Origin of the sequence: Bacillus sp. SD088, assembly GCF_017355205.1 — a bacterium.
GTDB lineage: Bacteria > Bacillota > Bacilli > Bacillales > Bacillaceae_C > Lederbergia.
The window spans coordinates 1-57,671 of the sequence record NZ_JADIJK010000016.1 but is presented as its reverse complement, the minus strand read 5'-3'; the positions used below and the strand labels follow the sequence as shown (position 1 = coordinate 57,671).

At 37.8% G+C, this 57,671-nt stretch carries 53 protein-coding genes and 1 other annotated feature (1 of these 54 running past the window's edge); of the genes, 7 read left to right on the top strand and 46 right to left on the bottom strand.

The features are described from left to right. The 29 genes from lspA to IPU53_RS14785 all read right to left on the bottom strand — a co-directional run. Window positions 1–391 carry the 5' portion of a signal peptidase II gene (gene lspA, locus IPU53_RS14925; RefSeq protein WP_207451817.1) on the bottom strand. 86 nt of this gene lie to the left of the window's left edge, so only the first 391 of its 477 coding nucleotides appear in the window; its start codon is at window positions 389–391; its stop codon lies beyond the left edge, outside the window. A 114-nt stretch (window positions 392–505) separates the two neighbouring features. After that, the gene (ileS, locus tag IPU53_RS14920) at window positions 506–3,268 is read right to left on the bottom strand and encodes an isoleucine--tRNA ligase (RefSeq protein WP_207451816.1); all 2,763 of its coding nucleotides are present in this window, start codon (window positions 3,266–3,268) and stop codon (window positions 506–508) included. 71 nt (window positions 3,269–3,339) lie between these two features. Further along, window positions 3,340–3,560, bottom strand: a binding site (T-box leader). A 55-nt stretch (window positions 3,561–3,615) separates the two neighbouring features. Continuing rightward, window positions 3,616–4,131 carry a DivIVA domain-containing protein gene (locus IPU53_RS14915; RefSeq protein ID WP_207451815.1) on the bottom strand — a complete coding sequence of 172 codons (516 nt, stop codon included), beginning with the start codon at window positions 4,129–4,131 and terminating at the stop codon, window positions 3,616–3,618. A 94-nt stretch (window positions 4,132–4,225) separates the two neighbouring features. Next, window positions 4,226–5,002 carry a YlmH family RNA-binding protein gene (locus tag IPU53_RS14910; RefSeq protein ID WP_207451814.1) on the bottom strand — a complete coding sequence of 259 codons (777 nt, stop codon included), beginning with the start codon at window positions 5,000–5,002 and terminating at the stop codon, window positions 4,226–4,228. 15 nt (window positions 5,003–5,017) lie between these two features. After that, window positions 5,018–5,278: a YggT family protein gene (locus tag IPU53_RS14905; protein ID WP_207451813.1), complete on the bottom strand. Its 261-nt coding sequence runs from the start codon at window positions 5,276–5,278 to the stop codon at window positions 5,018–5,020. Window positions 5,279–5,281: 3 nt separating this feature from the next. Next, the gene (locus IPU53_RS14900; protein WP_207451812.1) at window positions 5,282–5,722 is read right to left on the bottom strand and encodes a cell division protein SepF; all 441 of its coding nucleotides are present in this window, start codon (window positions 5,720–5,722) and stop codon (window positions 5,282–5,284) included. A 21-nt stretch (window positions 5,723–5,743) separates the two neighbouring features. Next, on the bottom strand, window positions 5,744–6,415 hold the full coding sequence (locus IPU53_RS14895; RefSeq protein WP_207451811.1) for a YggS family pyridoxal phosphate-dependent enzyme: 672 nt from the start codon (window positions 6,413–6,415) through the stop codon (window positions 5,744–5,746). Window positions 6,416–6,582: 167 nt separating this feature from the next. Next, window positions 6,583–6,855 carry a YlmC/YmxH family sporulation protein gene (locus IPU53_RS14890; protein WP_207451810.1) on the bottom strand — a complete coding sequence of 91 codons (273 nt, stop codon included), beginning with the start codon at window positions 6,853–6,855 and terminating at the stop codon, window positions 6,583–6,585. Window positions 6,856–7,134: 279 nt separating this feature from the next. Next, window positions 7,135–7,911: an RNA polymerase sporulation sigma factor SigG gene (sigG, locus tag IPU53_RS14885; protein WP_207451809.1), complete on the bottom strand. Its 777-nt coding sequence runs from the start codon at window positions 7,909–7,911 to the stop codon at window positions 7,135–7,137. A gap of 165 nt (window positions 7,912–8,076) precedes the next feature. Next, on the bottom strand, window positions 8,077–8,796 hold the full coding sequence (sigE, locus tag IPU53_RS14880) for an RNA polymerase sporulation sigma factor SigE (RefSeq protein ID WP_207451808.1): 720 nt from the start codon (window positions 8,794–8,796) through the stop codon (window positions 8,077–8,079). 21 nt (window positions 8,797–8,817) lie between these two features. Next, the gene (spoIIGA, locus tag IPU53_RS14875) at window positions 8,818–9,744 is read right to left on the bottom strand and encodes a sigma-E processing peptidase SpoIIGA (protein ID WP_207451807.1); all 927 of its coding nucleotides are present in this window, start codon (window positions 9,742–9,744) and stop codon (window positions 8,818–8,820) included. Between the two features lie 831 nt (window positions 9,745–10,575). Then, entirely contained in the window at window positions 10,576–11,718 is a 1,143-nt protein-coding gene (ftsZ, locus tag IPU53_RS14870) for a cell division protein FtsZ (RefSeq protein ID WP_207451806.1), read from the bottom strand. Window positions 11,719–11,952: 234 nt separating this feature from the next. Further along, window positions 11,953–13,227 (bottom strand): cell division protein FtsA, encoded by a 1,275-nt coding sequence (gene ftsA, locus IPU53_RS14865; RefSeq protein ID WP_207451805.1) that lies wholly within the window; start codon window positions 13,225–13,227, stop codon window positions 11,953–11,955. Between the two features lie 130 nt (window positions 13,228–13,357). Further along, a complete protein-coding gene (locus IPU53_RS14860) occupies window positions 13,358–13,714 on the bottom strand; it encodes a small basic family protein (protein ID WP_207451804.1) in 357 nt (118 codons plus the stop codon). Window position 13,715: 1 nt separating this feature from the next. After that, window positions 13,716–14,441 (bottom strand): DUF881 domain-containing protein, encoded by a 726-nt coding sequence (locus IPU53_RS14855; RefSeq protein WP_207451803.1) that lies wholly within the window; start codon window positions 14,439–14,441, stop codon window positions 13,716–13,718. Beyond that, window positions 14,441–15,145: a DUF881 domain-containing protein gene (locus tag IPU53_RS14850; RefSeq protein ID WP_207451802.1), complete on the bottom strand. Its 705-nt coding sequence runs from the start codon at window positions 15,143–15,145 to the stop codon at window positions 14,441–14,443. Before IPU53_RS14850 ends, IPU53_RS14855 begins: the two co-directional genes overlap by 1 nt. Further along, complete coding sequence (locus IPU53_RS14845; protein WP_207451801.1) at window positions 15,126–15,905, bottom strand: cell division protein FtsQ/DivIB; 780 nt, start codon at window positions 15,903–15,905, stop codon at window positions 15,126–15,128. Before IPU53_RS14845 ends, IPU53_RS14850 begins: the two co-directional genes overlap by 20 nt. Before the next feature lie 56 nt (window positions 15,906–15,961). Then, the gene (gene murG, locus IPU53_RS14840; RefSeq protein ID WP_207451800.1) at window positions 15,962–17,062 is read right to left on the bottom strand and encodes an undecaprenyldiphospho-muramoylpentapeptide beta-N-acetylglucosaminyltransferase; all 1,101 of its coding nucleotides are present in this window, start codon (window positions 17,060–17,062) and stop codon (window positions 15,962–15,964) included. A gap of 599 nt (window positions 17,063–17,661) precedes the next feature. Continuing rightward, window positions 17,662–18,756: a stage V sporulation protein E gene (gene spoVE, locus IPU53_RS14835; protein WP_278253291.1), complete on the bottom strand. Its 1,095-nt coding sequence runs from the start codon at window positions 18,754–18,756 to the stop codon at window positions 17,662–17,664. A 417-nt stretch (window positions 18,757–19,173) separates the two neighbouring features. Then, a complete protein-coding gene (murD, locus tag IPU53_RS14830; protein WP_207451799.1) occupies window positions 19,174–20,541 on the bottom strand; it encodes a UDP-N-acetylmuramoyl-L-alanine--D-glutamate ligase in 1,368 nt (455 codons plus the stop codon). A 1-nt stretch (window position 20,542) separates the two neighbouring features. Beyond that, window positions 20,543–21,517, bottom strand: a complete 975-nt coding sequence (mraY, locus tag IPU53_RS14825; protein WP_207451857.1) for a phospho-N-acetylmuramoyl-pentapeptide-transferase — start codon at window positions 21,515–21,517, stop codon at window positions 20,543–20,545. 138 nt (window positions 21,518–21,655) lie between these two features. After that, window positions 21,656–23,113 carry a UDP-N-acetylmuramoyl-L-alanyl-D-glutamate--2,6-diaminopimelate ligase gene (locus tag IPU53_RS14820; RefSeq protein WP_207451798.1) on the bottom strand — a complete coding sequence of 486 codons (1,458 nt, stop codon included), beginning with the start codon at window positions 23,111–23,113 and terminating at the stop codon, window positions 21,656–21,658. Between the two features lie 217 nt (window positions 23,114–23,330). Further along, a complete protein-coding gene (locus tag IPU53_RS14815; protein WP_207451797.1) occupies window positions 23,331–25,244 on the bottom strand; it encodes a stage V sporulation protein D in 1,914 nt (637 codons plus the stop codon). 112 nt (window positions 25,245–25,356) lie between these two features. Continuing rightward, window positions 25,357–27,516 carry a penicillin-binding protein gene (locus IPU53_RS14810; RefSeq protein ID WP_207451796.1) on the bottom strand — a complete coding sequence of 720 codons (2,160 nt, stop codon included), beginning with the start codon at window positions 27,514–27,516 and terminating at the stop codon, window positions 25,357–25,359. Next, a complete protein-coding gene (gene ftsL, locus IPU53_RS14805) occupies window positions 27,513–27,866 on the bottom strand; it encodes a cell division protein FtsL (protein WP_207451795.1) in 354 nt (117 codons plus the stop codon). The genes IPU53_RS14810 and ftsL overlap by 4 nt, the downstream gene beginning before the upstream one ends. Before the next feature lie 134 nt (window positions 27,867–28,000). Beyond that, window positions 28,001–28,933 carry a 16S rRNA (cytosine(1402)-N(4))-methyltransferase RsmH gene (gene rsmH / locus IPU53_RS14800; RefSeq protein ID WP_207451794.1) on the bottom strand — a complete coding sequence of 311 codons (933 nt, stop codon included), beginning with the start codon at window positions 28,931–28,933 and terminating at the stop codon, window positions 28,001–28,003. Between the two features lie 121 nt (window positions 28,934–29,054). Next, window positions 29,055–29,486 carry a division/cell wall cluster transcriptional repressor MraZ gene (gene mraZ / locus IPU53_RS14795; protein ID WP_207451793.1) on the bottom strand — a complete coding sequence of 144 codons (432 nt, stop codon included), beginning with the start codon at window positions 29,484–29,486 and terminating at the stop codon, window positions 29,055–29,057. Between the two features lie 125 nt (window positions 29,487–29,611). After that, window positions 29,612–31,240 (bottom strand): bacillithiol biosynthesis cysteine-adding enzyme BshC, encoded by a 1,629-nt coding sequence (bshC, locus tag IPU53_RS14790; RefSeq protein ID WP_242698320.1) that lies wholly within the window; start codon window positions 31,238–31,240, stop codon window positions 29,612–29,614. A gap of 86 nt (window positions 31,241–31,326) precedes the next feature. After that, on the bottom strand, window positions 31,327–32,268 hold the full coding sequence (locus tag IPU53_RS14785; RefSeq protein WP_207451791.1) for a 2-dehydropantoate 2-reductase: 942 nt from the start codon (window positions 32,266–32,268) through the stop codon (window positions 31,327–31,329). 112 nt (window positions 32,269–32,380) lie between these two features. On the opposite strand from IPU53_RS14785, the gene IPU53_RS14780 reads away from it, so the two are divergent. Both IPU53_RS14780 and IPU53_RS14775 read left to right on the top strand, forming a co-directional pair. Then, complete coding sequence (locus tag IPU53_RS14780) at window positions 32,381–32,854, top strand: N-acetyltransferase (RefSeq protein WP_207451790.1); 474 nt, start codon at window positions 32,381–32,383, stop codon at window positions 32,852–32,854. A gap of 71 nt (window positions 32,855–32,925) precedes the next feature. Further along, the gene (locus IPU53_RS14775) at window positions 32,926–33,366 is read left to right on the top strand and encodes a DUF4064 domain-containing protein (protein ID WP_207451789.1); all 441 of its coding nucleotides are present in this window, start codon (window positions 32,926–32,928) and stop codon (window positions 33,364–33,366) included. A 248-nt stretch (window positions 33,367–33,614) separates the two neighbouring features. On the opposite strand, the gene IPU53_RS14770 is transcribed toward IPU53_RS14775, so the two are convergent. The 3 genes from IPU53_RS14770 to IPU53_RS14760 form a co-directional block, all read right to left on the bottom strand. Beyond that, entirely contained in the window at window positions 33,615–34,187 is a 573-nt protein-coding gene (locus IPU53_RS14770) for an RsfA family transcriptional regulator (protein WP_207451788.1), read from the bottom strand. Window positions 34,188–34,725: 538 nt separating this feature from the next. After that, a complete protein-coding gene (gene rpmF / locus IPU53_RS14765; protein ID WP_207451787.1) occupies window positions 34,726–34,899 on the bottom strand; it encodes a 50S ribosomal protein L32 in 174 nt (57 codons plus the stop codon). Window positions 34,900–34,931: 32 nt separating this feature from the next. Further along, entirely contained in the window at window positions 34,932–35,471 is a 540-nt protein-coding gene (locus IPU53_RS14760) for a YceD family protein (RefSeq protein WP_207451786.1), read from the bottom strand. A gap of 228 nt (window positions 35,472–35,699) precedes the next feature. Here IPU53_RS14760 and IPU53_RS14755 point away from each other — a divergent pair, with 228 nt between their 5' ends. Continuing rightward, window positions 35,700–36,908, top strand: a complete 1,209-nt coding sequence (locus tag IPU53_RS14755; RefSeq protein ID WP_207451785.1) for a nucleotidyltransferase — start codon at window positions 35,700–35,702, stop codon at window positions 36,906–36,908. A gap of 449 nt (window positions 36,909–37,357) precedes the next feature. Here IPU53_RS14755 and IPU53_RS14750 read toward each other — a convergent pair whose 3' ends face one another. Continuing rightward, window positions 37,358–38,128: a patatin-like phospholipase family protein gene (locus IPU53_RS14750; protein ID WP_207451784.1), complete on the bottom strand. Its 771-nt coding sequence runs from the start codon at window positions 38,126–38,128 to the stop codon at window positions 37,358–37,360. A gap of 114 nt (window positions 38,129–38,242) precedes the next feature. Here IPU53_RS14750 and ylbJ point away from each other — a divergent pair, with 114 nt between their 5' ends. Beyond that, window positions 38,243–39,445, top strand: coding sequence for a sporulation integral membrane protein YlbJ (gene ylbJ, locus IPU53_RS14745; RefSeq protein ID WP_396019953.1), 1,203 nt, complete (start codon window positions 38,243–38,245; stop codon window positions 39,443–39,445). A 271-nt stretch (window positions 39,446–39,716) separates the two neighbouring features. Here the strand turns inward: ylbJ and coaD are convergent, their stop codons facing one another. From coaD to IPU53_RS14700, 9 genes are all read right to left on the bottom strand, one after another. Beyond that, window positions 39,717–40,199 (bottom strand): pantetheine-phosphate adenylyltransferase, encoded by a 483-nt coding sequence (gene coaD, locus IPU53_RS14740; protein ID WP_207451783.1) that lies wholly within the window; start codon window positions 40,197–40,199, stop codon window positions 39,717–39,719. Continuing rightward, a complete protein-coding gene (rsmD, locus tag IPU53_RS14735) occupies window positions 40,196–40,762 on the bottom strand; it encodes a 16S rRNA (guanine(966)-N(2))-methyltransferase RsmD (RefSeq protein WP_207451782.1) in 567 nt (188 codons plus the stop codon). The genes coaD and rsmD overlap by 4 nt, the downstream gene beginning before the upstream one ends. 394 nt (window positions 40,763–41,156) lie before the next feature. After that, window positions 41,157–42,551, bottom strand: coding sequence for a hypothetical protein (locus IPU53_RS14730; protein ID WP_207451781.1), 1,395 nt, complete (start codon window positions 42,549–42,551; stop codon window positions 41,157–41,159). A 122-nt stretch (window positions 42,552–42,673) separates the two neighbouring features. Beyond that, window positions 42,674–42,949, bottom strand: coding sequence for a YlbG family protein (locus IPU53_RS14725; protein ID WP_207451780.1), 276 nt, complete (start codon window positions 42,947–42,949; stop codon window positions 42,674–42,676). 86 nt (window positions 42,950–43,035) lie between these two features. Further along, window positions 43,036–43,482 carry a YlbF family regulator gene (locus tag IPU53_RS14720; protein WP_207451779.1) on the bottom strand — a complete coding sequence of 149 codons (447 nt, stop codon included), beginning with the start codon at window positions 43,480–43,482 and terminating at the stop codon, window positions 43,036–43,038. 105 nt (window positions 43,483–43,587) lie between these two features. Beyond that, the gene (locus tag IPU53_RS14715) at window positions 43,588–43,962 is read right to left on the bottom strand and encodes a hypothetical protein (RefSeq protein ID WP_207451778.1); all 375 of its coding nucleotides are present in this window, start codon (window positions 43,960–43,962) and stop codon (window positions 43,588–43,590) included. Between the two features lie 53 nt (window positions 43,963–44,015). Continuing rightward, window positions 44,016–44,255 carry a YlbE-like family protein gene (locus IPU53_RS14710; protein WP_207451777.1) on the bottom strand — a complete coding sequence of 80 codons (240 nt, stop codon included), beginning with the start codon at window positions 44,253–44,255 and terminating at the stop codon, window positions 44,016–44,018. A gap of 13 nt (window positions 44,256–44,268) precedes the next feature. Next, window positions 44,269–44,679 carry a YlbD family protein gene (ylbD, locus tag IPU53_RS14705; RefSeq protein ID WP_242698319.1) on the bottom strand — a complete coding sequence of 137 codons (411 nt, stop codon included), beginning with the start codon at window positions 44,677–44,679 and terminating at the stop codon, window positions 44,269–44,271. Between the two features lie 139 nt (window positions 44,680–44,818). Then, window positions 44,819–45,784 carry a CAP domain-containing protein gene (locus tag IPU53_RS14700; protein ID WP_242698318.1) on the bottom strand — a complete coding sequence of 322 codons (966 nt, stop codon included), beginning with the start codon at window positions 45,782–45,784 and terminating at the stop codon, window positions 44,819–44,821. Between the two features lie 461 nt (window positions 45,785–46,245). On the opposite strand from IPU53_RS14700, the gene IPU53_RS14695 reads away from it, so the two are divergent. Further along, window positions 46,246–46,605: a YugN family protein gene (locus IPU53_RS14695; RefSeq protein WP_207451776.1), complete on the top strand. Its 360-nt coding sequence runs from the start codon at window positions 46,246–46,248 to the stop codon at window positions 46,603–46,605. A 62-nt stretch (window positions 46,606–46,667) separates the two neighbouring features. Here the strand turns inward: IPU53_RS14695 and IPU53_RS14690 are convergent, their stop codons facing one another. Then, window positions 46,668–47,267 carry a TetR/AcrR family transcriptional regulator C-terminal domain-containing protein gene (locus tag IPU53_RS14690; RefSeq protein WP_207451775.1) on the bottom strand — a complete coding sequence of 200 codons (600 nt, stop codon included), beginning with the start codon at window positions 47,265–47,267 and terminating at the stop codon, window positions 46,668–46,670. A gap of 119 nt (window positions 47,268–47,386) precedes the next feature. Between IPU53_RS14690 and IPU53_RS14685 the strand changes: the two genes are divergently transcribed. Beyond that, the gene (locus IPU53_RS14685; protein WP_207451774.1) at window positions 47,387–48,355 is read left to right on the top strand and encodes a quinone oxidoreductase family protein; all 969 of its coding nucleotides are present in this window, start codon (window positions 47,387–47,389) and stop codon (window positions 48,353–48,355) included. 172 nt (window positions 48,356–48,527) lie between these two features. Beyond that, window positions 48,528–49,586: a sporulation integral membrane protein YtvI gene (gene ytvI / locus IPU53_RS14680; RefSeq protein WP_207451773.1), complete on the top strand. Its 1,059-nt coding sequence runs from the start codon at window positions 48,528–48,530 to the stop codon at window positions 49,584–49,586. A gap of 109 nt (window positions 49,587–49,695) precedes the next feature. Here ytvI and IPU53_RS14675 read toward each other — a convergent pair whose 3' ends face one another. The 3 genes from IPU53_RS14675 to IPU53_RS14665 all read right to left on the bottom strand — a co-directional run bounded on the left by IPU53_RS14675 (window position 49,696) and on the right by IPU53_RS14665 (window position 57,136). Then, entirely contained in the window at window positions 49,696–51,474 is a 1,779-nt protein-coding gene (locus tag IPU53_RS14675; RefSeq protein ID WP_207451772.1) for an ABC transporter ATP-binding protein, read from the bottom strand. Window positions 51,475–51,477: 3 nt separating this feature from the next. Next, on the bottom strand, window positions 51,478–53,235 hold the full coding sequence (locus IPU53_RS14670) for an ABC transporter ATP-binding protein (RefSeq protein WP_207451771.1): 1,758 nt from the start codon (window positions 53,233–53,235) through the stop codon (window positions 51,478–51,480). 394 nt (window positions 53,236–53,629) lie between these two features. Further along, window positions 53,630–57,136 (bottom strand): hypothetical protein, encoded by a 3,507-nt coding sequence (locus IPU53_RS14665; protein ID WP_207451770.1) that lies wholly within the window; start codon window positions 57,134–57,136, stop codon window positions 53,630–53,632. Window positions 57,137–57,671 lie beyond the last annotated feature (535 nt).

Sequence of the window (57,671 nt, the reverse complement as noted above, 5' to 3'; positions counted from 1 at the left end):
CAGCGTCTGCAATATTAAATATTGGAAAATCATATGTGAAAATGTAAGTATCAACAAAATCTACGACTTCTTGACGAAAAACACGGTCAATAAAGTTTCCAATTGCTCCTCCTAGTATAAAACTTAAGCTTAATTGAAAAAGATATTTCCCTTTTGCATGCTTTTCAAGATAATAAATAATTCCCACAACCACAATCACAGTAATAATATAAAAGAGCCACATTTGATTTTCTAATATTCCCCATGCTGCACCACGGTTCCTGTGGGAGGTTATGTAAAAGAAATTTTGAATAATGGGAATGCTTTCCCCAAACTCCATATTTTTTACAATCAGCCATTTTGTCAACTGATCAAGAACAACGATAAAGAATGCAATAATATAAAAGATCACCGGCTAACCTCCGCTTCAAAATGAAATCTATTCTTTTGTATTTTAGCATAAATATATGCTTAGAACGAATCCTATTATTAAAAATAGCCCTCCGTTCGGAGGACTATTTAAAATTTATACGTAATGTTCCTTTACAACAGAAGCACAGCGCAGACAAAGCGTTGGATGATCCTTGTCTTGGCCAACTTCTGGAGTCACAACCCAGCATCTTTCACAGGTTTGTCCCTCTGCCTTCTCAACGACAATCGCACCATGTTCTAATTTCAATGCTGTCTCAGGTGCTTCTTCGATGCTGCCACCAATTGCAAAATTAGAGACAATGAACAATTGTTTCATATTGCCATGTAGCTGTTCCAATAAAGCTTTTGTGTCCTCGTTGACATACAGGGTTACTTTTGCTGTCAATGATTTTCCGATCACTTTTTGATTACGCGCTTCTTCCAAAGCTTTCAATACATCATCACGTAATTTTAGGAACTCGCTCCAACGTGCTTCAATTTGCTCACTATCCTCGATTTCTTTACACTCAGGCATATCTGTTAGCTGCACACTTTCTTCATCAACTCCTGGTACAAACGACCACGCTTCATCTGCTGTATGTGGCAAGATCGGAGATAGAAGCTTCACTAATGTTACAAGTGCTTGATACATTACGCTTTGCATTGCACGTCGTTCATAATGATCTTTTGCCTCAATATAAAGTATATCTTTCGCAAAATCTAAATAAAACGAGCTCAAGTCTAGCGTACAGAAATTATTCACTTCATGGTAAATATTCATATACTCGAAGTTATCATAGGAATCACGTACTTTTTTGATCAAATTATTTAAACGCACCATTAAAAATTGATCTACTTCTCTTAAGTTCTCATATGGAATCATATCTGTAGCTGGATCAAAATCAGCCAAATTCCCTAACAAGAAACGGAAAGTATTTCTGATTTTTCGATACACTTCGCTTACTTGCTTAATAATTGGATCTGAAATCCGTACATCTGCTTGATAATCAACAGAAGCAACCCAAAGTCTAACAATTTCAGCTCCATATTGATTCATTAGTTTAGAGGGAACAATGACATTCCCGATTGATTTACTCATTTTACGGCCTTCTCCATCATTAACAAAACCATGGCTAAGGACTCCTTTATAAGGCGCTTGCCCTGTCACTGCAACAGCAGTTGTTAAAGAGGAATTGAACCATCCACGATATTGATCCGAACCTTCCAAATATAAATCAGCTGGACGCTGTAGGTCACTACGCTCTTCTAGCACACCTTGATGGGATGATCCTGAATCAAACCAAACATCCATAATATCTGTTTCTTTTGTAAATTGCCCATTTGGACTCCCCGGATGTGTAAAACCTTCTGGAAGTAAGTCCTTCGCTTCTTTTTCAAACCAAATATTAGAACCGTGTTCTCTAAATAGCTTGGCAATATGCTGAATTGTTTCATCTGTCATAACAGGTTCACCATCTTCTGCATAAAAGACAGGAATTGGAACCCCCCATACACGTTGTCTAGAAATGCACCAATCACCACGATCACGAATCATATTAAAGAGACGTGTTTCACCCCATTTTGGTACCCATTGTACATTCTTTACAGCTTCCAATAATTCCTCTTTGAAATCTTTAATCGAGGCGAACCACTGAGAAGTTGCACGGAAAATAATTGGTTTTTTCGTCCGCCAATCATGTGGATAAGAGTGAGTAATAAAGTTTAAATGCAACAAGGCACCGACTTCATTTAATTTATCTGTAATGGCTTTATTCGCTTTATCGTAAAATAAACCTCCAAACCCAGGTGCTTCTGCAGTCATGCAGCCTTTATCATCAACAGGGCAAAGCACATCAAGACCATATTTCTGTCCAACATAGAAGTCATCTTCCCCATGACCAGGAGCTGTATGGACACAGCCAGTTCCAGACTCAATAGTAACATGCTCTCCCAAAATGATTGGTGATTCGCGATCATAGAAAGGATGCTTCGTCACAATATTCTCTAGCTGGGACCCTTTAAATGTTTGTAACACCTCGACATTTTCCCATTCTAGAGTCGTTTGGACAGATTCTAATAGGGCTTGTGCAATCACATAGCTCTGATCTCCTACTTTGACAACCGCATAATCCAAATCAGGATGAACAGCGACAGCTAAATTGGCCGGGATCGTCCAAGGTGTTGTCGTCCAGATGATAAATTTCGTTCCTGCTTCAAGGACGTCCTTTCCATCGGTCACTTCAAAGCTCACATAAATGGAAGGTGAACGTTTATCCTGGTATTCAATCTCCGCTTCAGCTAATGCTGATTCACTGGATGGTGACCAATAAACAGGTTTTTTTCCTTTATAAATATAGCCCTTTTTCGCCATATCACCGAATACTAAAATTTGCTGTGCTTCGTATTCAGGCTTCAAGGTAATATAGGGATTATCCCAATCTCCTCGTACACCAAGACGCTTAAATTCAGTTCTTTGGTTATCGATTTGTTCTAATGCATATTTGGCACAAAGCTCCCGAAATTCTTTTAGTGACATTTCTTTCCGCTTAACACCTTTATTCGTAAGAGCCTGTTCAATAGGTAAGCCATGTGTATCCCAACCTGGCACATAAGGAGCGCAATATCCACTCATTGATTTATAGCGAACAACAAAATCCTTCAAAATTTTATTCAAGGCATGCCCCATATGGAGACTCCCATTTGCATAAGGAGGACCATCATGCAAAATATATAATGGCCGATCTTTCGTCCGTTCTTGGACCTTTTTATAAATATCTTGTTCTTGCCAATCAGCTTGCATTGCTGGCTCTTTCTTAGGGAGGTTTCCTCTCATCGGAAACTCTGTTTTGGGCATTAATAACGTTTCTTTATATTCCATTGATAAATTTCCTCCTATTCTTAAACGTAAGTACAGTTCTCATATATAAAAAAATAGTCTTCTCATCCCTTGAAAGGGACGAGAAAACTATTTCCCGCGGTACCACCCGAATTAGCAATCAACAATTGCTCGCTCTTTCCGTATCGTGGAGGGCCGCTTCCATTTACTCGTCAAAGACTTTCAACGCAAGAACTCTAGGGTGATTTTCCATTTCTACTTTTTCTAGGCTTCCACCATCCCTAGTTCGCTAAGTAAAGAGATAGAAATGTACTCTCCCTGTCATTGTTTTATTATTCATCACAATATTTTAATGATCCCATCATTATAGAGGATCTCTTTGCAATTCGTCAATATTCACTTTCAACTTCTTCTAATCCTTTTAATTCCGTTGTATCGACGTCATATTCCATTAATTTATCCCAATCATCATTGTCAATTAAATCTAGCTGAGCCTCAATTAACATTTTAAATCTTGTTCGGAATACTTTAGACTGCTTTTTTAATTCTTCGATCTCTAAAGCAATCTTACGGGCTTTCGTCAAAGATTCATTCACAATTCGATCCGCATTTTTTTCTGCTTCACGTATAATCAATTTTGCTTCTTTTTGGGCATTTCCTTTCACTTCCTCTGCCGCTTCCTGGGCAACGACAATGGATTTGTGTAAAGTATCTTCAATAGTACTAAAATGTCCCAGACGTTCGTTCGTACCTGCTAATTTGTCTTCCAATTCTTTCTTATCGCGTAGGATAATCTCAAACTCTTTAATAATTTGATTAAGAAATGAATTCACTTCATCTTCGTCATATCCACGCATTTTTCGACTAAATTCTTTATTATGTATATCCACGGGCGTTAAAGCCATTGTGACGCCACCTCCACTATATCTCCTGAATCACTATTTATATTATACAAAGTTCGACGTAATTTAGCTACAATCCTTTTATTTTTTTAAAAGATTATTTTAAGACCCCTAATTTAACCCGTAACTTATCCTTTTTTGTCGTACCAAGGATTTCTAATAGAGTGCATCTTCCTAATCCTCTTACCGAAATCACATCTCCTAAGGCACACTCGAAAGAAGTTTGATCAATAATTCCCCAATTCACCTTCGTTCTCCCTTGCTGAATTACAAGCTGTGCCTTGTTTCTAGAAATTTGAAAGGCAGCTGCGGTCATAGTATCCAAACGAAGGGAACTCATTGATGTTTCTTTTTCTTTCCATTGTTCTTTTGGTGATAGGATTGCTGCCAGGTCTTGTTTGATGATTGATACTTTTGCTTTTCCGATTTGCTGCAAATGAACAAGAATATAATCCTCCATTGCAAGATCGCTTAAAAGTTGGATTCGATCCTCGTGAATGATAATATCTCCAAATTTTTCACGTTTTATGCCCAATGACATAATAGAGCCTAGAATCATTCTATGATCTAATTGAACAAATTTCTTCGGGTAGTTCATTTCATATAAACCAATTTGAAAATCTTCTATTGTCGGCTGATAATATTCAGGAAAAAGCAGGGCCCTTTTTCTTTCAGATCGATCTGTACCGCCAAACAATTGGTACTTTATTTCATTTTGCACACCGGCCATTGATCGTAAAATATATTGCTCACGTGGATCCAGAAAATCGGTTAATTTCGGTGCGTAAGTACGATCAACATCTTCTTGCCATGCGATGACTTGATCAATAAATTCTTTCTCTTCAGGGCGGAAATGTTGATATACATCAGACATACTTTCCCACCTCCCCTAGAACCACACGGATAATGACATAACCCCTCTTGCTGCAAGATTTAAAACAAAAAAGGCAACTAAAGGAGAGATATCAATCATGCCGATAGGCGGGATAAATCGCCGAAACGGTTCTAGATATGGTTCGCAGATCCGGGCTAGAAATTGTCCAATTGAGGTTTCCCGAGCATTGGGAAACCAGCTCATCAATATATAAATAATAAGCGCCCATGAATAAATCGAAATAATTTGTGATAAAATCCCGAAAACAAAGTTCATGCTTTAATTCCACCTCGAGTCGTCAAAATCATGTTCATTTATTAGTTCTGAAATATTTCCTGAAACTTCTACATTATCTGGTGTACATAAAAAGATGTCGTGCCCGACTCTTTGGATGTCACCACCTAAAGCATACACTGTTCCACTAAGGAAATCTACAATACGTAAAGCTTGGTCCCGGTGGATACGTTGTAGATTTACGATCACCGCTTTTCGATTCACCAGATGATCCGCTACCTCTTGTGCTTCTGCGTATACTCTTGGCTCAATTAAAATAACTTTAGAAGATTTTTTTGCGCTTTGTAAGCTCACAACGTTTTGCTTCCGATTTGCTGGTGCCTGTTGCTCTTCTTCAGGTGAGATGTCTTTTGTGTCTTCCTCTTCCACATATTCGTATTCATCTTCAAGCATAAAGAAATTCTTGAATTTCGATTTTATTCCCATCTATTGACATCCTCCTTCTCGTTATTCACCAACCAGAGCCGTACCAATCCTAATATAGGTGGCACCTTCCTCAATCGCAATTTCAAAGTCATTCGACATTCCCATTGACAGCTCTGTACATGGTGCGTAGGGAAGATCAAGCTGATGAATTTCCTCTCGCAATGCCTTTAAGTTCCGAAAACAATTGCGTATAACCGTTTCATCCTGTGTCAAAGGTGCCATTGTCATTAGGCCAATTGTTCGAATAGTAGGATATTTCTCTAATTCTTTAACAAAATCAATCGTTGCTTCTGGTTGAATACCATGTTTCGATTCCTCTTTAGACATATTAACTTGAATAAAGCAATTAATGGGTGAAACGGCACGTTTATTTATTTCCTTTGCTAAGGAAAGCCTGTCCAAAGAATGAATATAGGACACTTTATCTAAAATATTCTTTACTTTTCGTGTCTGTAAACTTCCGATAAAATGCCACACTGGCCTGTTTCCTAATGTCTCCCATTTAGAAAGCAGGCCTTCATCCCGATTTTCTCCTAAATGCTCAATGCCTGCCGCTAATGCTTCAGCAGCCCTTTCATTTGAAACATATTTTGTGACAGCAATGATGTTCACATTTTTAGGATCTCTCTCTACTCTAGAGCACGTTTGCGCAATTTTCTCTTCTATGATTGATAATTGATCTTTAACCTTCACAAATCAAAACTCCTATTGATATTCATGTTTTTCTTTATTAACATCCTCTTCAAGCTTAAAAAGGGATATTTTTATATAGTGTACCATAAAAGCCCGCAGTAGAGAACCAAAACCGTAAGCAACTGTTCTAAGGTACTATTTTATAATTGTTAGCCATATGATCAATCTTACTTTGGTTTATCTAATTGTTGTTGAACATATTGGTGTCCTTGATGTCTTACGAGAATCACGTCTTCGCCAATTTTCACAATTTGGCTCCAAGGAATGATTACTTCTTCGTCTCTCCCTAGAAAACCTAAAAATCGTGTAGAATGACCAATGATGATTGTCTCAATTTTCCCCGTATCTAAGTTAATCTCTATATCTCCTACATGTCCAAGCCTACGTCCATCCGCAATATTGACCACATCTTTCACCTGAAATTCGGAAATCCTTACCATCTGGCTCCCCACCCTTTTATTAAAAGCTATTTCTATATATGTATGCTTGAGGTAATTAATTTATTGTAAGAAATGCGGAAGACGGCTGATTAGGAGCGACAAGCAAATGTTCCTGAATCGAAGAAGGGCGAAATTCCCCTTCGGCGGTTCAGGGTTATTTGACCTCGAGCTCCTGCCGTCTACAGCTAGACAATAGAAAAGCACAAGCGCCTGTTCTAGCGGGACGATAAAAAGAGTCTAATTCCTTGGATGATACACCTAAGGAATTAGACTTCTTTTTCACAAAATATTTTTATTCATTTGTTTGATAGCGGCTTTTTCTAACCGAGATACTTGAGCTTGAGAGATACCGATTTCTTCGGCCACTTCCATTTGTGTTTTCCCTTGAAAAAAGCGCTTGCGAATAATCATTTTTTCACGATCATTCAGTCTTTGTAGTCCATCATGAAGAGCTATTTCTTCAATCCAGGTACTGTCTTTATTTTTTTCATCACTTAGCTGATCCATTACGAATATGGGATCGCCCCCATCATTATAAATAGGTTCAAATAAGGACACAGGATCTTGAATGGCATCCATTGCAAAAACTACTTCTTCATGTGGGATGTCCAATTCTTTGGCAATTTCTGCAGCTGTCGGTTCACGAGAGGTTTTGGCCATTAATTTTTCACGTACATGTAAAGCCTTGTATGCAATGTCTCGGAGAGATCGCGAAACTCTGATAGGATTATTATCCCTTAAATATCTGCGTATTTCTCCAATAATCATCGGCACTGCATATGTAGAAAATCGAACATTTTGACCTAAATCAAAATTGTCGATTGACTTCATGAGTCCTATACAGCCAACTTGAAACAGATCATCCACATATTCCCCCCTGTTATTAAAACGTTGAATCACACTTAATACAAGACGCAAATTGCCATTCACTAATTTTTCTCGAGCTGACCTATCACCCTGCTGCATTTGCTTTAAAAGTTCCCGCATTTCTTCATTTTTTAGGACAGGGAGCTTCGAAGTATCCACACCGCATATTACTACTTTATTTCGCTTCAACTTTTTTCCCTCCTTGCAGGAGCTGATTACAAAATTCAGTATCTCCTCGGAAGGGAAATATATGCATCCCTATTTTTTCAAAAAAGCTTTAATCCAACTTAAATTCTTGTCTACTCTATCGTTATGCGTTCTTTTTTTAAAAAAAATTTATTTTTCTTTTACAGCTTAAACCATTTTATTAAATTCTCTTCGCAGTCTTTTAATAATTCTTTTTTCAAGTCTTGAGATATAGGATTGCGATATTCCTAATTGGTCAGCTACATCCTTTTGAGTTTTTTCCATTCCTCCATTTAAGCCAAATCGCAGCTCCATAATTTGCTTTTCACGAGCCGAAAGCTTTTGTAAAGCGGTTAACAAAAGCTTCTTATCAACATTCGCTTCCAAATCTTTTGTAATGATATCCTCTTCCGTTCCCATTACATCAGATAATAATAGTTCATTTCCATCCCAGTCTATATTTAAAGGCTCGTCAAATGAAACTTCTGATCTTGTTTTATTATTTCTGCGCAAATACATCAGAATTTCATTTTCAATACAGCGTGAAGCATATGTAGCCAATTTAATTTTTTTCTCTGGGTTAAATGTATTGACAGCTTTAATTAAACCAATCGTACCGATACTGATTAGATCTTCAATATTAATCCCTGTGTTTTCGAATTTCCGAGCAATATAAACAACTAAACGAAGGTTTCTTTCAATTAACATCGATCTTGCTGTTTTGTCACCATGAGGAAGTTTTTCGAGTAATACTTCTTCTTCATCTTTTGTTAAAGGAGGTGGTAGTGCTTCACTTCCGCCAATATAAAAAATCTCATCTGTTTTCATTCCTAATTTCATTAAAAGTCGATACCAATAATACTGAATACGTAACCGTAACCGCTTCATTCCTTTTCCTCCTTTTATACATTAAGATGCAGAATCCATTGCCAAGCTAGGGGCCATTTGTGGATGGAGAATACATTGAAATGTTCCATCACCTGATAACAGTTGAGTCGTAAACACAAGTAGCACTTCTTTTTCTATCTCCCTCCCACTCTCTTCCTGGATCACTACTTTTTCCGGCTTAAAAGCACATAATAGTTGATTATTTTTCCCTAAAGTTTTAGCAGGGATGAGTCTCATAATATGTGCCCAGTCTGTCGGCAATAAAGTAGAAGCAGTGTAAAGGTCATCATGAGCATCTGCAATATTTTGCAGTTCTTCTGGCAATTTGTCTTTGACAGATTCAATGGAAACGATCATAACAGGTTTTTTGGAGATAGGATCATATAATTGATTGCCACTATCAATAAGTCCTTTAAGCTTTAATTCAATCCCATTCATTAAAATAAAAACATCATACAAGACATCATATTGAATGCTTGTCTTTGTTAAATGACCAATTCTTTTTTTCGAAAAAAACCATGCAATTGGAAAAGCGACTACTACAAAAAGCCAGCTAATCGGGTCACCATATCCTCTTACACTTTCTATTGCTACTGAATTTCTTAAATCCAAATGAAAGGATAAAAAGTAGTGGGTGCCGATTAAAATACCACCCATTAAAAAAGTTGCGAAATAAAAAGTAAATAAGGAAGCCACAAACGTTGATAATCTTTTATAGCCAAATGTTACTCCAATCATTACTATAGACAAACTCCACTTTATAAAAGGATGCATGGCCCATGTAGAGATTGGCGTAGCCGCCATCAAAATAATGAGAGATCCTATTAAACCTCCTATTATTATTTTAAAAGGGTGGATTTTTCTTTTTAAATAAATAGATGTAGCCCATAAAAGAAAACTGTCAATAATAAAGTTTAACAGCCATATAATATCAAGATAAACAACCAAATTGCCCTCCTCCCTCTTCCATATTCCACTTAAATATATCTTTCCTTGTCTTACATATATATTGAGTATAAAACACAAATATTCTAGATTGTGTCACATTCTGTAATGAAAAAGTCGGAAGTTTTCGCTTGTTTAGCCGAAGTTTGTCAGAACAAAAGCGCAAGCGTCCGTTTAGCGACGTACAAACTTTTTAGGGTTCTGACGAGATAAAGGAAACACCATGAGCTTGGAAAGCGAATGGATGTTGACTTATCGTAGGAAGAAACCGAAAGTTTGCTAGTCGCTGGGCGCTGGAGCTGGATGTCAAGCCGCAACGTAAACAGTTATCCACAGGCCAAGAATTTTATAGTTTCCTTAACAACAACAAAAGCGCAAGGCGCCCGCCTATCGGCGACAAGCAAATGTTCTGAGACAAAGAAAGGCGTTCTTTGCCTTTCATTGGCTCAGGTTATTTCGTGGAACATCGGCTAAGGTCGCCACGTCCTGTGGCAACGCCAATGGACTCGCTCCTGCGAGCCTCGAGCCGATGGCGCCTGGAGCTAGATCCGCATTACCAAAATTTATACTTTCTTACCTTTTAACAAAAGCGCAAGCGCCTTGATCTAGGAAGAAAGGCTAAATTCGCGACGTCCTGTCGCTTCATCTGCACTAGTTAGTACATCCTGTACGTCGCAACGCCGATGGACTCGCATCCTGCGAGCCTCTCAGGGCTAGGCGTTGGAGCTCTGGATGTCAACCGCAACGTAAGCAAGCTTTCCACAAGCCAAGAATTTTATAGTTTCCTTAGCAACAAAAAAACCAACCCTGAGGTTGGTTTTCACTTAAAATCTTTTAACGTCTTCTATTCCTATTTCTTAAAAATGTTGGGATATCTAATGTATCTTCAACAGATTGGCCTGATTGGACTGGTTCACGTTGTTCTTCTTTTTTCACTTCTTGAGCAGGTGGCTTTTCCTGGTGACTCGCATTTGGTTTTGATTGTCCAAAAGATGGTCTCGTCTTTTTAGGCTGTTGCGCAGATACTTCATCAAAACCTGTAGCAATAACTGTGACAACAATCTCATCTTTGAGTTCCTCATTGATAACAGAACCGAAGATCATATTCACCTCTTGATCTGAGGCGGAAGCGACAATATCAGCAGCTTCTTGAACCTCATATAAACTTAAGTTACTTCCTCCAGAGATGTTCATCAAGACACCTTGCGCACCATCAATGGATGTTTCAAGTAATGGAGATGAAATAGCTTTCTTCGCTGCTTCAGTCGCACGGTTTTCACCAGAAGCAACACCAATTCCCATAAGCGCTGAGCCTTTGTTTGTCATAATAGTTTTAACATCTGCAAAGTCCAAATTAATTAATCCAGGAACAGCGATCAAATCAGAGATCCCTTGAACCCCTTGACGCAGTACATTATCTGCTTCTCGGAATGCTTCAAGCATCGGTGTACTTTTATCCACAATTTCCAACAAGCGATCGTTAGGAATGACAATTAAAGTGTCAACTGCCTCTTTCATTGTGCCGATTCCGCCACTCGCTTGGTTTGAACGTTTTCTACCCTCAAATGTAAATGGTCTTGTAACAACTCCAACAGTCAATGCACCCATATCTTTAGCGATTTTCGCAATAACAGGTGCAGCCCCCGTTCCAGTTCCTCCGCCCATACCAGCAGTGACAAAGACCATATCGGCGCCTTTAATAGCTTCCTCAATTTGTTCTTTGCTTTCCTCGGCAGCTTTTTTACCGACCTCTGGATTTGCTCCAGCACCTAGTCCTCTTGTAAGCTTGGCGCCAATTTGCATTTTTGTTTCAGCTTTTGATAGGTTAAGAGCTTGAGCGTCCGTGTTAACTGCGATAAATTCAACACCTTGAACATCGTGTTCAATCATTCTATTTACCGCATTGTTTCCACCTCCACCAACTCCAACTACTTTAATGGTTGCTAAAGAATCTAAATTCGTATCGAAATCTAACATTGGCAAGTCCTCCTATTTTGTTTACTAGCTGAGGAAGTTCCAAAAGTCCGGTAAAAATGACACTGCGAGATAAAGGATCTTCGACTAAGTACCGACACGTCCTGTGTCGAACGTCGAAGTCACCACGTCCTGCGGTAGCTCGTTGGCTTCCTTCTCCGCTGCTCAAAGGCATCGCCGCCTCGAACTTCTTGGTCCTTTTTATCCTCCTTTTTGAACACTCATTTACTGGGATGCCTACTCGAAAAAGTTTCCGAAAAATTTCTTTACTTTTGCAGTAATTTTTTCATCCGAATTTTTTTCAGGTTTTTTCGTATGTGTCACTTTTGCAGGCTCTGTTTGCTCATATGATTCGGAAGTGGAACTAATATTTCTCCCTTCTAATCTAGCAGTCTTATAAGCGTGTTTAATTAGTCCAACAGCCGTAATATACTGTGGTTCGCGAACACCGATATAATCTGGGATCGCAATTCGAATCCTGTTTTGAAAGATTCCTTGTGCCAATTCCATAATCCCCGGAACATTGACAGCACCGCCTGTTAGAACAATGCCTCCAGGCAGATCTGAGGCACCCATTCTTATTAATTCACTTTGAACGAGTTCAAATATCTCTTGTACCCTTGCTTCAATTATATCAGACAACTCTAATTGATTAAATTGCTGATGTTGATCACTTCCAATAATCGGTACACTAAAGACCTCATCTTCAGATGCCTCATCATAGTATGCATGTCCATGCTTTTTCTTAATCTTTTCAGCATCTTCTGTAGTTGTTCTTAGTCCAATCGATAGATCCTTGGTAATATTATCTCCACCAATTGGAATCACCGTGGTTCCTTTTATGTAACCATGTTCAAACAACGCAATGGTCGTAGATCCACCGCCCATGTCGATTAATGCTGTACCTAAATTTTGTTCATCCTTAGATAGCGCAGCTGAAGCCACAGCAAGTGGTTTAAGGACAATATCAACAATTTCTAATCCAGCTCTTTCAACACAGCGAAGGGTATTATGTAGATTTGTCTTGGAACCAGTCACAATAATGCCTTCCATTTCAAGTCTAACACCAATCATTCCTCTTGGATCTGTAATTTCATCCAGTCCATCAACAATAAATTGATGTGGAATGATATTAATAATTTCCCTTTCGGGTGGAATAGAAACTACTTCTGCTGCATCAATGACTCTCGCAACATCTTCATCTGTAATCTCTCTGTTTTCACTTGAAACAGCTACTACTCCATGACAGTGCTGTAGACCTACTTGGTTACCAGCAATACCAACAATCACCTGGTTAATTTGCATTCCAATCATTCTCTCAGCTTGTTCTACAGCCCGTCTGATCGAGTGAACCGTCTTGTCGATATCCACAATGGAACCTTTCCTAATCCCCTCGGAATTGGCGGTGCCTACTCCGATAATATTAAGGGAATGATTGGTCATTTCCCCAATAATCACCTTGACTGAGGATGTACCAATATCTAGACTGACATATATTTCGCTGTTGTTCATTTCCTGGCACCCCCTTGTTTCGTTTTTCCTCTATTATTCTCTTCTATTCTGTTCATGAATAATCAATCCTTGAGTATGCTTAATTAACTAATTCGTCACCTAAAAGAATTTTCCTGTTTCATCATACTATTTATTTCGAATTTTCTCTAGTATTACCCCACTTATTAAGCAAGATTCTTCGAATTACTGCTATATTTTGGAATAAACGAATTCCAAATGCAAATACTGCAGCTAAGTATAAGTCTACACCAAGGTGCACTCCTAGAAAAGCTAAACTTGCTGCGAGTAAAATATTAAAGAAAAAGCCGGAAACAAATACCCGATTATCGTATAAATTTTGTAAATACGCGCGAATCCCACCAAATAAAGTGTCTAATGCCGCCAATACAGCGATGGACAAGTAATTTGCATATTCATCCGGGATTTGTATATCCGTTAAAAAACCTAGAAGTATCCCTATAAGGAGTCCGATGATGGGAAGCACCACATTATACATCTCCTTTTTCTTCCACAGGCTCCATATCCCTCGTTGTAATTGGATTAACATAGGCTGGCAATTCGATAGACCCTTTCGGATCAGATACATCGACCTGTAAATTATCTATAAAAAAATCATCTAAAACAGGAGATATCTGCATATGATTATATAGCTTCTCCGCTACTTCCATACTCTCCGTTAACACAAGGATTTGAAATGGAAGATCGTTGACTGAATGGGTCCCAACCTTCGTTTCTCCATTAATATCTCGAATCACCGTTGTGTTTATGTATCTCTCCCCATCAATAGCTATAGCTTTTGCTCCATACATATTTAACTCATTAATCAATCTTTGTAATACAGTAGGAGACGTTTGGGGTGGAGGCTGTCCAAGCAACATGCTTTCATCTATAGCCTTTACGCTGAGAATCAAACCTGGGCCATCTATCTTCGTTAATCCTGCTTCCTTCTTTAGCTCTGAAATGGTCTGTTTCAAGACATCTTCCTTATTATCTTGCAGTTCGGAAGAATAATCATGGATTTTTTTATCTTGAAGACGAATCTCTTGTAAAAGCCTTGTTTGCAAATCCATTTCATTATTAATTGCTTCTCGTAACTCCCATGTATCCCGCGTATCTCGATTATCTGGTTTTTTTACTGTATTAAATTGCACAGCGACCATAAAACCAACAATGAACGTGATAAGTGTAAAATATATTCTCGTTTTACCCGCCATTATGATGTTTCTCCTAAAATTGGATCTAAAACAAGCTGTTTTTTCTTTTCAATTGTAAACATTATATCATCGTTTACTAATTGGTCTCGCACCCCACCCTTTAATGTTACAGCCGCTGTAAGGGTGTCTGTGTCTCCTATTGCAGTAATTTTAAAAGGTGCCGGGAAAGGATTCCCATCAACCGTAATAACTGGACCGTTACATACAATATAAGAATCAGATTTTAATCTTTGCCCATTTATGGCAATCGCAGAAGCTCCTGATACAAATAATTCATTTACTACCTTAAAGACATGATGCTCATGAACAAGATAATTGTTAGCATCTTCATCTTTTTTATATTCTCCGTCCTCCAGTAAAATCTCGACTCCTGGCCCTTTCACTTTTACTTTCCCTAGATACATCCGGTATTTTTCCGCGTTGGCAGCTAATGTTTGATAATTTTCTTCTTCTTGAAATAATTCCCTCTCTATTTGCCTTACTCGATCTTGCTTACCATACAAGTCTTTTTGTAATTCTTGGTTCCGATCTTGAATGGAGATCAATTGATTTTGTAAATCTTTTTCCATCCTATATTGCCTATCTGTAATTTTCACATTTGCATGCTTGTCTTTTTCTGTTTGACTATATGAAAAAGCTAAGATAAAGCCAAATATCAGAAATACAAAGGAAAATATGATATATTTACCTTTCCTCCTCCTCATTCATATCTTCCCCCTCTTTCTCATATGCTCTAAAAAATGATCCTACCTCAAAATCAATCACACCTTTAGTATCTGGATCTAATTGTCCAACAACAGAGGGGTAATGCGCCATTTTTTCCGCTAAAGTCGGAATAGTTGCATTTACTTCATTTCCATCATTCATATATAAATAAATATGGTACGGATCGGTTTTTTTAGGGTCATGTTGAATTTCAGAAATGGAATAGTATATTTCCGTCGGAATGTCTTTTAATTGGGCGATTAAGTCTTTTAATATCTCATCCTCTTTAAATTTAATCAAAATAGGTGCATTCATTAAAAGACGATTTTTCTCCTTTAATACCTGTCCATTCTCTAAAACAGGTTGAACGTGCTGATCATCATTCATTAGTAAAGCAAGACTTGCGTGTTCTTTTATATGTAGCTTAATTGTATTTGGAAATGTAATTTTAACATCTACATCCTTCACTTCTGGGAGCTTCTTTAGATTATTCTTCACATTTTTTCGATTTATATTCCATAATTTCCCGCCAGGCTCTAGCCCAGATACGGATAAAATGTCCTCTTTAGATGCGATTTTATTCCCTTTGATATCAATTTCTTTAATATGACTAAGAGGGGATTGGAAGTATACAACGACAACAATCAATAAAAAAAATACGGATAACAAGATGATTAATCTTCTGTTGGCTTTTTTTCTTCGATGTACTTTTATCTTCGGTATCCTATCCTCTAATGATAAAACCTTCCCTTTTGGCATAGGCATGCCCCCTTCCATCCTTATCTACTTCATAATGAGGCACTCGACTCTCTTATTTACTGAGGTTGTTTAACTAATTGAAACATCAGATCAGATAAATGTTTAGATGCATCCCGTATGCCGAGTTTTCTAGATTCTTCCCCCATGATCTTTCTCTTTTCATCGTTTAGCATGATTGAATCTAATGAGTCTAAAAACTGTTTGCTTGATAATTCCCTCTCAAGTAGCATAATAGCAGCTCCATGTTCAACCAATGTTTGAGCATTTTTCTCTTGGTGATTATTCGTCACATATGGACTAGGAATTAGTATGGAAGGAAGACCGATAGCTGTAATTTCAGCTAAAGACGTAGCTCCCGCCCTTCCAACAACTCCATCAACGGATGATAGGACCGTTTGCATCTCATGAATAAACGGAACAATTGCGATATTAGAAAGTTTTCCTACCAATTTTGCTTCTTCCATTACATGGTCATAATGCACTTGTCCCGTCACATATATGACTTGATAGGGCCTTCTTGATAAGGAGCTTAATGATTTCACCACAGCATCATTAATCGGTCTTGCCCCTCTGCTTCCTCCTGTAATCAAGACCGTGGGAATACCCTCTTTCAACCCAAGAGCTGCTAACACCCCAGGTTTTCTTTTTCCAATAACTTCCGAAGCACGTGGATTCCCTGTTAAGATCGCCTTATCCTCAGGGAAAAATTCTTTTACTTCTTCAAAGCATACTGCAACCTTATCAACATATCGACTGAGAAACTTATTCGTTAATCCAGGTACACTATTTTGTTCGTGAATAATCGTGGGAATTTTTTTCTTCGCTGCAGCGTAGACAACTGGTCCACAAACATAACCACCTGTTCCGATCACGACATCTGGCTTCACTTTTTTAAAGATATGCTTACTATCCTTTACACCCTTTAAAAAGCGAAAAATAGTTTTAACATTTTCAAAGGATAACGATCTTCTAAATCCCGTTATATGGATCGATTCAAAAGGAATATTCTCACGCGGAACGATTTCAGCTTCCAAGCCTTTTTCTGTACCGATATATGTAAATTCCGTTTCTGGATATTGCTGCTTAATCGTCCTAATTAAAGCGAGCGCCGGATAGATATGTCCACCTGTACCTCCACCCGTAACCACTATTTTCATATTCCCACCTCAGTCTTAATCATTCTCTTTTTAGTGAGTGTTCAAAAAGGTTGGGCTTTTTGAACAACCTCTTTTATATAGCTAAATAAATTTATCTTAATCATTATCTTACTATATTTTACTCAATAATAAAGTGTTCGTCATCGAATGTTGTTTAAATGTAATAAAAAATATTAAAATAGCTTTATTTTCAATATTTACGACAAAAAAAAGAACCCCTACAGAGTTCTATTTGTGGTCAACAAGGCCTCATGCTTTTAACAGTTTTTCCTGGCGCTTTCGCTTTTCTTTTGTCTAGCTACAGCGCCTAGCGACTAGCTAACTTTCGGTTTCTTCCTACGATAAGTCAACATCCATTCGCTTCTTAAGCTCATGGTGTTTCCTTTATCTCGTCAGAACCCTAAAAAGTTTGTACGTCGCTGATCAGGCGCTTTCGCTTTTCTTTTGTCCAGCTACAGCGCCTAGCGACTAGCTAACTTTCGGTTTCTTCCTACGATAAGTCAACATCCCTTCGCTTCTTAAGCTCATGGTGTTTCCTTTATCTCGTCAGAACCCTAAAAAGTTTGTACGTCGCTGATCAGGCGCTTCCGCTTTTCTTTTTATATTCGAGAGTGGCGGCTGATGTTTAGGAGGATTCCGACGGCCATTAGCATTAATGTGAGAGATGAGCCCCCATAGCTGAGGAATGGCAGTGTAATCCCTGTAACCGGCATTAAGCCTGTTACCACTCCGATATTGATCATCACCTGGATGGCAATCATGGATATAATTCCCACTGCCAGGAAGCTACCAAATAAATCTGGAGCACCTAAAGCGACTCTTATTCCCCGCCATAATAATAAGGCAAATAATAATAGAATGAGACTGCCTCCGATAAAGCCTAGCTCTTCTGCCAGAATGGCAAATATAAAATCTGTTTGTGGTTCCGGTAGATAGAAGAATTTTTGTCTACTCTCTCCTAACCCTAATCCAAATAATCCCCCTGGACCAATAGCATATAAAGATTGTATAATTTGAAATCCACTTTTTAGCGGATCCTGCCATGGATCGAGAAATGAGGTAATTCGCGCAATTCGATAGGAAGCGGAAATGACAAGTCCAGCAAAACCAGCTAGTCCAATCAAGCCTAGTACAGCAAAGTGTGATACACGTGCCCCAGCAATAAATATCATAATCATGCAAGTGGCAACCATAACGGTCCCTGTCCCAAGATCAGGTTGAAGCATAATAACGCCAAATGCTATAAAAACGAGTCCTAAAGATGGAAGCAATCCTTTTTTCAACGTTGTAATATATCTTTGCTTATCTGAAAGGAATTTAGCTAAAAAAGCAATCATCGCTAATTTCATAAATTCAGACGGCTGAATGGAGAAAGCACCAACACCTAACCAGCTTCTTGAACCATTTCTCACCATTCCGACACCCGGGATAATAACTAAAATCAATAAGACAAAACAGATAATGAGTAAAGGCTTGGACCACTTTTTTAATACCCAATAATCAACATTCATAATGACAAGCATGGCTACAATACCAAGAGCAGCAAACAAAAACTGACGCTTAGCAAAGAAAAATGAATCGGAAAATTTATAGTCAGCCCATACGGCACTCGCACTATAAACCATGATTAATCCGATTGCAAGTAATAACATGGTCGACAGAATTAAAATAAAATCAGGGGCGGTTTTTTTCAATGGCTATACACACCTCGTAACTAGCAATTTAGAGCTTTTTAGGAGGATGTTCAAAATGTCCGGTAAAAATGACACTGCGGGATATAAGGATCTTCGACTAAGTACCGACACGTCTGCGGGCAATATAGAAGTCACCACCTCCTGTGGAAGCTCGTTGGCTTGTTTCTCCGCTCCTTGGAAAAGAAAACCACTTTTCCTTCGTGCGATGCGGATTCAGGGATGCTTTCCTTATGCTCATGTATCTAAATGGATACATTCCGCTGCTCGAAACTGCGCCGCCTCGAACTTTCGACGTACAGGATGTACTAGTGTCGGTGTTGCTGACAGGACGTCAGCATAGTCGCCGACTTGGTCCTTTTTATTCTCCTTTTTGAACATACATTTTAAGGGATGTATATGCCTCTCTACTGATGACCCCTAAAAATTATTGCTCTCTTCCAGTTTATGCACAGCCTCAATGAAAATATCACCGCGAACTTCAAAAGTTTTATATTGGTCCCAACTAGCACATGCTGGTGAAAGTAAAATAACATCTCCGCGGTTAGATATTTCATAGGCTGCAGGAACAGCTTCTTCTACATTATCGACATGTATAATCGTTTGTATCCCTGCCTTTTTTCCCATCTCTTCTATTTTTTTTGCAGTTTGACCAAATAGAACAAGAGCTTTTACATTTGTTAAAGAAGGAATAAGCTCATCAAATTCATTCCCTCGATCTAAACCACCTGCTAGAAGGATGATAGGGTCGGTAAAAGCACTTAAAGCGCTTGAAGCCGCCAATATATTGGTCGCTTTTGAATCATTATAGAATCGCCTTTGATTGAATTCTGCCACAAATTGCGTACGATGCTTCACACCTGTAAAAGTAGATAAAATCGTCACAATAACTTTATTTCCAACACCCTTTAATTTAGAAGCGATCGTCGCCGCTAAAATATTTTCTAGATTATGAGCACCAGGTAAAGCAATTTCTGATATATTCATGATCTCTTCTTGGTCATACATTAGCTTCCCTTCATAGACAGATGCGCCGTGTTCAAGATAGCTTTTTGTGGAAAATGGAATGATTTGCGCATGACTTGTTTGCGCCAAGTTTACTAATACCTCTTGGTCTGCATTCACTATTAAATAATCATCTGAAGTTTGGTTTTTAGTAATATTCATTTTTGCTTGTGCATATTCATTCCAAGAACTGTGATAATCTAAGTGTGCCTCATATAAATTTGTCAAAATAGCAATATGAGGTCTGAAACTTTCAATTCCCATTAATTGAAAGGAAGATAATTCCACGACCATTGTATTATTTGCGGTTGCTATTTGTGCTACTTCAGATGCCACAGTTCCAATATTTCCGGCAATAAGCGGTTGTTTATTCGCTTCTTTAAGTATCTCGAAAATTAAAGTGGTAGTCGTGGTTTTACCATTTGTACCAGTAATACCGATGATATCAGCTTCAGCAATTTGCGATGCAAGTTCGACCTCCGTTATAATTGGCAGGCCCATTTCCAAAGCTCCTTGAATAATGGGATTAGAATATGGGATTCCCGGATTTTTCACGATCAATTCAAACCCCTCATCCAATAGTTCAACTGGATGACTCCCACAAATCACTTTTATCCCCTGCTCAAGTAATCCTTGCGCATCTGGATTTTCTTCAAATGGCTTAAAATCATTCACTGTGACGAAAGCACCTAACTGATGTAATAGAGAGGCTGCTACGACACCACTTTTTGCGAGTCCTAGCACTAATACTTTTTTGTAATGATATTCTTTGATATTTTTCACTCTACAACCACACCTCTACATAAATTCCTAAAACGGCACAAAGAAGTCCAACAACCCAAAAAGTTACAACAACGCGCCACTCTGACCAACCAGATAATTCATAATGGTGATGTAAAGGACTCATTTTGAAAATTCTTTTTCCTGTTGTTTTAAAGGATGCGACCTGCAATATAACAGATAGAGTTTCAATTACGAAGATAGCTCCAATAACAAGTAAAATAATCTCCGCCTTTAATAAAATGGAAATAGCGGCAATTGCTCCACCTAAAGCTAGTGAACCCGTATCTCCCATAAACACCTTTGCAGGATGGGCATTGAATACAAGAAAACCTAGAACTGCTCCAACAATGGTAACGGAAAAAATGGAAACATCAAATTGCGATTGGCTCCATGCCACAATGGCAAATGCACCAAAAGCAATAGCAGCTGTTCCAGAAAGCAATCCATCTAAGCCATCTGTTAAATTTACTGCATTGGAAAATCCTACTAGCCAAAAAACAATAAATACTGCATAAAACCAGCCAAGGTCTATACTGAAATCAGTCATGGGAATGGCAATAGCAGTTGAAATTTCATTTGTTCTCAAGACAATATAAAAAATAATAGCAATCACAATTTGACCAATCAATTTTTGCAGTGATGTTAATCCTAAATTTCTTTTAAAGGCAATTTTTATAAAATCGTCTAAGAAACCGAGTAATCCATAACCTAAAGTTACAAACAATAATAAATAAATTTCCCAGCTTGGCTGTGAAAATTTCCAAAGCATGATCAATGTAGTAATCAAAGTGGATAGGACAATCAATATCCCTCCCATTGTTGGGGTTCCACTCTTCTTTTGGTGTGATTTCGGTCCTTCTTCCCGAATACTTTGCCCGAATTTAAGTCTTCTTAAAAACGGGATAAAGATCGGAGAAAGTAAGACAGTAATAAGAAAACTAATAAGTAAGGAAAATAAAATAACTCTTTCCATCATCATTTCTTCGCTCTCCAATTCCAAACGCTGTTTTTCTTTTAATGAATGATTATACATGATAAATCGTCATCATCATATTGTGAATCAGCTTTTTATTTTTATATTTATAGAAATTTTACTTATACTCGCAAGTATCCTCTAGCTCTTCCTAATAGCCTCCAAAGAAACTAAGCGATCATCAAAGTCATGCACTTGATCACCAATGATTTGATACGTTTCATGCCCTTTTCCTGCCACAAGAACGACATCGCCTGCTTTGGCTAATCCGATGGCACACTCAATCGCCTTTTTTCGATCAGGCTCAATGATAAATTGCTCCCCTTCTACTCCTTTTTTCATGTCTTCAATGATGACATTTGGATCTTCAGTCCGAGGATTATCTGACGTGAAGATAGGATCTGTCGCCCATTTGCAAGCAATTTTGGCCATTAATGGACGCTTGGAAGGGTCTCGATCCCCACCACAGCCAACAACACAAAATACACGTTTTTTAGCAAACTGTTGAATCGTTCTTAAAACATTTTCCAATCCATCTGGAGTATGAGCGTAATCAACAATGACGGAAAATTTTTGTCCACCATCCACTAATTCAAAGCGTCCTGGGACACCCTTTATCTGTTCAATCGATTTGACAATGTCTTGGAAAGGGATATTGGATACATAAGCTGTTGCAATAGCTGCCAAGGCATTATACACATTAAATTCCCCTGCTAATGGTAAGTGTACCTCCCTTTTCCCTTCCGGAGAAAGAAGAGTAAATGTAACCCCGTTACTATGATACGTAATGGAATCAGCTTGAAAATCAGCTGATTTTTTAACCCCATATGTGATTACATGTGCGGATGTTTCTGAAGCAAAGGATTTCGAAATCTCATCATCAGCATTCAGTACAGCAAATTTAGGGTGTTTAGTTGAATAGGTATTTCCTAGTTTAGAAAACAATAAACTTTTTGCCCTTCTGTACTCTTCCATCGTATGATGATAATCAAGGTGATCCTGAGAAAGATTTGTAAATACAGCTACATCATAATCGCAGCCATTGACTCGCCCTTGCACTAAGGCATGAGATGACACCTCCATAATGGCAGTGTCTATTTTTTCCTCGACCATTTCATGAAAAACTTTTTGTAGTTCCAAGCTATCCGGCGTGGTGTTTTTCGTTTCTAACACTTTACTGCCTATCTTGATATTAATGGTTCCGATTAAGCCTGTTTCCTGTTCAGCATCATGAAAGATCGAGTCAATCATATGGCTTGTTGTGGTTTTTCCATTTGTTCCGGTAATCCCAATCAAATGAATTTTTTGACTTGGATGGTGATAAAAGGCATCTCCGAGTATGGCCATCGCTTTTTTTGTATCTTTAACCAAAATAACAGGCACTCCTACCTGTAAAGGTTTTTCAGCAACAACTGCTACGGCTCCATTATTTACGGCCTCTTCAGCAAAATTATGACCATCGAAAGCATGACCTTTTATACAAATAAACAAATGCCCTTTTTCTATTTTTTGATGATTATTCGATATTCCGGTTATTTCGTTATTTTCTTCCGGTACCCCAATAAATGGAAGTGATTGTAATAGCGTACGCAAATTCAATGTTCTTCAATCCTTTCATAACAGCGAACAAATTCTTCCCATTATATAAGCTAGAATGCCATATATCCTGTTGTAAAAAAAACATTCTTATCTATTTTACATAATAATTGAATTTGAAGCTATCCTTGAAGCATGATTTTTAAAATAAATTTTTTAACCACTTGAAGAAGCGGTCATGAATGAATCATGCCGCTCGTTACTAGACGTTGAAACGAGATCACTCAAGATAGACTCTAATGGCGGAGCCTTCTTCCACCTTTGCACCTGGTTTCGGGCTTTGTTGAACGACCTTTGTGCCCTCACCACTTGTTTGAAGTATTAAGTTATACTGTTGTTGTTGAATTTCTTTAATTGTCATCCCCTGTAAATCTGGTACTGTGAGCATAACAGGGTCATTCCATTTTTTCTTTTTTTCTATTTGATTTTCACGAGGCTCGACACCCATAGCATGCAATGAATCTTCGAGAATTTTACCTACGATCGGTGCTGCTACCGTTCCACCGAATTGAACAGTCCCTTTGGGGTTATCGACAGCTGTGTAGACAACGATTTGTGGATCATCTGCAGGAGCGAATCCAATAAACGAGAGAACATAATTGTTTTCTAAATAACGGCCATCTTTTGCCTTTTGGGCCGTACCCGTTTTCCCACCAACACGATAAGACTCTACAAATGCATTCCCACCTGTCCCTTGTGCAACAACGCTCTCGAGTGCATGTCTTACTTCTTTTGAAGTAGACTCCGAGATCACCTTTCTTTTAGCAACAGGGGTTTTGCGCATCACAACTTCTCCTGTTCGCGGATCTACAAGCTCTTTAGCAATATAAGGCTGGTACAAGGTTCCACCATTTACTGCAGCTGCAACAGCCGCTACTTGTTGAATAGGTGTGACGGAAACTCCTTGCCCAAACGATGTTGTCGCTAATTCAACAGGACCCACCTGATCCAAAGCAAATAAAATCCCTGTTCCTTCTCCTGCCAAATCAATCCCTGTCTTCTCGCCAAAACCAAAACCACGAATATAATCAAATAATTTTTCTTTTCCTAGTCTTTGTCCCAACTCGACAAAACCTGGATTACAGGAGTTTTCCACCACTTCAAGAAATGTTTGATCTCCATGCCCGCCACTTTTCCAGCATCGGAGCTTGGAACCTCCTACTTTAACCGAACCATGATCATGAAAATGCTCTTCCTCTAAGTTCACTTTTCCTTCTTCCAACGCAGCTGCCAATGTAATAATTTTAAAGGTTGACCCAGGCTCGTACGTACTCCAAATTGGTAGATTTCGATTATATACTTCCTGTGGAACATTTTGAAAATCATCAGGATCAAAGGAAGGCCTACTAGACATTCCTAAAATCTCTCCTGTATTCGGATCCATGGCGATGGAAATAATCCCATCAGGATTATATAATGCCTCGGCATTATCGAGTTCCCTTTCAATGATCGATTCAATTTTGGTATCAATCGTCAATTTTAAATTATAACCATCTTGGGGAGGTTCGAATTCATCTGACATTTCTGGCATTCTCTTTCCTTTCGCATCTGAAAAGAATTGCACGGACCCCTTCTCTCCTTGTAGTTCTTTATCATAATATAATTCTAATCCGGCAAGACCTTGATTATCTATACCCGTAAACCCCAACACATGGGATAAATATTTTCCAAATGGGTAATGACGCTTCGAATCTTCCGCAACATAAACCCCTTTTAAATCCAAGGCTTGAACTTCTTTTGCTTTCTCAAAGGTTATTTTTCTTCCTTCAGGTAATCTTTCAATAGAAGAATTCTTAGAAACTCGTTGATAAATCTCTTCTTTAGAACCATCCAATACTGTTGCGAGCTTCTCAGCTGTTCCGGCCGGATCTTCTATTTGTCTCGGAATAACATACACTGTTGGCGCAGATTTATTTTCAGCAATAGAAACACCATTCCTGTCCACTATTTTTCCTCGTTCAGGTTCAAATGGTATATTTCTACTCCATGAATCTCTCGCAAGATTTGTTAAATCGTTTCCCATGCCAAACTGAACATAGCCTAATCGAATATCAATAATAAAAAAGACAAACAGTCCAGCTATTAATATAAACGACAGTCTTTTCCTTACAGTTACTGCGGATACTCGCTTCAAAAAAAGGACCTCCTCTTTCCAGGGCTCGTTCCACTATATGCGAAATTCCACTACCCTAGAACGATTCGGCAAAAAAAAGAGGATGCATAGGCACCCTCCAAATAACCTTACATTATTCATCTGCTTTTTTCTTATTCAATGCCTCTCTGGGAGATTGAAACTCAATCTCCACTGTTTCCTCAGATTTCAGCTCTGTTCCTGGCTCAACACTTTGTTTTACTACATAGCCTTCTCCTTTAATATTGATGGTTATATCGGCCATTTCAGAAAGGTTGATCACTTCGCGCTTAGACCATCCTTCCATATTAGGGATGGTTGTCGGACCTTCTGTTTTAAGATAGACCTTTTCACCAACAATTAATGTCTCTTCAGGAAGTGGTGATTGTTGCACGATCTTTTTTCCTTCGCCTAATACAATCGGCTTCAGACCTTTGTCTTTCACCCATTTCTTGGCTTCATCCAAGCTCATTTCGGAGAAATCAGACAGTTTTACCGTTTTTGCCTTACCAAATTCTTCTGGTTTGATATTTAAATATTGTAAACTACTTTTCATAACGGTATTAAAAATCATCGAAACAGGTTTACTTCCATTTTCACCATCTAATTTCGGGCGATCAACCATTACATACATCACTAGCTGTGGATCATCAGCAGGTGCAGCGCCAAGAAACGAATAAATAAAATTATCATCCCCTGTCAGATATCCGGTCGGTCCTGCTATTTGCGCTGTTCCTGTTTTTCCTGCTACTTGATAGCCTTCAATATTATACATTTTTCCTGTTCCATTTTTAGCAGTGACCACCGTTTCTAACACATCTATTACTTCTTTGGCGGTTTCTTTGCTAATCGGCTTGCCTGCTACCTCAGGCTTTGTTTCTTGAATAGTCCCATCATTGGGATTTACAACCTTATCAACGACATACGGCTTCATCATCACGCCTTCATTGGCAATAGCGGTCATGGCTTGAACCATTTGAATGGCAGTGACCGTTGTACCTTGTCCGAATACGCTCGTGACCTTTTCAATAGGATACCGATAGAGAATCTTGCCGGCTGCCTCATTGGGTAAGCCAATATTGGTCCTTTGTCCAAATTTGAAATCATCCATCGCTTCACGCCAAGTTTTTGTGCCCATTTCTTCGAGTAAATAGGCAAAACCTACATTGGATGAGCGTTGTACACCTTCTAAATAAGAAATGGTTCCCCATCCTTCACCACTATTATGATCTTTTATTGTACTTTGGCGATCTACTTTGTATTTACCAGAAGAAAATGTATCATCTGGTTTAAAAACTCCTTCTTCAATCGCTGTAGCTAATGAAAAGACCTTCATCGTAGAGCCAGGTTCATAGCTTGTTTCAATCACTTCGTTATGCCAAGATTTCTCAATTCCATCCCTTGTCTCTGGATGAAAAGTGGGGGTCTGTCCCATAGCTAAGATTTTCCCAGTTTTTGGCTCTGCTACAACCGCCATTATTCTTTCAGGAGAATACTTTTCATCTACTTGACTGATCGCATCTTCTAAAAAGGTCTGGATTTTTTTGTCTAATGTTAAGTATATATCCTGGCCATTTTCAGGTTCTTTAATATGTTTCTCTGAGTTTGGTAATATATAGTTCCAAACATCGCCTTCATATTGAATGGAACCATCTTTCCCACTCAAAAGATCATTATAGCTCATTTCTAATCCCGTTCCAGTCAGCTTTTTTTCTCCCTTTTCTTCGATCTCTTGTGTATAACCAATAAGATGAGAAGCAAAAACGCCGTTTGGATAGAATCTTTTCGTATCCTTTAAAAATCCAATACCTGGCAAATTCAGGGATTCGATCTTGTTTTTTACACTATGGGATAGATCTTTCCCAGCTTTCCCAAACTCCACTTGTTTGGCTTTTTTCGTTAAAGCCGCATAAATATCGGCCTCTTCCATATCGATATATTCGGCTAATTGCTTCGCTGTTTCCGAAGGATCAACGACATGTCTCGGGTTCTTTTTATCTTCCGTTAATGATTCATCTAATACCGCGACTAATGTATAAGACTCTGAGTCTTCTGCGATAATCTCTTCGTTGCGATCAAAAATTGAACCACGCTGCGCTGGAAGAACGCCTTCACGTGAATATAATTCCTTCGCTTCTGTGGCTAATACCTTGCCCTCCACTTTTCCTGTTGTCTGAATGGTCACAAACCTAACAATTAATACAAAAAAGAGCAGGCTAAATATAATAAAAAATACTGCTGCTCCTATATTTCTATTCTTTTTATGGTTACTCATTTTTCTCCAACCTTGACATTATTTCCGTCTAAATTAAGTCCTTTTTTCTCTGCTATTTTCTTAATATTTTCGTATCTGCTCATTTCCTTCACTTGTGCTTCAAGTTCACTATTAACCTTTTCTTGTTCCTGAATAGCCGTCTTCACATCTTCCACATCTCGATTCACTTCATATACTTGTGCATTCGCTGAAATAATGTGAATGGACATAATTGCCAGAAAAGCGACTAATAAAAAAGCAAGGACTTTCTCACCAGGAGTGATCTTGGCATGTCGTTTAACCTTTTTTATTTCTTTTTCAGGCTGTTGTGCTGGTTGATACTGATATTGTTTCCGCGCTAAATTACTCAAATAAAAGTCCCCTCCATCTCCATAATTATCTTTTATATTATGATGATGTTCAAAAAGTCCGGTAAAAGACACTTTACTCGATTACGAGAACGCCTCGGCCCTTTACCGCTCTCTTTGAACACGTACTATATGTACTATTTTTTTTCAGCAATCCTTAATTTTGCTGATCTAGCACGATTATTAGCCTCTAATTCTGTTTCACTTGGGCTAATGGGTTTTCTGTTAACCAATTGTAGTATCGGCTCATAGCCTTCGGGTATGACTGGCATCCCCGGTGGTAATGGCGGCCCTTCACTTGCTGCCTTAAAGACCGTTTTACAAATTCGATCTTCCAAAGAGTGGAATGTAATCACACAGATTCTGCCACCTGGCCGAAGCAATTCAATCGCCTGTTGTAGCGAAGTTTCAAATGCATGCAACTCATCATTCACCGCTATTCTAATCGCCTGAAAGATTCTTTTAGCAGGATGTCCACCTTTTCTGCGGGCAGGTGCTGGTATTCCTTCTTTTATAAGTTCAACTAATTGACTTGTTGTTTCAATTGGTGCCTTTTCTCTAGCAGCTTCAATTTTCCTCGCAATTTGCTTTGAAAATTTTTCTTCACCATACTTGAAAAAAATTCGTACCATATCACCATATGACCACTCATTTACAACTTCATAAGCTGAAACAGCACTACTGCGGTCCATTCTCATATCAAGTGGTGCATCGTGATGGTAACTAAAGCCTCGCTCAGGATCATCTAACTGTGGGGAAGAAACCCCCAAATCATATAATATCCCGTCTACCTTTTGTATTCCAAGCTCAGCAAGTCGATCCTGGAGATGAACAAAATTACTTTGGATCAATATGAGCTTGTCCTGCTCATGAGAGAGTGTTTCTCTTACATGGGAAATCGCTGTTTCGTCTTGATCAAACGCAATTAATTTTCCCTGGTTCGATAACTGTGAAAGGATTTTTTGGGAATGGCCGCCACCACCTAAAGTACAATCAACATATACCCCTTCAGGGTGAATGTTCAGTCCTTCCGATGCTTCATTTAATAAGACTGTCGTATGTTTAAACATGATGCCCCCTATTCTTCCCCTAACCCCTAGTTGTATTATAGGATGTTCAAAACTTCCGGACATCAGCGTAGTCGCCGACTTGGTCTTTTATCCTTCTTTTTGAACACGCACTATTAGTAAATTAAATATCAAAATCAATCATATTCTCAGCAATTTCTGCAAATGATTCTTCTGATTCTGTAAAGTATTCTTCCCAAATTCCTTTATTCCAAATCTCTATTCGATTGGAAACGCCTAAAACTACACATTCTTTCTCTAATTTTGCATAACCAATCAGTGTGGTGGGGAGGTTGATTCTACCTTGTTTATCGATCTCACATTCAATTGCTCCAGAGAAGAAAAACCGCGTAAAAGCTCGTGCATCTTTTTTGGTCATCGGTAAGGTTTTTAACTTTTCCTCTAATTGGCGCCATTCATTAAGAGGATATCCAAATAAGCATTGGTCAAGACCCCTTGTAATAACAAAGGATTCTCCAAGAGAGTCTCGGAATTTTGATGGGACGATTAATCGCCCTTTCGTATCAATGTTATGTTGGTATTCTCCCATGAACATGAGACATGCCCCCACTTTCTATCTCTAATTTACCACAACCTACCACTTTTCACCACCTTTTTTTCTTCACAAATAAAAAAGACTTCTAATCGCCGAATAGTCGACTGATTAGAAGCCCTAAAAATCTATATTTTAATAATTTTGTGCTTTCCATCAAATTCAAATGGCAAGGACATTAATTGGTGGATAAATTGGTCTCCTCTTTCGTTTAGATAATAAAAGATATTCCATATCCTTTCCTGAGGACTGCCATTCGGGCGTAGTGACCTTTCAACACGCTCATATTTTGCCACTTCACTTTTATACCTTTCTTGCACAAACCAATCTGCTTTCTTTTTTAGAAACTCAATTTGTTTTGTATGAAAGGTAAGATTTTTTTGTGCAAGAGGTAAAAGCCCGCGTTCTGTATCATCAAGCCGTTCGAAAATGGATTGATATCGTTCTTCCATGTACTGATTGATATCGTCCAGCATCGTTTCTAAATGTTGGTCTGTCACAGAATCAAGATAGACTTTTTTTGGTTTCTCTACTCCATTTTTTAAAACATTCTCGATCGTTAATTGTAAATCATGTACGTCTCGCTCAATATTTGATTCAATAAAAGTAATGTTTATCCGCGGTATTAGGGGCGGCATTTTCATATCCCATAATTCAAATGCTTGTTTTAACTCACCCCAATAGGCAATTTCCCCGGGTCCAGCAATAAATGCAAGAGAAGGGAATAAAAACTCTTGCATCAGCGGTCTGGTGACGACATTATTGCTAAAAAGCTCCGGGGTCTCTTGAAGCTTTTTACACAAATCTTGGCGATCCATTTGCCAATCTGATTTTTCAACTTTAAATCGATCTAGTTGGGAATCATAATCCAATAAGAGACGTTCCTTTCCCTCATACAGAAATAAATTGGCTGATTGTTGATGAATCTCAATCATTCGATTAAATCCATTATCAGCAAGAAGCTCTTGCTGGTTTAATACCTTCTCTGTAATCAGTGATGCTTGCTCCATCACTTTTGCAAAAACTGGCTTTTCCAACTCTCTTAAATGTGGATCCGCTGCGTCAATGACTAACAATCCATAGTCTTTAAATAACGTCATGATCAATGTTGTAAAAAAATCAGTTATTGTTTCACTCCGATTACTCGCCTCCAGTACAGAAGCGAACACTTCTTTCGTATATTTACGTTCTCCTAGATGCATAAAAATAGTTTCCAGCCATTTTTGCATTTCTTCTTTGTCATATACGATATCAGATGCCATTTGTTTCAGGCCCTTTTGTTCTGGGAAATTGACCTTCTTCATCTTATTTCCAACTTCAGTATACACATGATTAATTTCTAAAAAATCATGGTCTTCCCCGGCGATCCAAAACACAGGAATGACAGGAGTTCCTAAATTTCTTTCTTGTTGTTCGGCTAATTTAAGTATGGAGATAACCTTATGTATAGTGTAAAGCGGGCCAGTTAATAACCCTGCTTGTTGCCCTCCTATCACAACTGTGGATTGCTCATTTTGTAATTTTTCAAGTGACTTCCTTGTTTCTTCAGACGTTGGGAAACGCTCCATATAGTTTTCGATACAGGCAGCAAGAGCTTTGCGATTAAAATTCTGCTTCATTAAATCGTTATAGCGATTTTTATAAACCTCGTTCTCTGTTATATCATAATGAAAAAAACCTTTCACGGGTTCTTTTTGTTCCATATAAAGAGAAGCAAAGTCGTTCGTTGCTGGAATGACGATGCTTTCAATTTCCATAAATGACTTCCTTTCATGCATTGGTAAAGGTAGATAAAAGTATAGCAAAATGAAGAAAAAATTGATATTAAATTGTCCTACTGGCTCTACAAAATTTCCTTCTTTTTAGAGGCGGCTTCCTCCTCCATACCTTTAATCATTTCAAAGATCATTGTAGTAAGGGGTAAAATCATATCCATTTTTTCAGCATACTCTAGAACAGATCCAAGGATCGCATCAATTTCCGTCTTTCTTCCTTCCAGCATATCACTAAGCATAGAAGAACGGTTTTCCTTTGTACTACGACAAATATAAATTACTTTCTCTAATGAATGGTTGGGATCTATTTCTGGGAATACCGAGGATATTTCGGCATGCAGACTTTTGAATATCTCATAATAATAAGGATTCTCAATCAAGCTACCGTTTTTCACTTTAAGTATGGACGTTAAAGGGTTAATTACGCTGTTGGCGACTAATTTCGCAAGAATTATTTCCTTATAATTTTTATGAAAGCAAAAGGGAAATGCTTTCGCCTCACTTTTAGGAAAACAGCTTATTTCTTCTTGATTTCCTCGAAAAAGTGCAATATTCGTGACCCCTTCGCCTGTATGTTGAATATGGTTCCCCGCTAATTTCTTCACCCCATGCTCAACCGTTCCGACATAAATTGTTTCTTGTGGCAATGTCTCTAACAATTTAATATGCCCAATCCCATTTTGAATAAATAAAAGTGGGGTTTCAACGGGCACAGTAAGGAGATCCTTCATTAAAGATACAAGATTATATTGCTTCACAGCAATCACGGTTAGATCCAGCTTTTCCAATTCCTTAAAATTAGCGTTAGCCGTTACCTCTTGCTTTATATGTTTGTGAGAATTTGACAATATGATCCCCTTTTCATTAATATCCCTAGCCTGCGCCTCCGTTCTCGTAAGCAATACAACTTGATGATTTAAACTAAGGTAGGTGCTAAATAACAGACCGACTGCACCTCCACCAAGAATACCTATCTTCATCTCATCACCTACATTTTTATTTTCCTTCATTCTAAAATAGCATCCATTCAAATAAACTGATTTTTTATTAACTTTATATTATAATATTCCTAATTGAAATGCATATATCAGATATATAATACTTGGATTAGGAGGTGTGCAAATGCCACAAAGTGTAAAGAAGCTCAAGATTAATTTTAAAACGCTAGAAGAATTTAAGCAATTTAAAGAGTTCGGTATACAAGAGCTATCGATGATTGAAGACCTGCAATCAAATATGATTGAAGATAATTCTTATTCCCCATTCTACGGGATCTATTTTGGTGATAAACTAGTTGCCAGGATGAGTTTGTATCAACATTCTGCTAAATATGATCAATATTTTAAACCTCCCCAGGACTATCTAGAAATATGGAAACTGGAGGTCCTACCTGGATATCAGAAAATGGGATTTGGCAAAGCGCTTATAGAATATGCAAAAAGCTATCAAATGCCGCTTAAAACAAATCCGCGCATGAACTCCCGAGCTTTTTTTGAAAGGATGGGTTTTGAACCAATCCATTATGAAATAGAACGTGATCGTGGCGAAGAACCATTTGTATGGTATCCAAAAGGGGTAACGTTCCAATCATTTTAACAAGATATGAAACTATTTTAAATGATGGTCGTATAGTAGTATGTAAACATTTATATCTAGGAGGTATTTTTTTGAAAAGAACAGGTGAGGTTACATTAGGAATTATTGGAGTTGTATTAAGTGCATTAACCAGTTTGATTGGGATGTTCTTCGTATTTATGGGATCAGATGCCGTGAAAAATGAGATGGCTAATGATCCAACAATTGCGAATGATCCAACATTAACATTGGAAGATATGAATAGCTTCTTAAGCATTTTCTCTGGAGCTGGATGGGCAATTATTATCGCATCTATTATCGGGCTTGTCCTTGGAATCATTGCGGTCTTTAATATTGTAGGGGATAAAAAACCAAAAGTAGCCGGCTGGGCGTTTATTATTGGCGCTGTGCTTACTGGTATCGTTTCTATCGGTATCGCTTTTCTTCCTGCTTTGCTTCTACTTATCGCCGGGATTATGTGTTTTGTTCGCAAACCACCGCTTGAAGATCCAATCCAATCACAAACTTTATAAAGCGAGATTGCCATCAGTAGGAGGTTTCTTTATCCCCCACTGATGGTTAGCGAGACTTATCGGGGTGTTAGCGTCGGTTATCCCTCACTTAGACTTCTTTGAAACTTCCTAGTCTTGAAGTGGGGGTCTTACGGACGGTTGCACCGGGATAAAGTGAAACTTTAACAGTTGGGGACTACCGCCCGTTAGTGCGGGTTAAACATAGGACCAACAGAAGAGGAGCCGATGGATATACTCGGCTCCTCTTCTTATTTTACATCCTGTGTCTCCGCTTCTTCCGTAAATTCATCTGCTATTTTCCTTGCCTTATCTAAAAGATACATTAAAGAATGATAATCTTTTTTTAATTGCTGATACTTTCCAGCCATTTCTTTCACTTCTTCATTTGCTGCGATGTTTAAGAGCTCAAGATTTCGAACTTCCTCCTTTAAGCGTTTATTATTTGATTTATAATAATCTAATCCTGCCAGCTCCTTCTCTATTTCGCTAAGAAGTGAAGTAGCATTTGCCAATATGCTGGATGATGACTGTTGCTCAAACGAGGCGTTCTCTGACTTTTGTGAATCCACTGTAATTGCTTGAGCCTCTCCCGCTTTTAATTGTTTCCTTTCCTTTTTAGCCTGATTAATTTCCCCTTTATATTGCTTCCTAATATTAGAATTCCATCGGAACCCACATGCTGCAGCGGTTCTTTTCAATTGCTTTCCAGCCTCTTCAAACGCTTTAAGCTGGGTACTTGCCTTACGTATGTGAGATAACACTAATTCAGCTAATAGAAGATCCTCATCCGAAGACCACGCATCTTGCCGTGAAGTTGTCATTTTATCACCTCTACTTTTTTGTAAGTATATGCTCTTAGACTGAAAGATAGAATCAGCCTTTGAGAAAAGCGATAGAAAGACAACATAAATGAATAAAAAGCTGGAAAGAATCTTCCGTTTATAAAGCGAGACTGCCATCAGTAGGGGTTTCTTCATCCTCAACTGATGGTTAGCAAGACTTATCGGGATGTTAGCGTCCGTTATCCCCACTTAAACTTCTTTGAAATTTCCTAGTCTTGAAGTGTGGTCTTACGGACGGTTGCACCGGAATTAAAGGATACATTCTAGACACTGGAGCTGGATCGCCCCCGATATTAATAATCTAGGCATTAAGAAAAGCGCAAGCGCCTTGCTCAGCCCCGACAAGCAAATGTTCTGAGACAAGAAAAGTCCGGTTTTGACTTTTATTGGCTCAGGTTATTTGACCTCGAGGGGCTAGACGCTGGAGCTAGATCAAAACACTAGCCAAAATTTTATACTTTCTTATCTTTAAAAAAAGTGTGTAGAGCCATGGTCTCTACACACTTTTTATTTACATTTAGTTATTCACAACTTCATTACCTTTATAAGTTCCGCATGCTTTACAAACGCGATGACTAAGTTTCTTTTCTCCGCAATTTGGGCAATCAACCATGCCTGGGACTAGTAATTTATAATGAGTTCGGCGTTGTCTCTTTGCCGTTTTTGAAGTTCTTCTTTTTGGTACTGCCATAAATTCCCACCTCCTTAAAATCAAGTACAGTATTATTTCTCTTCGTTTTCTAGCAAAGCAGCGAGCCCGGCTAAACGAGGATCAACTTTTTTATTCTTCTGTTTTTCCGCTTCATATTCGTCTTCTGTCATAACATTCCAATCTTTTCCCGATTGTTTGGCACTTGCCAACGCTTCTTCCGAGAAAACTTGTATAGGAATATCTACAAGAATCAATTCCTCTATGACAGGGAGCAAATCCACTACTCCATTTTCTGGTTCATGAACAAATTCATCGATATCTTCACTGTGAACTTCCGATCTTTGAAGTGAAAAAACCTCCGTTGAAAAAATATCGATCGGATAATCAGTATCCACTAGTGTACGAGAACAAGGTAAAACTAAATGACCATTCAATTGTAGGTGAAAAGTGGCGCTCTCAGAATCCACCTGGATATTCCCCTTAACCTCGATTAGAGAAGCTTCTCTAATGTCAGGATTTCGGTTCATAAGCTCGTTTGTAATATCAACTTTTTGATTAATTTCCTCTTCAGTATCTCGTAAATTTCGCAATTGAGAAACTGTCCATTTCATGTTTATCACCTCTTGGCAACAAGAATAATTATAGCCTCCGGGTTTTCGTTTGTCAATATATGTACTTTACATTTTCTTTCTCATATTATTTTGTCCACTTAATTGAAAAATAGTCTCATTAGTTAACCATAATAATATTATGTATCATTTCTATGAAAGAGGATTATTTTTATTTTTCTTCAACCTTTAGTATCATAAATAGAAAGTTAAATTGCAGGGGGAGCAATCATGAGAACAGTCGGAATTGTCGTGGAATATAATCCGTTTCATAATGGACATTTGTACCAATTGCAAAAAGCCAAAGAAGATACACATGCTGATATCGCCATATGCATCATGAGTGGCAATTTTTTACAACGAGGAGAACCTGCTCTCGTTTCAAAATGGTCTAGAACAAAAATGGCATTATCAGCAGGAATTGACCTTGTCATTGAGTTACCCTTCGCTTTTTCAGTACAAAAAGCTGAAATTTTTGCTTATGGAGCCGTTTATTTGCTTGATGCATTGAACTGTAGTCATATTTGCTTCGGGAGTGAATCAGGTCAGATTTCTGATTTTCACAATACAATCAATTTTGTACATCATCACCGTTTACAATACGAAAAATATATTCATGAATTTATAAAAGAGGGAATGAGTTATCCCTCTGCTTTATCAAAAGCCTATCAAGCACTGGATCCAGGGAAAGATTTAATTGATTTATCTAAACCAAATAATATTCTTGGGTTTCACTATATGGAGGCTGCTTCCGAGATAAACTCTCAGCTACGGTTTCTTACGATCAAAAGAAAAAACGCTGGGTATCATGATCCCTCTGTGAATGAAACAAATATAGCAAGTGCTACCTCCATAAGAAATAGATTACAACGAACGGAACAAACCGATTCAATTAAAAACTATATCCCCAAGACCAGCTTGTCCGAATTACAACACTACCTTGTTGAATTTGGTCAGCTCCATTCTTGGGAAAATTATTGGGACTATTTGCAATATCAGATTTTATCTAAGAGTAGTAAAGAATTAGAAGCCATTTACGATATGGAGGAAGGGCTTGAAAATCGATTTATCCGAGCCGCTCAAACAGCTAAAGACTACCAAGGTTTCATGGAGATAATGAAAACAAAAAGATATACATGGACAAGGTTACAACGAATCTCAACTCAAATTCTTCTAAATATCCAGAAAGAGCAAATCCACGATTTGGGAAGGAAACCCCAATATATTCGTCTCCTTGGCATGAGTGATGTTGGTCAAAAATATTTAAGGTCGATAAAAAAGGATTTACAAATCCCTTTGATTTCTAAGGTCTCCGCACAACAGAACCAAATGTTAGCGCTGGATATAAAAGCTACTCATATGTATGCACAAGGATTACCAGAACCATACCGAACAAAAATGCGCGATCTTGATTATAGGCAACCGCCTATTATGATATGAACTCGGATTACTACTAGATCGTGTAAAGCTAATATGAGTAAGAATGGCGTGGCGATTATTGCCACGCCTCTAGTCTTAGCCGGCCATCCATAAAGCGAGACTGCCATCAGTAGGAGTTTTCTTCCTCCCCCACTGATGGTTAGCGAGACTTATTGGGGTGTTAGCGTCCGTTATCCCCCACTTAGACTTCTTTGAAATTTCCTAGTCTTGAAGTGGGGGCTTACGGACGGTTGCACCGGGATAAAATCAATCCGCTCCCGCTTTTCTTGATGCAGTTCCAGCGCCTAGCCCCGAGAAGCTCACTGGAGGTGAGTTCATCGGCGTTGCCACAGGATGTGGCGCCCTTAGCCGATGTTCCACCTATAACCTGAGACAATGTAAGGCAAAGAACGCCTTTCTTTGGCTCAAAACATTTGCTTGTCGAGGCTTTTCAAGGCGATTCCGCTTTTCTACTTATACTCTTGTATTATTTGTTTAATCTTAGGGAGTTGTCTTAGTGTTTCCTCTTCCCCTCTTTTGATAATCTCTTCAATGTTTTTGAATGATCTTGCACTGAATTCTTCCACATTGGGTCGGAGCATTAAATCTGATTCACTTTCTCTTACTGTTCCGATTTCGGTTTGCATAATATCAAGGCTTTGCATAATGACATCATACACTGTCGTAATTTCCGCCTTTTTGTTGACGATAGCGACATCTGAAGCTAAAACAATATCGGCACCCATTTTCCTAACTGCGGAAATCGGAATTTTATCTACGACGCCGCCATCTACGAGTAGTCTACCGTTGATTTTTACAGGTGTAAAAATTCCAGGGATCGCAATGCTCGCGCGAACAATCCGAGCAATATTCCCCTTACTAAATTCTACCTTTTTTCCCGTCTGTAAGTCCGTTGTTATTACCTTGACGGGAATATTTAATTCTTCAAGGTTTTTTCCATGCATAAATAAATGAATCAGATTCTCTATTCTTTTCCCTTCTATAAATCCCATTTTAGGAATGGTGAAATCAAGATAATGGTTTCTTTTAAACGCAATTGAAAGCTTAGTTAATTGCTCAAGATCATGGCCAAATGCATAAAAACAACCGACTAGGGCGCCCATGCTACTTCCTGCGATCATATCAATCGGAATTGAATGCTCCTGTAAGATTTTTAATACTCCTAAATGAGCAAAACCTCTGGCTCCTCCAGACCCCAGTGCTAAGCCTATCTTCGGCATGCCCCATCGCCTCCTGGAACATCTTATGGTCTAAATGCTGTTTTTATGAGTATATTGATTATGTGGATGTTGGACAGGGGGTATACAGTATTGAGTAGGTTCACTTTGTCAAAAATGAAAACATTACTATTAGCAACATCGGTCTCTTTAATGGCCATATCCATGATCGCTATGCCAGACGAATCATTGAAAGCATCCATACGTGGATTAAAAATGTGGTGGGAGATTGTCTTTCCATCGCTCTTCCCATTTTTTGTCATATCCGAATTATTAATTGGATTTGGCGTTGTTAAATTCTTGGGCGTACTTCTCGAACCTTTTATGAGACCTTTTTTTCGTGTTCCTGGAGTTGGAGGGTTTGCTTGGGCCATGGGCATGGCCACTGGTTTTCCAGCTGGTGCTAAACTAACGGTTCGATTAAGGGAAGAAAAACAATTAACCAAAATCGAGGCACAAAGATTGGTCTCTTTCACAAATTCATCTAGCCCATTGTTTATTTTTGCGGCCGTTTCAGTAGGTTTTTTCAATAATCCTCGTTTAGGCCTTTTACTAGCCGCCGCACACTATTTAGGAAACTTTTTTGTAGGTTTTATTATGCGCTTCTATGGTGTAAAAAAACAAAAGCGGGAAAGAGAAAAAAAGCCAGTACTAAATATTTCTCAAGCTCTTTCAGCTTTGCACCAAACGAGAATTCACAATCAACAACCGATTGGAAAACTTCTAGGTGATGCCGTCATGTCCTCTATTCATACCTTACTGGTTGTTGGCGGCTTTATTATTCTTTTCTCTGTGCTCAATAAATTACTGTTCCATCTTCATTTTACGCCTGCCATCGCGTCAATACTGGATTACATTTTGCCAATTTTACAATTGCCAAAAGAATTTGGTAACTCGTTAGTAGCAGGAATTTTTGAAATCACATTAGGGAGCCAAATGGCTAGTGAAGTACAGGGATCATTACTCTTGCAACAAGCGATTATTGTGAGTTTCATTCTTGGTTTTAGTGGTTTTAGTGTTCATGCACAAGTTGCTAGTATACTAGCAACCACGGATATTGATTATAAACCGTTTTTCTTTGCTCGCGTGTTACATGGATTCCTTGCAAGTATATTTACGGTCTTACTTTGGAAGCCTTTTTCTAATTATTTTCATATTCAGGCAATGGACACAGCTGTACCTGCCTTTCTTCAAGAGCATGACCGCTGGTGGGAGGCGATATTGCTAGCGTTTAGCAAGATTGGACCACTATTTACGATCCTCTCCCTTGTATTTTATATTTTCTTCTACCTAAGAAAGATGAACAGTAGTAGACTATAAAAAGTCAATCTGCTGAAGGTGAATTTCGACTATTTCATAACGGATTTGTGTGCATTCACGGTCCTATGAACTCTTTTTCGCAATTTCGCAGCTGATTTGTGTGCGTAGCTACCTTCTCTGAACTACTTTTACAGCAAATTTAGGTAAGCCGGTTCAGGGACGATTTCTTCTGTTGGCATTTTACATTTGGAGCTTTCATATCTTTTTTAAAAAAGCTGTATTAATCCAGTGACTAAAAATCACGGATCAATACAGCTGTCGATTCAAAAGCTTATTTATTAAATTTCTTCTCCAGCGCTTTTTCTACTTCTTTTGGCACTAGTTCAGAAATATTCCCTTTATATTTCGCTACTTCTTTTACAATACTTGAACTCAAAAATGAATATTGGTTATTTGTCATAATAAAGAATGTTTCAATCTGTTCATTTAACACGCGATTCATAGAGGTGATTTGCATTTCATATTCGAAGTCCGAAACTGCTCTCAATCCGCGAATAATCGCTTTCGCTTTTACTTTTTGCGCATAATCAACAAGTAAACCGTCGAATGTATCGACAATAACATTATCAAAGTCCTTTGTTACTGCTTTTAAGAGTTCTAATCGCTCTTCGACAGAAAACAAAGACTTTTTTGAAGAATTATTCAAAACCACAACGCGAACTTCCTCAAATACTTTTGCTCCTCTTTGAATAATATCCATATGCCCCATTGTAACGGGATCAAAACTCCCTGGACAAACTGCAATATTTTTCATGATGTCCCCCTTGCTACTTCTTTATAAATGGATAGAGCAGTGATACCAAACTGACCCTTCTTATCACAATGTAACTCCCCCACGCTCGTAGGCAGCGGCAGTTCAGAATCATGTTCCACTATAATCATTCCTTGCTGTTTAAGCAGATTATTTTTTTCAATGGTATGTAAGATGGCTTCTAATTTTTGTCGATGATAAGGAGGATCCAGGAAAATATAATCAAATTGGATATCCCTTTTCAATAAAGCTTTTAAGGCGCGTTCTGCATCATTCCGATAGATTTCTACTTGGCTGTTCATTTTGCAATATTGAACATTATTTCTGATTGTTTGAATAGCTTGACGATCTCTATCAATAAAGATCACTTTTTCCATTCCGCGACTTAGTCCTTCGATGCCTAACGCTCCACTCCCTGCGAATAAATCGAGGGTGATACCACCGGTAAAGTAAGGCCCAATGATATTAAATAGTGTTTCCTTTACCTTATCGGTTGTAGGTCTTGTTCCATTTCCAGGTACTGCTTTTAACGTTCTTCCTTTTAATGTTCCAGAAATAACTCTCATCTCGTCACCAAATTTTATAGATTTCTTATAATTTCTATGGCTAGAATACTAGCCAACATTCATCCCCCTAATCAAAGTCTTCTTATTAAAACATTCTATCCCGGTGCCACCCGTAGATGACAGTCTCGCTTTATCCTACCACATTCTAAATTATCTATACAAATGAAATATGCAGTTCTCCTTCAAACTGTTTATCTTTACTGAAGTTTCTTAGCTACATTCGTATATTTCCATTAACTATAGGTAATAATAACCTTAATGGCATCAAAATGATGCTGTTGCCAACCGCGGAGAAGACTTACATTCCCCTTAAGTTCTTCCTCCGGTTTCTCCTCTCCCTTTTGCCTTCTAAACCGTTTAGACGGAAATGGAAGGACCCTGCAGAAATGCAGGGTTATTTTTCTTTTATTCGAATAGTATTTGCATCTGTTTCAATTTCTACATTAAACAATGTAGGGATAAAGGGAATCTCCATCATGATCATTTCCTGATAAAATTGAACAGGCGCTTTGTCGATGCCATATCGTTGTTCATTTAAATCAAAAAATCGCTTTTCGGGATAGAATTGATAATGTATCTTTCCTTTATCTGCTTGAATAGTATGCTGATCCGTTATCTGTACCTGAAAATTTAAAGTCTTTAATAGAGGGATAGCATCGATCAGCCATTGATCGCTTTGCTGTAAAACATTTATTTCTCCCCTATCCTCTCCATTGAAAAGCAATTTTCTAGAATCATCTCGTATTAATGTTAGAAAAGGCTTGTCTTTCGCCGTATTACGAGTGAAAAAACGAATCTCCCCATTCAAAATATCACTCAACATCAAGTCAAGATCTTCACTCTTCAATTGTTTTTGCTTAAAGGAACGAAGAATCTGTGTCCATTTCTCAACTTGTTGTTTGGATAGATACTGGTTAAGCTCTGTATACATTTTCTTTGCCTTAGGATTCCTTGGTGTCTCATCAATGATCATTGCGGCTAATACCTCAGATAGCCATTCCTCTTCTTGTTTGAATGAAAAAGTATGTATCAAATCGTTTATGACTACTTGTTGATGAAGATCTTTCATATTATCTTTTGGTTGCCTAATCCATAGTTGATCTTTGCTTATTTCTTTATGCTGATCAGTCAGGATAAGATATAAGGACTCTCCACTAAATGGTTCATAGTTGATTTTTTCCATGATTTTGCTTGCATTTGTCGCATACAGGACTATATTTTCATGAACTTCAACACTATCTAATGGTTTCTGTTGCCAAAACAAAGTAACATCGCTTTCTATTCCCTCTAAATAATAATAATCTAAAAGATCCATTTCTTTCCTCATTGCTTTTCTTGTATTCCCAACCCAGCTTCCTGCTCTCCAATTAGATTCACTTAGTTGGATTATATGCGAATGAACATCAACACCCTCCAATTGAATAAGCCAATCTTGCAATAAAAAACTTTTAGGTTTCTGTTCAGGGGCTGGAATAGTATAAGTAAAAATAATTTTTTCGGCTTTTACCTCTATATAAGGATCTTCTAATGAACAAATTTCATTGTTTCCATAATCACATTGGATATCATCGTTTAGCTTATCCGGGATTTTCAACTTAAATAGCTGATTGGGCAAGTCTTCGATCTCCTGCTTAATTTGAAATTGCCCTTTAGTATGTTGAATATTGATCACTTGATTGGCTGGTATTGCTACATTGTCATCATCCAAAGAATAAACTTTCCATTGATAAAATAATGTGCTCCCAATTAAAAGAAGCAGCATAACGATCAAAATCACCTGTCTCTTCACTGCTATTCTCCTTAGTCGTTCTACTAAAGATATCGACACGATAAAAAGCTGTCACAGGAGAAAAGATCTTGTCCTAATAAAAAACAGGATTTCTTTTTCTGCTGTAACAGCTTAATTCATATTTACAAACCAATTCGATAGTCATATTCTTTTGCCTTATCTGGCTTAGAATTCTCATACACCGTTTTTAAGAAAGGTTTATAGGATAATTCAGCTTTTTTGACAAAAGGCATAGAAGCTAGTTTTTCGGCTTTTTCCTCGGCCTCTGCTTGTGCGGTGTACATGACTACATATTTCATCCGTTTGGATACATAATGAATAGAGCCGTATCTTCTTAAGGTTTTCACATTCTTTAAATTATATAGCCAAATGATCAATCCTTGTCTGTCATTAAACATATATCTTCCCCTTTAGTTCGTGTTCAATCAGGCACAAGAAATGCAAAGTATCATTTTCACCAAACTGTTTGAACACTTTAATTGACTTAAGCCGAACAACCACAGCCCCCGCCAGTACCACAATTTCCACCACAAGATGAACCTGTCTCGAAAAATGGATTTCCAGTTGGAACTTTTATTTGTTCTGAAACAGAACGAGCAATCAATACACTTACTTCATCTAATAGTGATTGTAGTTCGTTTTCTGCCCTGCGGAAATTAGCAATGTTTTCATCCAAATCCATTTCCCTTTTCCGCTCCCTAGTCTTCACCATGATGTCTTTATAATCAGGATGGTATCGTCCGAATCTTTGAACGTCTTCGTATAAATCTTTTATCTCAAGAAACGACTTGATCTTCCGTTGCGTCTCCGGATCTTCTTGCAATTTACTATAAGTTAATCTATATTGATCGGCGACCTCTGAATGGATAATTTGGTTACCAATGCTTTCGGCTTTTTCTAATAATTGAACAGTTTCGATTGTAGCAAGCATACGCTCACCTCCAATCGCTATTTTACCATGTTTCGAATAAGGTTGCGACCATTCTTCACAGTTTGACCATAATTTATCATTTCTGCAGCTCTTGACACTCTATATTTAAAAAATATTCACCTCAAAGCTCTTGGATACATGAGAGGTTTGGTCATTCAGTCCCACAACGTCTACTTTCATTTTATGTGATCCAGCCCGTAAGTTTTTTATAATGAATGCTGCTGTATCGTATTCGTCGTAAAATTCACCATCAATATAGACATTAATTTTCGCAGAATTTTTCTCCGCTTTGTTAAAAGATACCATTGGAACAAAACATTCAACTTTGACATGATTTCCGTCAACAAAATGTTGAATGCCAGCTTCTTTCTTCTCCAGTTCTGCTGCCTTCGCTTTAAAAGATTCAGGTTCAGGTATTTTTTGACCACAACCAGTCATTAAAATGAATACAATTGATAGAAAGATCAATCTCCACATCATTATCACTCCTCTTTTGTAGTTTTCACAAAAGGGAGAGCTTCATACAAGAAATATTACTTTGAGGCGTTCAATGCCTGAAACATATTCATCATCATCGATGCCATATGCATATTATTTGAAAATTTCTCTACACGATGAGGGATCGTCTTTTTAAAGTAGTGTAATGAGGCAACCTCAAATTGTTCAAGCAGTTCTGGTTCTCGTGATAACTTCCGATACCATTGTGGTTGTTCTCTTAAAAACTGTGTTAATTCTTTCTTATTATGGATATATTGAATCACTTCCTGACGCATGCTTTAACCCCCTCTAATCTTTTCTAAAAGAAAAAGGATTATTCGGTTTTGCTTGTTGAGCACCAGCTGATGGCGTACCTGTCTGACCACCTGATTGGTTAAATTGAGTTAAAACACCTTGAACAGTACCAATTGCCTGACTTAGTTGTTGAATATGATGTTGCAATTGATTTCCATCCATATTCTTTATAATCTTTGTGATCTGACTTAATGACAATTTACTATCTTCGTCCTTTTTTTCACTGTTTTCCGTTTTACCTGTACTTTCAGTTTTCCACTTAGGGTCATCTTCTCCAAGTAGATACCAATCCTCGAATAACTCTTGCCAGGTATACTCTTCCCGACGAACCGCTTTAATTAAATGGGGGTTTTGCTGAATAAAATCTTTAAATTCCTTTACGGAAGGATGGAGATCCTTATCCATTATCATTCACCTCATCTATACAATCGTCCTATGTATAGGTTATGTTGGCTTGTGAAAAAAGTGAGTAAAAAGCTGATAGCGAAAATCTTAGGAATTCGCTGGTTAAAAAATGAATAAGTCTAGGAAACCACGCTATCTCTTATTCCACCTCAATGAAATTTTGCGTATAATATCTTCGATAAACCCCTATACCTAAGTTTGTATATGATTTATCCAGTAACGTCTGTCTATGAGCATCAGAATTGAGCCAGCCTTCCACTACAGCCGGGCCATCTATATAATCTTTAGCAATATTCTCAGCAGCTTCGTTCGCTTCAATTCCCTGTACACCAAGTCGTTCAGCAAGAGAACCATATTCAGGTGAATTATGGGAAAAATAGTCCTCCATGACCATATCCTTGCTATGATCATAGGCGACAGCCGCTACATCTTCATCCCATTCCAGAGGATATAAATCAAATCGTTCCCTAATAATATTGGTCAAATCAAATACTTGCTTCTTGCTCCCCTCTTCAATCGCTTGCCAATCATCTCTTTCTAATTCTTCTGGCTCTATTAGGTCACCATTGTAAACCAATTCATAGGGATTTTGAGTAATAAGCGTTTTGGTATCTAAAAAACGGACACTAAATAAAGTCCCGGTAAATTTATCAATGGCTAATTGAGCAAATATATCTCCTAGAGGAACAAGTGGCCGAATATATAAGTCCTCTTCCGATAATTCAAATCGATACGTCCCTTCCTCTGTAGACGCCGTAATTTCCGTTTCTAAAATAGTTGTTCGAAAAATATCCTCAATAGGCTGACCAATCGTATATGGTGAAACATTTAATTGGTTCCCCATCGCATATATCGTCACAACCTTCTTCTTTGCAACACCAACCTGCATATAGGTCCCGCTAAATCCTTTATATATCCACCAATCATATCCATAGGCAGATGGTTCAATTCTTTCTGGCTTGCCATAATCCTCTACAATGGCTTTGCTGTCTTTACCGATATAGACAGATAACCCTTCCTGAGGACGGGTCGTATCCTCCACTGTATTTCCATCATCCATAAAATAGTCGATCTTAGGAGGAGTAGCAGAATTCTGATCTTTCAATGGTTCATGATCATCCTCGTGAGTAGAATGTGAAAAAATCATGAACAAAAAAATAATTGTCGTCATAATACAAACACGAACAAAAGTACGCAGCCTTGACCCTCCTTTCTCGAAAAACAGTTTCTCTTTATTCTATCCCGAATTTAGCAGAAAGGAAAAATCCCACTAAATGAAGTTTTACTTTATTGTTATAGATATAATGATTCCATTCTAACATTGTTTTCTTCTCAATGAAAATGAATATAGATAGATTGAAGGCATTTCCACACTTTATTTTTTTCTTTAAAATAGAAAATGAAACCGTCTAAAAATTGTCACCTTTTCCCTAATCTTTTCCTACGGTTAAACGGATAAGATTGCAAGTTCATGTTATTTCGACTATTATATAAGAGGAATAATTGATTTTTATGATGCTAAAAGTAATTTGATAAGGCAGTTGGAACAAAAAGGAGGGACATATCTTGAAATTTGAAAATACTAGTATTGAAACATTACATATGGACTTAGATCGTTTAGATGAAGTAATGGAAGAAAACTCTATGGTACGAGCTGGACAATGGGATTATGAACGTGTCACGTATGACCACAAATTTCAAATTCGTGAAGGTACATACTATTTACGTGTTCAGGGCTATGCAACTCAGGGAGATGTTGGAGCACACGATGCTTTCATTCAACTTATGACCCCGATTCTTGGTAAGCATTATTATCCACATGGTGTTGAATATGGTGAAGATGAATACTTCCCAGAACATCTTGTGAAACAATGCCAACAAATGCTTGAAAAGATCTATAAAGACCTATCCGTGTTTGCTGATTAATTTGTTTAAAAAGAACATGAGGCCGATGCCCTCATGTTCTTTTTTATTTGTCGAGCTCTCAATTAGTCAATAATAATCCTCAACCCATCATTAAAAAGGTCCTCAACTGTCTGTCCAGCGGAAAAATATTCATTTATGCTTGCCGCCAGCAGAGGATATGCCTTCTGAAATTGTTCGAAATGAAAATCATGCATCTCCTTTTGGGTAGTGGCCGTTTGTTCTTCGATCACATGACCAAAAGTATAGCGAGTCGCGGTCAAAACAATCAAGCGGGACTGACGAAGACCTAGACCCGCCTCCACAAGAGTTTTCATCGCTTGCTCAGATAGATTCGCCATCGTCAACGAGAGATGCGCCCCTGCCACTACACGCCCACCATCAGTATATGAGAGCAGGGCACTCCGTAAACGGTTAAATAGAAGGATTAACCAATCTTGCCAGGGCTCATCCATATTCCGTATATGTATATTGGAAAACTCGATTTGTAAAATAGCCTCAGCCATTTCGTTAACCAGGGCATTTTTATTTTTAAAATGCCAGTATAAAGCTGGTGCCTGTACATCCAGTCTTTTTGCTAATTTTCTTAGCGTGACCCCTTCAAGCCCACTTTCATTGAGAAGCTCCAATGCCTCTTTTATAATTTGTTGTTTTTTTAGTGCCATGGCACGTCCCTTTCATTCCACTATATTTACTCTTGACATTATATCATAAGTGGCGTATATATTTACTTAACACCGTTAAATTTAACAGTGTTAAGTAAATCGTTTTAGGAGGTTTTATCATGAAAGCAGCCGTATTACACAAAATTGGAGACATTCCACAATACGAGGATTTTACAGATCCATCTCCAGGTAAGAATGATGTTTTGATTCATGTGAAAGCAGTCCCACTTGAAAATGTCGATCGGATGATCGTAAAAGGGGAACATTTTGCGAGTCGTCAATTTCTTTCTGAATTACCAGCAATTGCAGGGTTAAGAGGTGTAGGAGAACGTTCAGATGGTAAACTGGTTGGGTTCTCAAGCGCAAAGGCTCCGTATGGCGCCATGGCTGAAAAAACAGTTGTCCCAAAAGAATCTACGATTTTGATTCCTGATGGGATAAATGCTGAGACAGCAGCCGCACTTCCGTCTTCGGCATTGACATCTCTTTTACCACTTAAATGGGGCGTAAATATGGAGCCTGGAAAGACTGTACTTATCAATGGTGCAACCGGCGTTTCAGGTAAGCTTGCTGTCCAGATTGCCAAGTTACTTGGTGCAGGACGTGTTATTGGCACTGGTCGCAACGAAGTATCATTAAAACGAATAAAGGAGCTTGGAGCAGATACTGTAGTAGATCTTAAACAGTCTAAAGAGGATTTAAATGCATCCTTCAAGAAGGTGATAAATGAGGGTATAGACATCATTTTGGATTTTTTATGGGGCGATCCGACTGAAGCACTCATAAAAGCATTAGTTCCTCAAGAAATAAGTCTAAGCGGACAACGAACTCAACTTGTTCAAATAGGAGAAAAAGCTGGATCAGAACTTACACTTTCCGCAGATGCTTTAAGAACCTCAGGGCTTATAATATCCGGTGGAGCTTCAGGTATAACACCAGAATCTTTAAGCGAGGGCTCTAATTTGGTGTGGAAATGGATAAAAGAAGATAAGCTTTTTATGGACATGGAGATCATCCCACTTCAAGATATCGAGAACGTTTGGGAACGTTCAGATTTTCAAGGCAAAAGGATCGTCATTGTCCCTTAGATTCTTTATAAGCACAGTTAATAAGTGTGAGAATTCCCCACTGCCACGGGAGGCGTTTTATTAATTTTCAATTTTTATAATAAATCTCCGCTTTCATACAGTTATGGTTTGTTTATTACGATCACTTCCATATATAATAGTAAACAGATAAGAGTATGGAAGGGGAGCTATTTTGTCTAAACTTTCGAAAAAAACGTATATTATTGCTTTTATACTTTTGATCGTCATTGCAGTATTATTTTACTTTATTTTGCCTATATCTGTTCCACTGATCCTAGCTTTGTTTACGGCCCTTCTCTTAGAGCCGATCGTTGCTTTTCTACAGACGAAAGTGAAGGTAAATCGTCAATTTTCTATTATTATTGTTTTTGCTCTTTTTACCTTAGTCCTCGCTTTAACAATCTTTTTTATTTCTACAAAAGTTGTAGCCCAAGGGATTAAATTTATAGAGGATGCACCGGGTTATATCAATAATATAACCACTATTTGGCAAGATTATGAAGAAAATTTAAAGCATGCTGCACAGGATTTTCCCGATGAAGTCGTTAAAGCATTTACAGAAGAAATTAATAATGTTTTTGAGACGTTAATTGTTGGCCTTAAGCAATATGTGAACATTGAGAAAATCAGTGCTTTTTTATCCTATATCCCAAACTATTTGGTTAGTTTTATTGTATATCTTATCGCTTTGTTTTTATTTATGATTGATTTACCGCGTTTAAAAACAGGTGTTTATAAGTATATGACGGATAAAACCGCTGAGAAGTTTAAATTTATGACAACACGCCTTTCTTCTGTCATTATTGGCTTTTTTAAAGCACAATTTCTCGTTTCACTCATTATCTTTGCAGCAACCTTCTTAGGACTTTTAATCATCCAACCTAAGATAGCGCTGATGATGGCGATCATTATTTGGATTATTGACTTAATCCCTATCATTGGTTCAATCATTGTGATGGCACCATGGGCCTTGTACCATCTATTGGTTGGGGATACAGTGCTGGGTACAAAATTGGCCATTTTGGGAGTAATATTACTTGTCATACGGAGAACTGTTGAACCAAAAGTTATGGGACAACATCTTGGCCTGTCGCCACTTGCTACATTAATATCCATGTATCTGGGATTGAAGTTATTTGGAATATGGGGATTTATTATAGGTCCAGCTAGCTTAATCATATTCAAATCAGCAAGAGAAGCTGGAATTATTAAATTTAATTATAAAATATAAAATGCATTAAAAAAGCAATGACATATTCTGATGGAGTATTTATCTTAAAAATTGAAAGAGCCTGTGTGAAGTATACCTTTCAAGCAGGCTCTCTTAAGAAAAGATTTTATTAGCTATACCAAAAAGCTTGCTGATTATACATTTGTGAGTACACTCCAGTATAGTTCATTAATTCATTATGTTTCCCGTGCTCAACAATTCTTCCATTCTCTAATACATATATACAATCAACGTTCTTCGTCCAGCCTAATCTGTGTGAAATGAATATCGCTGTTTTATTTTGACAAACCTCGATTAATTTATTAAATATCTTCACTTCGGAGCTTGGGTCAATGGCCGAAGTCATTTCATCAAAGATAATCAGCTCCGCATCATGATAGAGTGCTCTGGCAATTGCTAGTTTTTGCCATTGTCCTCCCGATAATTGCCTTCCTCCCTCTATTACTTGCCCGACAACGACATCTAATCCGCCTAGTTCGTAATACAAATCCATTAATTCACATATTTTTAATGTTTCTATGATTTTCTGATCGTTATGGTGTTCACTCATATTTCCCAAAGTGATATTTTCCCTTAATGTTAATTCAAATCTTATAAAACTTTGGAAGACGATAGATATATCACCAGATAATTCTGATTGACCATTCCACTGGATTTCACCCGATGTAGGTTTATATTGGTCTAAAATTAATTTTATAAGGGTAGATTTTCCAGCACCATTCTCTCCAACTAATGCAATCTTCTCTCCCTTTGTAATCCTCATATTAATATCCGAAAGTATATATCTTTCGGAATTCGAATACTTGAAGTATAATTTTGAGATTACTATTGGGGCCACTGGATCAGAAATTTCGGTTTTTGATCTGTTATCATGTGTTTTCTTTAATCCCTCTCCCCATTTTAAAACTTCATGCAGATCAGACAATTTGTAACTACTCATATATAATCGGCTGAGTGGTATGGATAAACTCATGACTTGTCCCCCAACTGATAACAATGCTAAGAATAGAACAGATATTCCTCCGATCGTTACACTATCAGATCCATTCATTTTGTTAAGTAAATAGACTAATACAATAAAAATGGCGGTAGTCTGGATGATCGCAAGAAACATACCTATTTTTATTTCATATTTTCTGGCTCCATAACTTTGATTATATTGCCTTAGTGTAACCTTCCCCCATAAGTCAAGGAAAAAATGAAAGGCGTTATACACTTTTAATTCCCTAAGAACATTTGCATCCAAAAGTGAGTCGGAAAAATATTCACTCATTCTTCCATCAAAGGTGACCTCCTTTCCAACCTTTCTAACTTTTACTTCTACCATCATTCGAATAACTAAATTACTTATGATCAACAGTGAAACAATAAGTGTTATAAGAAAGTATCCATTCGTTGCGGCAAGCCATATTACACTGATTAAGGAAGATACCGTCCCCACTGTAGCAACTAAAAAGCCTGTTATTCCGTCCATGTCTTCACCAACTACACTCTTCGCGCGTTGTAAGGTATTTCCAAATTCTTTATCATCAAATTTCTTGAAATCAATTTTACTCGCCACGTTCGCAATCTCTGATTGGAACGAATAGGTGATATTGGCATTCATTTTAGACTTCAAGATGTTCGTTACACTACTGGAGAATGATTGAAGAGCATAGATCGAGACATATACTAATATTGGAAACATCGCTAGGTGAAGTAAGTCTTTCCAATCTGTAGTTCCTGAATGATCTGGAATTAAATTAATCAAATTTTTCTGTGCTGAAAAGGTATAAAAGGTTAATAACCCACTTAGTAATGGAATAATAAAGGTTAAGAAGGAAATAACAGGTGTTTCCTTAAAAATTTTCAATAGGAGTTGGAAAATATTGGCTAGCTTGGAATTCAATATTTATACCTCCTCATTTTTTGATGAGTATAATGTGGATTGCTGTCTAAACATTTTTTCATACTTTCCTTTAGCATTCATGAGCTCCTTATGGGACCCTCTCTCCACAATCTCACCATTTTCAAACATAAATATTTCGTCTACGAATTTTGTAATATAAAGCCGATGAGTAACAATAATCGAAGTTTGCTGGTCACCTAAATTTACAAATATATCAAAGGCCTTTTTTTCTGAATTAGGATCTAAGGATGCCGTCGGTTCGTCAAAAATTGTGAGGGAACTTTCTTTAAGATAGGCTCGTCCTATCGCCAGTCTCTGCCATTGCCCTCCAGATAAATCCAAACCGCCAAATTGAGGACCTAAGAAAGTATCCAGTCCTTCAGAAAAGCTGTCTGCATCAGCCTTTTTTAAAGCCTGTACTAAAGCCGAGTCATTATTTATCATCGAAATATTGCCTATCGCTACATTTTCACGAACTGGTCTAAGCAATTTTATAAAATCCTGGAATATGACTCTGCTTTCATTCGCAACATTGTGTATTTGCACTTGGCCATTTTCATTGGACCACTTGATTGTGCCAGAAGTAGGCCTGTACAAACCTAGGATCATTTTGACAAGTGTCGTTTTCCCTGACCCATTTTCCCCAACAAAAGCCACACTGCTTCCCGGCTTAATCGTAAAATTAATATTTTTTAACGTATCATGCTGATTGGTCGGATATTTAAATATCAATTGATTTGCGACAATCCCCAGTCCTTTAGACTGAAGGACTGAAGCTTCATCCGGAATTGCTTCTTCTTCCATTTTCAAATAGGAGGAATAATCAGTAAAACGCATATGACTAGCTTGCAGACCTGAATATGAACCTATGAATGAAGGAAAGATGACATACAACTGATTAACAACTTGAAACAACATCACAAAAGCTCCCGCAGTCTGTCCATTACCACCTAGCACCACTACTAACAACAAGATAGAAATCCCCCTTAGTAAGGCGGTTACAACATCTTGGGAAAAATTAATCGTTTCAGATAAAATCAGCTTTTTTTGTGTTTGTTTAAAATTATTAAGGAATATAACTCTCATTTTCTCGCTTAAGTATTTATACATCTTATATACTCTAATTTCCTGAACCGATTTTCGATCCACCAGCAGCTCAACGATATAATCAAAAACCCTAATGGATGATGTTTGTCCACGCTCAGTATCCTCTGCCTTTTTAGAGACCCATTTACTTATTCTCATCTGTAAAAGGAGCACAACCGCGATAATAATCGCTAAATAATAAAATCCCCAAATCATTAATACCACGAAAATTCCGATCAGTGAGATTAAATTAGTTATTAAACCAACCCATTGATCCAAAGTTCCTGTCAAAGAGAACCTTTTTGCCTTTTCTCTCATGGTTTTAACGAAGGGGTTTTCAATATCCTTCAAAGATAACGCAGACGTCTTATTAAGAATTTTATTTTCTATTTCATATAAATCGGTTACCCTTAGATTCGTTGTAGATATTGCCTTTAATGAATGCGTCACACCACCAGCATATAAAATGAAATTCAGTAAAGCGATTAAGTATAGAGCATCAGTAAAATTAAAAGTATTCTGAGTCGTACCTTGGATCACGTCCACAACATATTTTGTCACGAACAACTCCGCAAATAAAATAGGAATAGACAATAGACTTGTTAATAAATAGATCATTAAATTTTTCTTGTTACTTGAGTAAAATAGCCTTACAGCATAGATAAAGTTAGCCAAAACGTAGTATCCTCCTCCTATGATTAGCCATCCACTTCCCAATTCGTTTAAAGAAATAAAACAACTTCTCAGGATCTGATCTAAGGAAGCAAAATCACTGACACCCGTCTATCTATCTTTAATTAACTTACCAATCTTCCATTATCAATCTATCGATCCCCCCTAATATAATGTATAGCCCTGAAATAACAACGCTTTCATTTATACCATAAAACAATCTTCCCCAGCAAGGATTTTTGTTAATTAATTAGTCAAGTATTTGGAGCGTTTTTGTTAATTGCTACATTAACGGGGATGATTGCGGATGAATTAATGATCTGTACATGATAGAAAGCTATGACTATCGACAGAGATAGCCATAGCTTTCTATTGAGATCATTCAAGAAGTCTTTTACTAATTCCATTCTTTCAATCGAGCCATTATTTTTTTCATGAACTGCATAAGTTTTCCTTCTGATTCTCGCTGTTTCTGCCACTCATTATAACTGGCAATCGTAATCAGTAACAAACCAACAATTAATAGATAACCCCACCATGGCATATTACCCCAATAAGGTCTTGTTTGATAAATAACATTAAACAACAATGTCCCTAGCCCCACGAAGAAATAAGATTTGATTTGAAACTTCATACCTAATAAGAAAGCTGCTAACGAAAGTGTACCAATAATAAGTGCATCCCAAATCGTACCGCTCTGAATCGCATCATAAATGAGATAAACCGTAATGACTACAAGAATAACAGTTTGGACATGATGCATAACTTGTTTTTTATCTTTCCATGTTCGTGTGGCCAGTAAAATAGACAAAATTAGAATTGGCAATGCCCGTAACTCGGCATGTAGCAGCGGCGTAACAAGATCCAGATATTCTGATAATACTAGATAGTAAGCAGGTAAAATTGAAATACCAGATAAGGTAATATAAATCTTTTTCTCTATACCTTTTTGGAGACGATTGATTTGTAAAAATAACCAACATGCGATCATTAGAAACGGAATGACCCGCAGCCAAACATTATCTACTGTCAATGAAAGACTAAACTCAAAGACTACGTAGAAGAGGGCACCAATCGTATACCAATCTACTTCTGTCACCTTATTCTCCAATTCCGTATAGAGGCTTGTAAACAAGTATCTCCCAACCCCTATTAATAGGATGAAGAAAAGCGCACTCACAACCATCAGATGATCTGTTTCTGTGATCCATTCTTGCTGAATCCACATTATAATGGAAGCAATCACTGGGACTAAGCTGAAAACTAACCATTTCCGAACATGTAGTAAATATAAACTTAACACCATCCAACCAAGAAGAATGATGATTTCAACTACCGTTTCAATTGATAGGGTAGTGACGGCTATAAGTAGATTTACATGAATGAATGGAATCATATACCATTCCATTCTTTTTTTCCAAACAGATGGGACAAACCACCATACACCAAAGAACAGGATACTTGCTATAATCGCTGCATACTCGATGGGTAACTGAGAGGTTAGATTGTAATAGAAAATATGCATCATGATCAACCACGGGATCATTGACATGGCCGCATATAAAAACAGCTTAATCTGCCATTCTTTTTTCTTCACGAAAGTACTGTATAGATAAATAGTAAGGGTAATAAACATAATAGCTGGATGGATCGAATGTTGAACGAGCGAATCGATACAAATGAACAACATTACTCCCATCAACGTAATATGGGCTAGCCAAAAGAAATATGGCTTTAGCTCCTTAATATACTTTCCTCCATACCAGTCGACTACTAACAAGAGAACAGGGGCAAACATAATATACCAAGCATAGCCTTCCATCGAATCGATTGGCAAAAAGCTAAACAAGGACAGATAGAAACAGAAAGTGATAACAGAGACTAGGCTCCATAGCAGCTGCACCTTAGAGCGTTGTACGAACCAAAACGCCAACCCGATCCCCATTAAAAAGATCAACGATCGAACCAAATGTCCATCGTTATAGTAATAAACTATCGCTTGCAAAACGGCGATATAATAACCGACTTGGCCAACGTAGAAGGCCGCCTGCGCTAAACCAGGCTTCTTTGTACGATCCCAAACCTTGCATACCACTAATAAAAGAATAGAAGATACAGCAATATGAAAGGGAATATCCAATCGCTCTTGATAAGCTGGAATCCACTCCACTAACTCAGGATAAATCACAACAAGAGCTAGAATCCAACTAATCGCATGCAGCCATTCTGCCATTTGCTTCTCTACTACCTTTGCAGAAGTCGATACAAGCAGGCTAAGGACTCCTAATAAAACCAGCATTATTGCTAATTCGATAAATTCCTTTGACAGTAATCCATATAACAAGGTGATTAACATAACTCCTGCACTAACATAATACGTACTTGTTCCAATTGCTTGAATATATTTCCATTGTCTCCTGAAACCAATCATAAAAAACAGCAGCGCTGCATAGATAAACAGAAAAAAAGACCAACTTATAATAGAATAAGGCTCAATTGCTACATTCCATAGCTGTATACCAACACTAACAAGAAAGACCGGAGCCAGCCAGCGGAATACCTGCCTATTTGTGATATTGGATAGATAAATATAGGTTCCGGCTATGACGAAATAAGCCAGCAGCATTGTCCATGAGTCTGATCCTGCCCTTATCATTAGACCTTGAAGACTGATATAGATAAAAGCAAAAAAAGAAATAACACCGGCTGTATAGTGGAATACCTTCTCGACAAATATATTCTTTCTCATTATATAGGCAAAGGCTAAATATCCAGCACCTAATAAAGCATAAACAAAAAGATCAATAGACTGAAGCCAAGAAGATTCCGTGAATTGAAACACGCCATATGCAAACAAGGCAATAAAAACAAACTGGTAGGCCTTTGTATTATAGACAAATACCATGGCCATATAGAGAACTGCTGTCAATAAGACATTAAAGCTATAAAATAGTTCCTGTTCAAAGATCACCAGCATTAGTAGTGTAGAAATAATCAAATTCAATTGCGCATAAGCTGGTAATTCTTTTAAAAACAATAAGATTTTTGATTGCTGTTGCCGGTGATGGTGATAGACATATAATAAACCGGCATTATAGATCATAATGAATAAATAAAAAAGATCTCTCGGCATTTGAATGGCCGCAAATAGAAAGCCAACTAAGAAGGATAAGAATAGAAAGAAAATCCACACAAATAATCTAGATTGATTGGCCATTGCATTTCTCATATATAATGGGAGCGGGATCAATGTACACATAATCCCCAAGATATACCTGCCCTCGCCATCAATTGTTAAATAGGAACCTAATAAACCGAAATAACCAATCGCTAATATCCCGATAGGGAGCAATAAGCTTCCTAACGTAAGAAACGCAAAAGCTGTTTTATCGATTTTTAAGAATTTCCCAGAAATAATACTTAATCCAAGGAAGAATAAAGAAACGCCTAGTAATGTAAGAACTTTCAGCAGGGCCCCCATTTGTTCCCATGATGTCGTCGCTACCACTAAACCACTGATCAATAGGAACACAACACCAATACTCAATAGCCAAGTAATATTTCGCTCCCGAATTTGTTCACTCGACTTCTTCGGTTTTGGTTTTGGCTGCTGTTCTTTCGTCTCTTCAACAGACTTTTGTGTTGCTGGAATGGCCTGTTCTGTTTTTATAGTAGCTGACTCTATTAATTCATTGGATGAATCAGCTGCCTGTGGTTCCTGGATAACACTCGGTTCCTCTTGATCCTGCAATTGAGCAAGTTCTTTTAGCCGCTGCATATGGTACTGCTGATAGGTCTGCATAAAGCGATGAAACTCTTTTTCAGTGATAAAGCCCTGTTGGTATAGTTTTCCTATTTCCTCTTTCACAATACTTTCTTTCGTTAACCTTGGAATCTCCTCCATCCCTTCCCCCCCTTTTTACTTAATGATGCCATCAAACACAAATAAAGGAAATCAAAAGTCAAGTACGCCAATGGATGGCAGGTTTACCTAATTATATCAAGGTTTACATGTCTATTTCAGTCTCTGAAAATTGAGTATTGATTTCTTTTACGGTTTAATAATTTTTGATGTTCAAAGAGAAAATTTCAGTGGTCCTCTGACCAAGTGAATGATTTTACCTGGATCCCTCCTATAATAATAGACTCTCAGAAGCTATTTGAAAAAGGAACACCTTTATAACAACGCTTTCATTTATACCATAAAACGATATTCCCCAGCAAGGGTTTTTGTCAATTAATTACCAAAGTATTTGGATTGTTTTTCTAATTATTACATTAATGAATCAATTTCATAATTCCTTTTTGTAAAAAACATTCTATTCAATATAAATTGTAATACAGTCTGTAAAACACAACGTGAGAGCCTATACACCGTTGATTTCCGTTGCAGGCGGACGCTTTCCGGGGGGCGTGCGGTGAGCCTCCTCGCTCGCTTT

What these genes read in the sequence shown, in the direction of transcription:
- ileS (WP_207451816.1), bottom strand. Translation starts at nt 3,268, where the DNA reads ATGGAATATAAAGAAACGTTATTAATGCCCAAAACAGAGTTTCCGATG.
- IPU53_RS14915 (WP_207451815.1), bottom strand. Translation starts at nt 4,131, where the DNA reads ATGGCTTTAACGCCCGTGGATATACATAATAAAGAATTTAGTCGAAAA.
- IPU53_RS14910 (WP_207451814.1), bottom strand. Translation starts at nt 5,002, where the DNA reads ATGTCTGATGTATATCAACATTTCCGCCCTGAAGAGAAAGAATTTATT.
- IPU53_RS14905 (WP_207451813.1), bottom strand. Translation starts at nt 5,278, where the DNA reads ATGAACTTTGTTTTCGGGATTTTATCACAAATTATTTCGATTTATTCA.
- IPU53_RS14900 (WP_207451812.1), bottom strand. Translation starts at nt 5,722, where the DNA reads ATGGGAATAAAATCGAAATTCAAGAATTTCTTTATGCTTGAAGATGAA.
- IPU53_RS14890 (WP_207451810.1), bottom strand. Translation starts at nt 6,855, where the DNA reads ATGGTAAGGATTTCCGAATTTCAGGTGAAAGATGTGGTCAATATTGCG.
- sigE (WP_207451808.1), bottom strand. Translation starts at nt 8,796, where the DNA reads ATGAAGCGGTTACGGTTACGTATTCAGTATTATTGGTATCGACTTTTA.
- ftsZ (WP_207451806.1), bottom strand. Translation starts at nt 11,718, where the DNA reads ATGTTAGATTTCGATACGAATTTAGATTCTTTAGCAACCATTAAAGTA.
- ftsA (WP_207451805.1), bottom strand. Translation starts at nt 13,227, where the DNA reads ATGAACAACAGCGAAATATATGTCAGTCTAGATATTGGTACATCCTCA.
- IPU53_RS14855 (WP_207451803.1), bottom strand. Translation starts at nt 14,441, where the DNA reads ATGGCGGGTAAAACGAGAATATATTTTACACTTATCACGTTCATTGTT.
- IPU53_RS14850 (WP_207451802.1), bottom strand. Translation starts at nt 15,145, where the DNA reads ATGAGGAGGAGGAAAGGTAAATATATCATATTTTCCTTTGTATTTCTG.
- IPU53_RS14845 (WP_207451801.1), bottom strand. Translation starts at nt 15,905, where the DNA reads ATGCCAAAAGGGAAGGTTTTATCATTAGAGGATAGGATACCGAAGATA.
- murG (WP_207451800.1), bottom strand. Translation starts at nt 17,062, where the DNA reads ATGAAAATAGTGGTTACGGGTGGAGGTACAGGTGGACATATCTATCCG.
- mraY (WP_207451857.1), bottom strand. Translation starts at nt 21,517, where the DNA reads ATGATGGAAAGAGTTATTTTATTTTCCTTACTTATTAGTTTTCTTATT.
- IPU53_RS14810 (WP_207451796.1), bottom strand. Translation starts at nt 27,516, where the DNA reads ATGAGTAACCATAAAAAGAATAGAAATATAGGAGCAGCAGTATTTTTT.
- rsmH (WP_207451794.1), bottom strand. Translation starts at nt 28,933, where the DNA reads ATGTTTAAACATACGACAGTCTTATTAAATGAAGCATCGGAAGGACTG.
- mraZ (WP_207451793.1), bottom strand. Translation starts at nt 29,486, where the DNA reads ATGTTCATGGGAGAATACCAACATAACATTGATACGAAAGGGCGATTA.
- bshC (WP_242698320.1), bottom strand. Translation starts at nt 31,240, where the DNA reads ATGGAAATTGAAAGCATCGTCATTCCAGCAACGAACGACTTTGCTTCT.
- IPU53_RS14785 (WP_207451791.1), bottom strand. Translation starts at nt 32,268, where the DNA reads ATGAAGGAAAATAAAAATGTAGGTGATGAGATGAAGATAGGTATTCTT.
- IPU53_RS14780 (WP_207451790.1), top strand. Translation starts at nt 32,381, where the DNA reads ATGCCACAAAGTGTAAAGAAGCTCAAGATTAATTTTAAAACGCTAGAA.
- IPU53_RS14770 (WP_207451788.1), bottom strand. Translation starts at nt 34,187, where the DNA reads ATGACAACTTCACGGCAAGATGCGTGGTCTTCGGATGAGGATCTTCTA.
- rpmF (WP_207451787.1), bottom strand. Translation starts at nt 34,899, where the DNA reads ATGGCAGTACCAAAAAGAAGAACTTCAAAAACGGCAAAGAGACAACGC.
- IPU53_RS14760 (WP_207451786.1), bottom strand. Translation starts at nt 35,471, where the DNA reads ATGAAATGGACAGTTTCTCAATTGCGAAATTTACGAGATACTGAAGAG.
- IPU53_RS14755 (WP_207451785.1), top strand. Translation starts at nt 35,700, where the DNA reads ATGAGAACAGTCGGAATTGTCGTGGAATATAATCCGTTTCATAATGGA.
- IPU53_RS14750 (WP_207451784.1), bottom strand. Translation starts at nt 38,128, where the DNA reads ATGCCGAAGATAGGCTTAGCACTGGGGTCTGGAGGAGCCAGAGGTTTT.
- ylbJ (WP_396019953.1), top strand. Translation starts at nt 38,243, where the DNA reads ATGAAAACATTACTATTAGCAACATCGGTCTCTTTAATGGCCATATCC.
- coaD (WP_207451783.1), bottom strand. Translation starts at nt 40,199, where the DNA reads ATGAAAAATATTGCAGTTTGTCCAGGGAGTTTTGATCCCGTTACAATG.
- rsmD (WP_207451782.1), bottom strand. Translation starts at nt 40,762, where the DNA reads ATGAGAGTTATTTCTGGAACATTAAAAGGAAGAACGTTAAAAGCAGTA.
- IPU53_RS14725 (WP_207451780.1), bottom strand. Translation starts at nt 42,949, where the DNA reads ATGTTTAATGACAGACAAGGATTGATCATTTGGCTATATAATTTAAAG.
- IPU53_RS14720 (WP_207451779.1), bottom strand. Translation starts at nt 43,482, where the DNA reads ATGCTTGCTACAATCGAAACTGTTCAATTATTAGAAAAAGCCGAAAGC.
- IPU53_RS14715 (WP_207451778.1), bottom strand. Translation starts at nt 43,962, where the DNA reads ATGATGTGGAGATTGATCTTTCTATCAATTGTATTCATTTTAATGACT.
- IPU53_RS14710 (WP_207451777.1), bottom strand. Translation starts at nt 44,255, where the DNA reads ATGCGTCAGGAAGTGATTCAATATATCCATAATAAGAAAGAATTAACA.
- ylbD (WP_242698319.1), bottom strand. Translation starts at nt 44,679, where the DNA reads ATGGATAAGGATCTCCATCCTTCCGTAAAGGAATTTAAAGATTTTATT.
- IPU53_RS14690 (WP_207451775.1), bottom strand. Translation starts at nt 47,267, where the DNA reads ATGGCACTAAAAAAACAACAAATTATAAAAGAGGCATTGGAGCTTCTC.
- IPU53_RS14685 (WP_207451774.1), top strand. Translation starts at nt 47,387, where the DNA reads ATGAAAGCAGCCGTATTACACAAAATTGGAGACATTCCACAATACGAG.
- IPU53_RS14665 (WP_207451770.1), bottom strand. Translation starts at nt 57,136, where the DNA reads ATGGAGGAGATTCCAAGGTTAACGAAAGAAAGTATTGTGAAAGAGGAA.